General features: G+C 34.2%; 36 protein-coding genes (2 of these 36 cut by a window edge). 5 read left to right on the plus strand and 31 right to left on the minus strand.

Annotated features, from left to right (window positions below; translation table 11 throughout):
* The 3 genes from ABD077_RS01070 to ABD077_RS01080 form a co-directional block, all read right to left on the minus strand.
* Positions 1-758: the start of a hypothetical protein gene (locus ABD077_RS01070; RefSeq protein ID WP_343909636.1), read on the minus strand. 895 nt of this gene lie to the left of the window's left edge; the window shows 758 of its 1,653 coding nt (coding positions 1-758); it begins with the start codon at positions 756-758; the stop codon falls past the left edge of the window.
* 305 nt (positions 759-1,063) lie between these two features.
* A complete protein-coding gene (locus ABD077_RS01075; RefSeq protein WP_343909638.1) occupies positions 1,064-2,728 on the minus strand; it encodes a 7TM diverse intracellular signaling domain-containing protein in 1,665 nt (554 codons plus the stop codon).
* Between the two features lie 46 nt (positions 2,729-2,774).
* The gene (locus ABD077_RS01080; protein WP_343909640.1) at positions 2,775-4,394 is read right to left on the minus strand and encodes a tetratricopeptide repeat protein; all 1,620 of its coding nucleotides are present in this window, start codon (positions 4,392-4,394) and stop codon (positions 2,775-2,777) included.
* Positions 4,395-4,971: 577 nt separating this feature from the next.
* On the opposite strand from ABD077_RS01080, the gene ABD077_RS01085 reads away from it, so the two are divergent.
* The 4 genes from ABD077_RS01085 to ABD077_RS01100 all read left to right on the plus strand — a co-directional run bounded on the left by ABD077_RS01085 (position 4,972) and on the right by ABD077_RS01100 (position 19,853).
* The gene (locus tag ABD077_RS01085) at positions 4,972-13,539 is read left to right on the plus strand and encodes a hypothetical protein (protein WP_343909642.1); all 8,568 of its coding nucleotides are present in this window, start codon (positions 4,972-4,974) and stop codon (positions 13,537-13,539) included.
* A 235-nt stretch (positions 13,540-13,774) separates the two neighbouring features.
* Positions 13,775-14,623: a T9SS type A sorting domain-containing protein gene (locus ABD077_RS01090; RefSeq protein WP_343909644.1), complete on the plus strand. Its 849-nt coding sequence runs from the start codon at positions 13,775-13,777 to the stop codon at positions 14,621-14,623.
* A gap of 148 nt (positions 14,624-14,771) precedes the next feature.
* On the plus strand, positions 14,772-18,005 hold the full coding sequence (locus tag ABD077_RS01095) for a beta strand repeat-containing protein (protein WP_343909646.1): 3,234 nt from the start codon (positions 14,772-14,774) through the stop codon (positions 18,003-18,005).
* Between the two features lie 468 nt (positions 18,006-18,473).
* A complete protein-coding gene (locus ABD077_RS01100) occupies positions 18,474-19,853 on the plus strand; it encodes an eCIS core domain-containing protein (RefSeq protein WP_343909648.1) in 1,380 nt (459 codons plus the stop codon).
* A 108-nt stretch (positions 19,854-19,961) separates the two neighbouring features.
* Here the strand turns inward: ABD077_RS01100 and ABD077_RS01105 are convergent, their stop codons facing one another.
* The 28 genes from ABD077_RS01105 to ABD077_RS01235 all read right to left on the minus strand — a co-directional run bounded on the left by ABD077_RS01105 (position 19,962) and on the right by ABD077_RS01235 (position 57,340).
* Positions 19,962-20,213 carry a hypothetical protein gene (locus ABD077_RS01105; protein WP_343909650.1) on the minus strand — a complete coding sequence of 84 codons (252 nt, stop codon included), beginning with the start codon at positions 20,211-20,213 and terminating at the stop codon, positions 19,962-19,964.
* Positions 20,210-20,599, minus strand: coding sequence for a DUF4280 domain-containing protein (locus ABD077_RS01110; RefSeq protein ID WP_343909652.1), 390 nt, complete (start codon positions 20,597-20,599; stop codon positions 20,210-20,212). The genes ABD077_RS01105 and ABD077_RS01110 overlap by 4 nt, the downstream gene beginning before the upstream one ends.
* A 10-nt stretch (positions 20,600-20,609) precedes the next feature.
* Positions 20,610-21,962, minus strand: coding sequence for an ATP-binding protein (locus tag ABD077_RS01115; protein WP_343909654.1), 1,353 nt, complete (start codon positions 21,960-21,962; stop codon positions 20,610-20,612).
* Positions 21,947-25,744 carry a contractile injection system tape measure protein gene (locus ABD077_RS01120; protein ID WP_343909656.1) on the minus strand — a complete coding sequence of 1,266 codons (3,798 nt, stop codon included), beginning with the start codon at positions 25,742-25,744 and terminating at the stop codon, positions 21,947-21,949. The genes ABD077_RS01115 and ABD077_RS01120 overlap by 16 nt, the downstream gene beginning before the upstream one ends.
* Entirely contained in the window at positions 25,741-28,608 is a 2,868-nt protein-coding gene (locus ABD077_RS01125) for a hypothetical protein (protein ID WP_343909658.1), read from the minus strand. Before ABD077_RS01125 ends, ABD077_RS01120 begins: the two co-directional genes overlap by 4 nt.
* 19 nt (positions 28,609-28,627) lie before the next feature.
* A complete protein-coding gene (locus ABD077_RS01130; RefSeq protein WP_343909660.1) occupies positions 28,628-29,380 on the minus strand; it encodes a hypothetical protein in 753 nt (250 codons plus the stop codon).
* Between the two features lie 139 nt (positions 29,381-29,519).
* A complete protein-coding gene (locus ABD077_RS01135) occupies positions 29,520-33,176 on the minus strand; it encodes a hypothetical protein (protein ID WP_343909662.1) in 3,657 nt (1,218 codons plus the stop codon).
* A gap of 32 nt (positions 33,177-33,208) precedes the next feature.
* Positions 33,209-33,688, minus strand: coding sequence for a GPW/gp25 family protein (locus tag ABD077_RS01140; protein ID WP_343909664.1), 480 nt, complete (start codon positions 33,686-33,688; stop codon positions 33,209-33,211).
* A gap of 18 nt (positions 33,689-33,706) precedes the next feature.
* The gene (vgrG, locus tag ABD077_RS01145) at positions 33,707-35,488 is read right to left on the minus strand and encodes a type VI secretion system tip protein VgrG (protein WP_343909666.1); all 1,782 of its coding nucleotides are present in this window, start codon (positions 35,486-35,488) and stop codon (positions 33,707-33,709) included.
* Positions 35,489-35,496: 8 nt separating this feature from the next.
* Positions 35,497-36,168 (minus strand): CIS tube protein, encoded by a 672-nt coding sequence (locus ABD077_RS01150; RefSeq protein WP_343909668.1) that lies wholly within the window; start codon positions 36,166-36,168, stop codon positions 35,497-35,499.
* Positions 36,169-36,327 carry a DUF5908 family protein gene (locus tag ABD077_RS25205; RefSeq protein ID WP_366141451.1) on the minus strand — a complete coding sequence of 53 codons (159 nt, stop codon included), beginning with the start codon at positions 36,325-36,327 and terminating at the stop codon, positions 36,169-36,171.
* Between the two features lies 1 nt (position 36,328).
* Positions 36,329-36,775: a phage tail protein gene (locus tag ABD077_RS01155; RefSeq protein ID WP_299605403.1), complete on the minus strand. Its 447-nt coding sequence runs from the start codon at positions 36,773-36,775 to the stop codon at positions 36,329-36,331.
* A gap of 2 nt (positions 36,776-36,777) precedes the next feature.
* Complete coding sequence (locus tag ABD077_RS01160) at positions 36,778-37,239, minus strand: phage tail protein (RefSeq protein WP_299605401.1); 462 nt, start codon at positions 37,237-37,239, stop codon at positions 36,778-36,780.
* Positions 37,240-37,313: 74 nt separating this feature from the next.
* Positions 37,314-38,984: a phage tail sheath family protein gene (locus tag ABD077_RS01165; RefSeq protein WP_343909672.1), complete on the minus strand. Its 1,671-nt coding sequence runs from the start codon at positions 38,982-38,984 to the stop codon at positions 37,314-37,316.
* A gap of 18 nt (positions 38,985-39,002) precedes the next feature.
* Complete coding sequence (locus ABD077_RS01170) at positions 39,003-40,031, minus strand: hypothetical protein (RefSeq protein WP_343909674.1); 1,029 nt, start codon at positions 40,029-40,031, stop codon at positions 39,003-39,005.
* Between the two features lie 10 nt (positions 40,032-40,041).
* The gene (locus tag ABD077_RS01175) at positions 40,042-40,620 is read right to left on the minus strand and encodes a Pvc16 family protein (protein WP_343909676.1); all 579 of its coding nucleotides are present in this window, start codon (positions 40,618-40,620) and stop codon (positions 40,042-40,044) included.
* On the minus strand, positions 40,621-40,950 hold the full coding sequence (locus ABD077_RS01180; RefSeq protein WP_343909678.1) for a hypothetical protein: 330 nt from the start codon (positions 40,948-40,950) through the stop codon (positions 40,621-40,623).
* The gene (locus tag ABD077_RS01185) at positions 40,947-42,560 is read right to left on the minus strand and encodes a glycosyl hydrolase family 18 protein (RefSeq protein ID WP_343909680.1); all 1,614 of its coding nucleotides are present in this window, start codon (positions 42,558-42,560) and stop codon (positions 40,947-40,949) included. Before ABD077_RS01185 ends, ABD077_RS01180 begins: the two co-directional genes overlap by 4 nt.
* A 449-nt stretch (positions 42,561-43,009) precedes the next feature.
* Positions 43,010-44,590: a solute:sodium symporter family transporter gene (locus ABD077_RS01190; RefSeq protein WP_343909682.1), complete on the minus strand. Its 1,581-nt coding sequence runs from the start codon at positions 44,588-44,590 to the stop codon at positions 43,010-43,012.
* Positions 44,591-44,649: 59 nt separating this feature from the next.
* On the minus strand, positions 44,650-45,669 hold the full coding sequence (locus tag ABD077_RS01195) for an L-rhamnose/proton symporter RhaT (protein ID WP_343909684.1): 1,020 nt from the start codon (positions 45,667-45,669) through the stop codon (positions 44,650-44,652).
* Positions 45,670-45,724: 55 nt separating this feature from the next.
* Positions 45,725-46,777, minus strand: a complete 1,053-nt coding sequence (locus ABD077_RS01200; RefSeq protein WP_343909686.1) for an aldose epimerase family protein — start codon at positions 46,775-46,777, stop codon at positions 45,725-45,727.
* 47 nt (positions 46,778-46,824) lie between these two features.
* A complete protein-coding gene (locus tag ABD077_RS01205; RefSeq protein ID WP_343909688.1) occupies positions 46,825-47,919 on the minus strand; it encodes a mandelate racemase/muconate lactonizing enzyme family protein in 1,095 nt (364 codons plus the stop codon).
* A 23-nt stretch (positions 47,920-47,942) separates the two neighbouring features.
* Positions 47,943-50,132, minus strand: coding sequence for a glycoside hydrolase family 3 C-terminal domain-containing protein (locus ABD077_RS01210; protein WP_343909690.1), 2,190 nt, complete (start codon positions 50,130-50,132; stop codon positions 47,943-47,945).
* Positions 50,133-50,175: 43 nt separating this feature from the next.
* Positions 50,176-51,627 carry an aldehyde dehydrogenase gene (gene aldA / locus ABD077_RS01215; RefSeq protein ID WP_343909692.1) on the minus strand — a complete coding sequence of 484 codons (1,452 nt, stop codon included), beginning with the start codon at positions 51,625-51,627 and terminating at the stop codon, positions 50,176-50,178.
* 31 nt (positions 51,628-51,658) lie between these two features.
* The gene (locus ABD077_RS01220; RefSeq protein ID WP_343911959.1) at positions 51,659-52,423 is read right to left on the minus strand and encodes an SDR family oxidoreductase; all 765 of its coding nucleotides are present in this window, start codon (positions 52,421-52,423) and stop codon (positions 51,659-51,661) included.
* 25 nt (positions 52,424-52,448) lie between these two features.
* Complete coding sequence (locus ABD077_RS01225; RefSeq protein WP_343909694.1) at positions 52,449-53,465, minus strand: zinc-dependent alcohol dehydrogenase; 1,017 nt, start codon at positions 53,463-53,465, stop codon at positions 52,449-52,451.
* Positions 53,466-53,478: 13 nt separating this feature from the next.
* Complete coding sequence (locus tag ABD077_RS01230) at positions 53,479-54,759, minus strand: glycoside hydrolase family 117 protein (RefSeq protein ID WP_343909696.1); 1,281 nt, start codon at positions 54,757-54,759, stop codon at positions 53,479-53,481.
* 40 nt (positions 54,760-54,799) lie between these two features.
* On the minus strand, positions 54,800-57,340 hold the full coding sequence (locus tag ABD077_RS01235) for a glycoside hydrolase family 2 TIM barrel-domain containing protein (protein ID WP_343909698.1): 2,541 nt from the start codon (positions 57,338-57,340) through the stop codon (positions 54,800-54,802).
* A gap of 295 nt (positions 57,341-57,635) precedes the next feature.
* On the opposite strand from ABD077_RS01235, the gene ABD077_RS01240 reads away from it, so the two are divergent.
* Positions 57,636-57,671 carry the 5' end (the start) of a tetratricopeptide repeat protein gene (locus tag ABD077_RS01240; RefSeq protein ID WP_343909700.1) on the plus strand. Its footprint extends 1,575 nt past the window's final position, so only the first 36 of its 1,611 coding nucleotides appear in the window; its start codon is at positions 57,636-57,638; its stop codon lies beyond the right edge, outside the window.

Below are 57,671 nucleotides of genomic sequence, written 5' to 3' on the forward strand. Positions count from 1 at the left end.
AATCTTACGTTTCCTCCTAAAACTACAACTCCATCATCTGTAATACGTATCCCTTCGCTATCACCATCATTTGATAACCAGTTGTTATTTAACTGCACATTTCCTCCTAAAGAAACTTTTGCTGATGTGATCACATTTCCACTAGCATCAAATTGAATTCCATTATTGCTCGTTCCATCACCATTAATCCAATGAGTAGCTAGGTTAATATTGCTTCCTAGATATAACTTATTGGATGTAGTAACTCTTCCTCCTGAATTCACTAGAAGTCCTTCATCACCACCATCATTAGAAATCCAATATCCACCCGTTTGAAAATTCTCAGTTGCTGTATGATTTCCTAAATTATCTCCGTTTTCTACATATTTAGCTTGTAAAGCATAAGGAACACTTAATAGCTGTGTGGTTCCCATACTGGTATACGTTGTTCCGCCAGCTGTATCAACACTTACCTCAAGAAAGTACGAATCTGATGACCACGTTATCGCAGAAAAATCATCTGTAGTAGTACCTTGTCCAACGATTAAGTCAAAAATTCCATAGGCATTAGTAGTAGGTGTATGGGCTTCTGTATAGACGATAGTGCCATCTGTGGTGGTTTGGTGTAATTTAAATTCTACTCCTATAGTAGTGTTCGCTAATATATCTCCAGCAGCATCCCTCACTACCGATTGGTAATTGAATCCTTGTGGTGTTTGTGAATATCCTAGTATACTTACCAATAGGATCCATAGTGTACATCGTAATTTAATTCTCATTCTCAATTATTTTTAATTCTTACTTTTTTTGGGGTAAAAGTTGTCATCCAAATAACACTGTAAATTGTTTTTTTATCATAGTGTAGATACGTAGATCTTATATAAGAAACTTCTTAAAACACTATAGTGTGAGGATTCCGTTTTCACGCCGCTAAATAACAATCGAAACTTTAGAAATTAAAAAAACTTGAGGGTGCAAATGAGGGTGCAATAATCGAAAACCCTTATTTTTCAATGCTTTCCAAATATTTTTGAGATACTCTTAACAGGATTGCAATATGAAAAAAATACACTAAAATATAAATTTATAAGGATCGAATATACTCGTCTAAGGAATCGTTTTGAGATAGATTTAGCTTCTTTTTGAGTCTAAATCTACTCGATTTAACAGCATCCAAACTTGTATTTCTTAAGTTGGAAATTTCCTTTCTGGAAAGACCTATTTTTATAAAAGAACAAATTTCGATATCTGTTTTTGTAAGATTAGGAAATTGAGAGCTTAGTTTATTTATAAACTCCGTATGATATTCAGCTAATTCTTTCTTGAGTAATAATGCTTTTTGGTCTTCTAATTTCGTACTACGTGCATCGGCGAGTATATTTTTTAATGTCACTCCTCCTTCTTCTTTGTCTAATTTTTTAAGATTATCAGCAATTTCTATTTTGGAGCGTAACTGTTGTACGGTTTCCATTTGCAATTTTATAATCTCTTTGGACTTCACCGAAATATCTTGCTCTTTAGAAATTATTTCAGTTGCTAACTTCAATTTTTCACTCTGTAGAGTTCGGTAACGATCTGCGACCGCTAACGATAATAATATAGCTTCCAGAACAGAACCAATTACGTAGGCATTCACTGTAACTCCATTGATAGGAATAATCACCAAAAGTGTGCACACATACATTACGATAGTAATACAATAACTTGTCCAGGCTGCTACAAGATATTTTGCAAATTGATTTCCCGCCATATACACTCTAATACCAGAAAACAACGCAAGAAAACCAAAAATCATCAATCCCACAGCAACCAATTTGTTGGTAGTATAATACCCAAATACCTCAAATCGTATGATTTCATAAAAAAAGGCAATTACCTGAAACCAAATGATTCCTTTCAATAATCTATGAGACAATTTATCATATGTAGCAGTTTCTAAAAATTTAACACAGAATTGTGCAGTTACCACTGTACCAAAGGCAATAAAAAATGGAGCACACCACTCTTGTATAAACAGGTTTTCATCCACTAAAAACTGCTTAAAAAAACCTCTAACTGAGATTTGGGTCAAAAGGCCTCCAATAACAGTACCTCCGTATAGAAAATAAATAGAATCCTTCAATCCCCATCCTAAAATCAGGTTGTAAAAAACGATCGTTACTAATATCCCTATTAAAAGACATACCAGCATGAGTTCATTACGTTCCATTTTTCTAAAATCTTCTTCCTCTAAAAGTTTCATAGAATAGGATCGACCATATTTACTTTTGGTTCTCAAATAAAAGGTTTGTTCTGAATTAGGTTCAAATTTTAAAGAAAAGTATAAGGAGGACCCATTAAAATCTTTGTCTTTGGTATGTACCATATATCCAGTATTTGAACCCACCCAACGATCATTCTTTTTATAATAAAGTTGTAAAGAATCCTGGAGAGGCTTTTCGATTCGCAACATACGCTCTACGATGGTATCAGAAGCATTATTAATTTTAAATCGGTGCCAAACGGATTCATCGCTAAAACCCAGATTCAAAATATCTTTGGAAGAAAGTTGATATGTTAATTTTTGCGCTTGCTCTATATCATACTCAGGCGGTACATCTTTACTATAATATAAATATGTTCCTAATAAATCATCTGAACCAATCGTTGTTACTTCTATGATGCGATCAGGGTTTTGATTTTCCTGACAGAAAATCGGGGAAATAACTCCTAAGACAAGAAGAGTATTTAGTAGAATTTTAGCAATCAAAGGGACTTTTCTTTTAAAGGTACAAAATACTTCTATTAAAAAACAACTATAAGGATTTTATGTAGTCATCAAGGGATTGATCTGCAGATAACTGAAGCTTCTTTTTAAGCCTAAAACGGGTAGATTTAATAGCATCCAAACTTGTATTTCTTAAGTTGGAAATTTCTTTTCGAGAAAGGCCAATTTTTATAAAAGAACAAACCTCAATATCAGTTTTGGTCAAATTAGGGTGCGAACTTTTTAAACTTTTTAAGAAATCATAATTCAATGTTTCGATATTCTTTTTAAGCATTAAGATTTTTGAATCTTCTAATTTGTCTGCTTTTAAATCTGCAATAATACCTTTGAGCGTGACATCTCCTTCTTCTTTTGATAATTTTGCCAAATTTTCTGCAAGCTTTTCCTTAGTATTTAGATGAATTACAGTTTCGGTTAAAAGTTGATTCACCTCTTCTTTCTTTGTAGTAACTTCAGAATTTAGATCTACGATCTTTTGAGATAATTTCTCTTCTTTAATTTTATTTTTCTTCTTAATTCGTAGATACAGTTGATATCCAAGATATACGATAAGGATACTAATCATCACCGTAATAATAAAACTAGCAAAATACAACTGCTTTTCTACTTTTTGTTTTTCTACTTGTAAGCTTATTTTTCTTTTCTCTTCTGCATATACAACACTATCCTTAATTCTTTCTTTTTCAAAAGAATTTGCCATTTCAATCTCTTTAAATTTTTTGGCATTGTTTACAATATCAACTTCTTTTTGAATTTGGTCATAGGTTTGTAAATCATTAAAGGCTAATTCATACTTCCCCATAACTTTATAAATATTCCCTCTGGTTTTATAAACCTCTGCAACACGATTTTCTATATTAGTTTTCGTTGCATAATCTATTGCTTCATTCGCATGAAATAACGCTTTGTCATAGTTTTTTAACCCAAAATAGGTTCTTGCAATATTTTTATTTGTGGCTAAAATAGCCAAGTGTTTATTAATAGTTTTGTTGTATTCTAAGTATGTTAATTGTAGAGGAAGTGCTTCTTTATATCTCTTTTGTTCTAATAGTAACTTCGATTTATTCCAGTTGACTAATTGTATAATATCTTCATCCCCAGAAATTTTAGCGTTGTAAATTCCTTTTTCAAAAGCGTAAAAGGCTGAATCTACCTGATTGATATCTGCATAACATTTTGCAATATTACCATAGTTGATCCCTAATAATCGATAATTCTTATTTAGTGTATTTCGTTCGATTGCTTTTTTAAAATTTACAATAGCTTTTTCACACTCATCTTTATACATATACAACATCGCTATATTACCATAGTTTACGCCTAAGTATATAGTATCGTTCGTTTCTAAAATAACTTTTTGGGCCGCTAAATACTCTTTTAACGCTCCCGAATAATCGAATGTTCTTCGCTTATATACACCCGATTGAATGAGTAGGGTCTTAAGATGTTTTGTATTGTCGTAATTCTTTCGTTTAAAAATTTCTCTAACCTGCTGATGATATACGGGTAGTTGATTTAGATTTCTCGCTTTTTGATACGTCCCCAAGCCCAAAAGATACTCTACCTTTAGAGAGTCATTGGATGCGTTTTTAATTTTCTTCTCAAAATCAATAACAATAGAATCTTTATCCTGAGAGAAAGTACTCAATGAAAAAAAAATGAAAAGTAAACAAATGAGTTTTTCCATTTGTAAAGGGGGAAACAGTTAAATATGTTCAAAAATAACTGAAATATCTCAACTAAAAAACACTCTACTGAACCAATCAAAATTCGTGTTTAAATTTCCTCTCTAGACCCTATGAAATCCCTTAGAAAAAAGACGAATACTTGACAAAATAAAAGTGCCAACTCAATAAAAATCACCTATTTTCGACTAAAATTTGAGCTATAATTTGCTTCCTTGGTGTTGTAGAAAATAAAATTTAAATATTTGATATTCAGTTTCTTAAAAAACTGCACCCCGATTTGCACCCTATCATTTTTTGGAGTAAGTAAGGTTTCTCTCATAATTTTGGCAACAGCAATAAGAGCGCTAGCCTTATTTGTTTTTTAATACGGGATAAACAAAAAAAACTGAAACTAACGACATACTTCTTTCATCAAAAGCAATAGATGATGGTACGCTACTATCTGAAAATTAGCAACACTGTTAAAGGTGTATGTAGTTGTCACGAAAACAAATAAACCGATTAGTAAAAAAATATTAACCCCAAAATCTATATGGTATGAAGTTAAAATTACTCCTACTATTACTTTTTCTTACTACAATATGTACGAATGCACAAACAGATTGTTCATTAGACGAAACTAAATTTACAGGAACATTTACCACAACAGAAGTTGGAGGGACAAAAATTAAGGCTAGTGATGCTACTTCAAACTATCGATTTGGAGAACGTGTTGCTATCGATGGTAATATAGCAGTTACGGTATCACGTACAAATGGTGTTGAAGCAGGTAAAGTTTACATTTTTACAAATGATGGAGCTGGTAACTGGACACAACAAACAACCCTAACAGCTAGTGATGGTTTTGCAGGCGATAATTTTGGATCTTCTGTAGCCATAGAAGGAAATTATGTAATTGTTGGGGCTAGCGCTCAAACCAATACTTCAGGAATTGATACAGGAGCAGCCTATTTGTTTGAATATAACGGTGTTGATACTTGGACTGAGGTAGCTATTTTTGAACCTAGTGATGGAAGTTCGGGAGATCGTTATGGAGTATCTGTTTCTATAGAAGGAGATTTAGTTTTAGTTGGCGCCAGAGATGGATGTACAGGAGGATGTGCTTATGTATACGAAAATGATGGCACCAATACGTTTACTTACACAGAAACCAAACTAGAACCCCAAGTACAATCTGGTTATTCTGGAGCGCGATTTGGACATGATGTTTTGGTTAAAAATGGTCGCGCTTATGTAGGTGGTCTATATGATTATTCTTCTGTAGGTAATGCATCAGCAGGATCTGTTCAAATATGGGATCAAGCCAATGATGGATCTTGGTCACGCACTCACCGTTTAAGAGGAACTGAAACTTCAGAAGCTTTTGGAGCTTCCATAAGTGTAGATGGAGATTATTTAGCTATTGGAGCTTTTAACTATGAAATAAGTACTACCGCTGAAGCTGACCAAGGAAGAGTATATGTGTATAAAGCAGATGGTAATGGCGATTATTTAGACTCCAACAGGGTCATGATTCAAAATATAGATAAAGATAGTTTTACAGATCAGCGTTTTGGAACAGATGTAGTTATAGAGAATGGGTTTTTATATGTGGGTACATGGGGAGACGGAAATATCAATGGTGATGCGGTTTATATATTTAAAGATGATGGGACCAATACCTGGTCACAACTTACTAAGTTAACATCCGGTGGTGGATGGGATGAGTTTTCAAACAGAGCAGTAGCAGTTTCACATCCATATTTACTTATAGGACAAAATGAAGACGATTCGCCTTCAAATTCTGGAGCAATTCATTTTGTACCTTTAGCCAGTACCATAACTCCCACCGCTTCAGTTACAGAGGTTACTGAAGCTTTAATCGGTCAAAATAATGCAACAATAACCCTCAACTTTAGTGATGAAGCTACACGAACTGAAATTCAGTTTAGTATCGATGGAGGAACAACCTTTCCATATATATTTAATGATGATGCCTTAACAGGCGAAATAACTAATCTTCGAATAGGTTCATATGGGCTAAAAGCAAGATATAATGCTGGTTCGTGCGTTTTAGATTTAGGAACCATAACCATAAATCAAGCCGCATATACAGCGATTCCAGATACTGCTTTTGAAGCCGAATTAGAATCTCAAGGATATGATGATATTTCTGGCGACGGACAAGTGCCAACTGTATTAATTGAATCACTTACCATATTAAATATTAGTAATGTAGGAATAGCAGACTTAACAGGAATAGAAGACTTTATAGCATTAGAAGAGTTAAAAGCCAATGGTAATGATTTAACAGCTATTAATCTAACTAATAATACGGCTTTAAAAGTACTTTGGATTAGAAGTGGAAATAATAATTTTTCTTCCATTGATGTTGGTAATAATACGGCACTTGAAGATTTTAGAATACAATATTCAGGAACCTCATTAGACATCTCTAATAATACTGCGTTAACTCAATTTATGTGTACAGATTGTAGTCTTACTTCACTCAACACAAGTACCAATACAAATTTAACTTCTTTAGACTTAGAGAATTCCGATATTACAACATTAGATTTAAGTACGAATATTAATTTAACCGGGTTAGAAATTGATGGTACTAGTTTGGTTGAGTTAGACTTGTCAAAAAATATTGGCTTAAGATTTTTATATGCAGAAAATATTACCACGCTTACAGGTTTAAACCTTCAAAATGGCGCTAATACAAATATTGCTGCTTTTGAAACTGTAGGAACACCAGTACCTTGTGTTAAGGTTGATGATGCGACTTATAGTGCAAATAATTGGACAGATGTGGATATAGCAACAACCTTTAGAGATTCAGGGTATTGTTTGTATACGCGAATTCCAGATGCAAATTTTGAAGCTGCATTAGAAGCTTTAGGATATGATGATATTTCTAGTGATGGTCAAGTACCTACTACTTTAATAGAAGCGGTAACAACATTAGATGTTAGCAATAAAAGCATTTCAGATGTAACAGGGATAGAAGATTTTAAAGCATTGCAGGTTTTTGAATGCCAATCTAATAATCTTACAACCTTGAATATTTCTAACAATACAGCATTAATTGAATTAACAGCTAACGCAAACAATATTAATAGTATTGATCTATCTCAAAACACTGTATTAGAAACTTTAATTATTGGAGCGAATGACTTAACCTCAATTGACATTTCCAATAACAAATTACTGAAGCGATTAGATATTTTATATAATGATATTACTTCGTTGGATACCAGTAATAATCCAGATTTAGCAACACTAAAAGCATACAATACGGATGTTGTGAGTTATGATTTTAGTAACAATCCACTTTTACAAAATGTGCAGTTATACAATAATAGTTCGCTTACTTCATTAGACGTTTCAAACCTAACACAGTTAGATCAATTACGATTAGATAATACAGGAATTACAGATTTAGATGTAAGTAATAATCTGAACTTAAGAATTATTAGAGTAAATCAATCCAATATAAACAAGCTGGATTTATCTAATCAAAGCAGTCTAATACACGTTTATGTGGATAATTCACCCATTAATTTTCTAAATGTCCAGAATGGAAATAATACAAACTTCGCGCAGTTTCACGCTGATAATACACCTAATCTAAACTGTGTAGTGGTAGATGATGCAGCTTATAGTACCACTAACTGGACGAATATTGACGGTACAATGAGTTTTAGCGATACCTATTGTAACTACACCGCGATTCCAGATGCCAATTTTGAAGCAGCGTTATATGCATTAGGCTATGATGATATTGCCAATGATGGACAAGTACCAACGGCATTAGTAGCACCAGTAACTACATTGGACCTTATTAATCAAAGTATTGGGGATCTAACCGGAATTGAAGACTTCGCCGCACTTATAAATCTAAATCTGGACACCAATGTATTAACCAGTTTAGATTTGAGTAACAATACAAACCTTCAAACGTTGAACTTTGATAATAATAGTATTGCCAATTTAAATTTAGGAACAATTTCGAATTTGACCTCTATCGAAGGGCGTTACAACCAATTGACAACAATTGATGTAAGTCAAAATTCTGATCTGACATTTATAAATCTTAGAGACAATTTATTTACCACAGTAGATGTATCAAATAATCCATTGTTGGAAACCATCAACCTAAGAGGTAACTCGAATTTGACGAGTATAGATATTAGTAATAATCCTAATCTTAAGTTCTTATATTTTCAAGATACAGCCTTGACTGGTTTAGATGTTTCGCAAAATCTATTATTAGAAGTTATCGTTATTGAACGCGTAAATTTTAATACGATAGATGTTTCTAATTTATCAGCGTTAACCCAGTTAAGAATTGCAGATAATAGTTTTACACACCTTGATGTATCCAAAAATCCAGCTTTAGTCCGTTTAGAATGTGAAAATAATGACCTTATCTATTTAAACCTTAAAAATGGGAATAACACTAATATCCCAAATACAGATTTTGTAGCCACAGGAAATCCTTCATTATCGTGTATTATCGTTGACAATGCAACTTGGAGTGCTGCAAACTGGACGAATATCGATGGTACTGCAACTTTTACGAATACCTTTTGTCGTTACACGGCAATTACAGATACGAATTTTGAAGCTGAGTTAGAAGCTTTAGGCTATGATGATATTTCGGGTGACGGGCAAGTTCCTACACCCTTAATTGAGGTATTATCAAGCCTGGATGTAGATGGTAAGAATATTAATGATTTAACAGGTATTGAGGATTTTGTCGCTTTGACCTACCTAAACTGTAATGGAAATAACCTGACTACAATTGACATTACTCAAAATATACAACTAACATATTTCAATGCGGCTCAGAATAATATATCAACAGTAGATCTATCCAATAATACCTTACTAGAAAGCTTGTACCTGTTTTCTAATAATTTAAGCACTATTGATCTATCCAATAATACTGGATTGAAGCAGTTGTATATCCAAAGAAATACGAACCTACCCAATTTTGATATTAGTAATAATATCCTATTGGAAGAAATTGATTGTTCTGAAACGAATATTACGGCATTAAATACTACAAACAATACGCTGTTAAGAAATCTGGAAGCTAATGACTCTCCAATATCATCTTTAGATCTATCCACGAATACAGCACTAGAATTGTTACGCCTGTTTACTACTAATATTACCGTATTGGATCTAACAAATAATACAAGCCTTAAAGAACTTCGAATAAACGATACAGGTATACAAAGCTTAGACTTACGAAATCAAGTGGCGTTAACTACGATGAATGCCAAAGATGCAAACTTAAGTTACCTAAATATGCAGAATGGCAATAATACCAATGTTGCTTCCTATCTATTTAATGTAACCAATAATCCTAATTTAAGCTGTGTATTGGTTGACGATACTACTTGGAGTACTACAAACTGGACGCTTATAGATGCTACAACAAGCTTTAGTGATACGTATTGCGATTACACATCAATTCCCGATTCAATTTTTGAGGCTAGATTAGAAGCCTTAGGGTATGACGATATTTCTGGTGATGGGCAGGTGCCTACAGCTTTGATAGAGGTAGTAACAAGCTTAACTTTAAATGACCTAGGGATTAATGATGCTACTGGAATAGAAGACTTCGCTGCTCTGGTAACTTTAAATGCTAGAGGAAATAACTTTACTACTTTAGATGTGAGTCAAAACACCTTACTAGAGCATTTATATATTAATAGTAATAGTCTGTCTTCAATCGACGTCTCTAAAAATGTTCTTTTAAGAAATTTAAATATTGGTTCTAATGCAATCACTTCTCTAGATCTATCTAATAATCCAGACCTTAGAGATCTTTGGGTACAAGGAAATGGTGGATTAACCACCTTAGATTTGAGTAATAATCTTGAATTAAGAGAATTGTATACCTATAGCTCGGGTGTGTCGACCTTGGATCTAAGTATTCATACAGAACTTAGAATACTTTCAGCGTATAGAACATCTCTAGCCTCAATAGATCTTTCTAATAATATTGAATTAAGAGCACTACGTGTAGATGAAACAGATGTTACTGTATTAGATTTAAGTAATAATACGAAACTGGAAACATTGCGTGTTAATAATACAGAAATTACAAGTCTAGATTTAAGTAATAATACGGCATTTAAACAGTTATGGGCACACGATACAGGCTTAAGTAATTTAAATGTTAGAAATGGTAACAACACTAATGTTACAACTTTTGAAATCGAAAACAACCCTGATCTGAACTGTGTTTTAGTTGATGATTCTAGTTACAGTACTACCAACTGGACGAATATTGACGATACTACTAATTTTACGGATACGAATTATTGTAATTACACAGCCATTCCAGACGCAAATTTTGAAGCTGAGTTATTTGCGTTAGGGTATGATGATACAGCTAATGATGGTCAAGTACCAACGGCTTTGATCGAAGTGGTGGAAGATTTAACCATTGTAGGGAAATCCATTGCCAACTTAACAGGTATTGAAGATTTTACTGCACTAAAAACATTGAACTGTGCCAGTAATACATTTACAACTTTAGATCTTTCCAATAATACAGAACTTATATCGGTTATTACAAAGTTTACGCCGCTTACTACACTAAACATTAGTAACAGTCCAAACTTAGATACCTTAGTATGTTCATTTAATGATTTATCAACTTTAGATGTTTCAAATAATACTGCATTAACGTATTTAGAATGTAATAATAATAACCTAGACAATTTAGATATTGATTTAAATACAGCATTACTAGATCTACGTTGTGGAGATAACAATTTAACAGCTTTAGATGTTTCAAATAACATCTTATTAACCTCCATCTGGTGTCAAAATAATGTAATTACTGAATTAGACTTTACAAATCAAACAGGATTGATTTCGATTACAGTCAATGATAATAGTTTAACTTCTTTAGATATTAGAAACGGAAATAATAGCAACGTAACTAATTTTATAGCTACTGGAAATAGTAATTTAACATGTATTTCTGTTGATGATGCAACGTATAGCACCACTAATTGGCTTGGAGTCGATGATGCCGCTAATTTCACAGATAACTACTGTCGTTACACTACCATTCCAGATGCAAATTTTGAAGCTCGATTAGAAGCTTTAGGTTATGATGATATCTCTGGTGATGGGCAAGTACCTACCTCATTGATTGAAGTTGTAACTACTTTAGATGCAAGTAATAAATCGATTACGGATTTTACAGGAATTGAAGACTTTGTTGGCTTAACCTCTTTGAATGTGGGGAATAATCAAACAGGGAGTATTGATGTATCTAATTTAACGTTGTTAGAGTATTTAAGAGTAACTGGAATGCAATTGACATCTCTAGATCTTACTCAAAATAAATTGTTAACCGAGTTAGAGTGTACTTATAATCGAGGAATAACAAGTATAGATTTAACAAATAATGTATTGCTCGAAAAATTAAATCTTAGTAATAATGGTATTACAGGTATCGATGTATCCCATCTTACGGAGTTAGAACGGTTTTTTATGAAAAACAACACTGGCTTTGACTTTTTAGATATTAGAAACGGTAATAATACTAAAATGTCATTTACTGATTTTGATATCAGTAATAATTCATCTTTAAAGTGTGTGTTGGTAGACAACGTAAACTACAGTAATAATAATTGGTTCTATATAGATTTTCATACGAGTTTTAATGCTAATTATTGTCGCTATACGTCTATTCCAGATGCCAATTTTGAAGCTGCATTGGAAGCTTTAGGGTATGATAATACTACGGGAGATGGACGAGTGCCTACAGCATTGATCGAAGAAATAGCCACACTAGATGTTAGTGACGAAAATATTGCTGATTTAACAGGAATTGAAGATTTTATCAGCTTAGTAAATTTAGATGTTTCTGGAAATACTATCGGAAGCTTAGATATGTCTAATAGTCCAAACTTATCTTCCTTGAAGGCAAACTCATGTGGATTAACCGAGTTAGATATCACTCAAAATATAGCATTGTTTAGTGTATCTGCCAATTCGAATCAACTAACAAGTTTAGATACCGCTAACAATACAGGTTTAGAAAGTGTAGTACTATATGGAAACTTAATTACCGCATTAGACTTTACGAATAATACAGCGCTGGATTATATTGATGTATTTCAAAATCAATTGACACAGCTAGATCTTAGCACAAATACGCAGCTTGAATTTTTATATTGTGATAATAACAACATCACTAAGTTAGATCTTAGATCAAATACGCAATTAGTAGAACTTTCATGTCAGGATAACAGCCTGAAAAGTCTAAATGTGCAGAATGGAAATAATACCAACTTTACACAATTTAATACTTCTAATAATGCAGAACTAACTTGTATTACCGTGGACAATGTAGCCTACAGTATTACTAATTGGACAAATACTGATGATCATACTAGTTTTAACGAAGTTTCTTGTGATCTATATATTGATATTACTGTTTTTCTTGAAGGAGCATTTACCAATCCTAATTCTGGAGAAGAAAGCCTGATGCGTGATGATTTGCGTGTTGGTACAATGCTTCCAACAACAAGCCCTTACAGTGATAATGCTACTATTTCAGACGCGATAAAATTAGATGATGCAGGATCAGATGCTATGGTCGATTGGATTTGGGTAGAATTAAGAGATGCTAACGACCCAAGTATCATTGTGGCGCAGCAATCAGGAATTCTACAACGTGATGGAGATATTGTAGCAACTACGGATGATCGAAGTACTCCACTTGCTTTTAGTGTTAGTCCTGGTAATTACTATATAGTGGTGAAACATAGAAATCATTTAAATATTATGTCCTCATCCGCTATCAGTTTATCAAGTACTACAGCGACTGTAGATTTCACTTCAAGCACTAATATTGCCGGAGGAGCAAATGCTGTTGTTGATATGAATAACGGGATTGTTGCGATGATTTCCGGAGATTTTGATGAAAATGGCCAGATCCAGAATTCTGATATCAATTCGGTAATTCAATTATTGGGAGGTTCTGGATACCACAATGCTGATATAGATATGAACGGTCAAATCCAAAATATTGACGTCAACAACCTGATGAATCCTAATGTAGGAAAAGGTGAACAGTTTTAACTATATACTAAATGTATAACTTATACAGTACACATGTTAACAAAATCACCTGTAAAACAAGGAAATACAACCTTGCACCCCAATATGCACCCCTTGTTTTATTGGTTTGTAAAACCATCATATGTACTATTGCATTGAAGTTTATATGAATAAAAAAATATATACATACTTTATAAACCCCTTAATAGATAAATCTATGAAATTAACGAATAACACATATACAAAACAGATTACAATGATACTATCTGTTTTCGCCATCTTGGTCACTAGTGCTCAAGATATTCACTTTACTTTTGCAAATGCTCAAAACACCATTGATAATGGTGAATATTATTATGAAGCCGATATCATGATCGAAAGTACTGAAGCTTTCAAATTAGGATCTGGACAAATTTATCTAACCTACAATCCTGAAGCTTTTGGAACTAATATTTCTAAAAACAATCGAATAGCATATACATCTGAATCGGGTTACATCTTAGGTGAAAATTATGTACTTCCTGCATATAGAGGTTTTGTTCAAAACGATAACACAGATAATCGTATATCGTTTACATTTCAACAAGGAGTTAGTGCTGAATCCATTACCAAAGAAAATGTTACCAATACTGCTCAACCTCTATTACATGTAAAATTAAAGTATATAGATGTTACCAAAGATCCAATGATTGCTTTTGAAGAAGGATCAGTATTTCAGGATCAGTTCTTTACTGCATGCGGAAGTATGCTTAAAACAGGTACCAAGGCAGGATTTCCTGATTGTGCGAACCTACCTGGTGTACAATTGATCAATGACACGTATGATTCTAGCGGTGCTTCCTTGCAAACCTTAAGTGTAGAAGAGCAAGATATTACAGCAGCTAGTTTGTATCCCAATCCAGCTCAACAATATTTCTTAATACAAGGATTGGGTAATATCGAAACTGATATTCATATTACAGATATCAATGGCAAATTGGTACAAATGCTACCTAGCCATCCACTACAGAACACCATTAATATTTCACAATTACAAACTGGTGTATACTTTGTAAAAATAGACACTCAAAACTCTCAGAAAAGTTACAAGTTAATCAAAGAATAACAAAGAGATAACGCAGGCAACATAGTATCCTTTTATTAGCTGCAGTACTCCGCTTTACCCTTTCCCCATAGCGCAGCTAATAGGGATCTGTTTGCCCAAATTTTAAGCAATTTTCAAAATAGCTAGAACATATTAAACCTATAAAATGATGAAAAAAATTACCTTTTTGATTATATGTTTCCTTCTTACCGCTATGGTTGGTGCGCAGGACATAACATTTACGTTTCAGAATGCCAGAAACACCAATGATGGAACAGATGATTTTTATGAAGCTGATGTTTATATTGAATCTTCTACTGATTTCAAGCTAGGGTCAGGACAAATTTATTTCACCTACAATATCGCTGCTTTTGGTGAAAACATAGATAACAGTGGAAATTTTGAATACTTACAGCCTGATGGCTCTATCTTAGCAGAAACCTATAGTGGTTTTCCTGCTTATTCATCTTTTATCGCTAATGACAATACCAACTCTAGAGTGTCCGCTTCTTTTCAACAAGGACTAAGCAGTGGTACCATTACTGCGAACAATATTACCAGTACCCCAAAACATCTATTCAGCATAAAAATTAAGTATGAAGATATCAATGAAGAACCAACAGTTGCTTTCGAAACTGGTGCTGTATTTTTAGATCAGTTCTTTACCGCTTGTGGCCCTGCTACTTTTGGCTTGCCTGATTGCACAAACAACCCAGGTGTACAAGTTACCAATGATACCTTCGATTCTTCTGAAGCTACTCCTGATACTACCGCGCCAATAATTTCTTTAAATGGAGACGCTGCTGTTACAGTAGAGGCTGCAACTACCTATTCTGATGCAGGAGCTACTGCATTAGATGATAGAAATGGGAATATTACAGCTGATATTGTTTCGGTAAACCCAGTAGACACTTCTATTCCTGGAGTATATACTGTTACCTACAATGTAAGTGATACCGCTGGAAACGATGCAGTGGAAGTAACTAGAGAAGTTACTGTAGCAGATACTACTGTTCCTGTAATTAGTTTAACAGGAGATGCGGCGGTAACTGTTGAAGCAGGAAGCACCTATGCTGATGCTGAAGCTACAGCAAGCGACTCTTTGGATGGAGACATCACTGCAGATATTGTTATAGTAAACCCCGTAGATACATCTGTACCGGGAATATATACAGTAACCTATAATGTAAGTGATGCAGCTGGAAATGATGCTGTAGAAGTTACTAGAGAAGTAACCGTATCTGATACAACGATCCCAGTGATTAGTTTAACAGGAGATGCAGCTATGACCGTAGAAGCAGGAACTACGTATTCTGATGCAGGGGCTACTGCTTTTGATTCTTTTGATGGCGATATCACCGCAGACATTGTAACTGTAAATCCAGTGAATACTGCCGTGCCAGGAGTATACACGATAACTTATAATGTAAGCGATACAGCTGGAAATAATGCTGTAGAAGTTACCAGAGAAGTAACGGTATCTGATACAACGATCCCGGTCATTACAATAACTGGAGATACAGCTATGACCGTAGAAGCGGGAACTACGTATTCCGATTCGGGAGCTACTGCTTCTGATTCTTTTGATGGCGATATCACCGCAGACATTGTAACTATAAATCCAGTGAATACTGCTATTCCAGGAGTGTATACTGTTACCTATAATGTAAGTGATGCTGCTGGAAATGATGCCGTAGAAGTTACTAGAGAAGTAACTGTATCTGATACAACGATCCCAATCATTATGTTAACTGGAGATGCAGCTATGACCGTAGAAGCAGGAACTACGTATTCTGATGCAGGAGCTACTGCTTTTGATTCTTTGGATGGTGATATTACCGCAAAAATTGTTGGCGTTAATCCAGTAAACACTAATATTCCAGGAGTGTATACAATTACGTATAACGTAAATGATGCCGCTGGAAATAATGCAATACAAGTAACCAGAGAAGTAACCGTATCTGATACAACAATCCCAATGATTAGTTTAACAGGAGGTGCAACTATAACTGTAGAAGCAGGAACTACGTACTCCGATGCTGGTGCAACGGCTTTTGACTCTTTGGATGGTGATATTACAGCAGATATTGTTACTGTAAATCCAGTGAACACTACTATTCCAGGAGTGTATACAGTAACCTATAACGTAAGCGATGCAGCTGGAAATAATGCAATACAAGTAACCAGAGAAGTAACCATATCTGATACAACAATCCCAATGATTAGTTTAACAGGAGATGTAGCTGTAACTGTAGAAGCAGGAACTACATATTCTGATGCGGGAGCTACTGCTTTTGATTCATTTGATGGTGATATTACTGCAGACATTGCTACCGTTAATCCAGTGAACACTGCTATTCCAGGAGTGTATACAATTACTTATAATGTAAGTGATACTGCGGGAAATAATGCTGTAGAAGTAACTAGAGAAATAACTGTTTCTGATTCAACCATACCAGTTATTACTCTATTAGGAGCAGCAACAGTAACCGTAGAGATAGGAACAACGTATTCTGATGCGGGAGCAACAGCATCTGACTCTTTAGATGGAGATATTACAGCAGCTATTGTTACCACGAACCCAGTAAACACTTCTGTATTAGGAATGTATACAATTACCTATAATGTAAATGACGCTGCAGGTAATGATGCAGTACAGGTAACCAGAGAAGTAACCGTAGTAAATACGTCTGTACCAGTAATAACACTGTCAGGTGATGCAACAGTAACTGTTGAAGCAGGAACTACTTACACGGATACAGGAGCTACAGCATCCGACTCTGTAGATGGAGATATTACGGCAGCGATTGTTATCATAAATCCAGTGGACACCAGTGTTCCTGGAGTGTATACCATTACCTATAACGTAACGAATTCTGCTGGAAATTCTGCCACAGAAGTCAGTAGAGAAGTAACTGTTGTAGACACCACCTTACCAATAATTACTTTGATCGGAGATAATCCAATAGAAGTAGCACAAGGAGAAATTTATATAGATGCAGGTGCAACAGCTTTTGACTCTTTGGATGGTGATATTACAGCAGATATTGTTACTGTGAATCCAGTAGACACCTCTGTGGAAGGAACCTATACGATTACTTACAATGTAATGGATGCAGCAGGAAATACTGCTGCTGAAGTAATTAGAACAGTAAATGTATCTGCACTTCTTAATGTTGAAGAGAATGAAATTGAAAATTTAGAAGTATATCCAAATCCAACCTCAGATACATTGTTCATTTCTAGAGAAGTTGAAAAAGTAATTATCTACACGATTACAGGGCAAAAAATCCTAGAAACTAATAACAATAGTATTGAAATGTCATCCTACGGATCAGGAGTCTACTTAGTGCATATTTTCACAAACAAAGGAAATACGGTAAAACGAGTTATGAAAAGGTAATATAGTATACAATTACCTGTGCCTATTACTTATGAAAAAGAGATGTAGTACCTACGCAATAAACATGGGAAACCAGAAATTAAAAATCTCAGTAGATAAAAACTGATTTAAACGATATACATATGAACATAAAAAAGATTATAACAGATAGGTTGACCATGACCTTACTAGTATTTTACGGATTGATGTTTTACATCATACTACGATTATCTTTTGCTTGATTTGATAATCAAAAAAATTGCTAATTATTGTATAGAGAATTAAGGGGCTTTATATCAATTACAATTAGCAATTCATAACCAAAACTGCCTGAAATAAATTTCAGGTAGTTTTTTATTGTATAACAAAGCTAAAACTTCTATACCTATCCACTTTATGAGTCACCCAAGTTAAAAAAACAGGTATTTTTCCCCAATTTTATAATAGCTTTTTTATGTATCTTTAATATAGTCATAAGCCAACTTTATAATGTACGCAAGAGATAATAAACAAGACTACACATCTTCGGTAAAGAATTCAAAGTCTAAAGCAACTACTATACAGTTCAAAGATCTTAGACCTGAAGGAGAACATCAAAATACTATAAGTTCCTATTTGGAGCAAAGTCCTAGAGTGACAGCACAAAGAAAAAAGATGGATTCCCTACAAAAACCTATACAAAAAAAGGAAAACAACACTGGATTACCTGATAAATTAAAATCTGGTATTGAAAGTCTTTCTGGAATGGATATGAGTGATACCAGAGTACATTATAATTCTTCAAAACCCGCGCAATTGCAAGCTCATGCCTATGCGCAGGGCAACCAGATTCATGTCGCACCAGGACAAGAAAAACATCTCCCTCATGAAGCATGGCATGTGGTACAACAAAAGCAAGGACGTGTACAACCAACGACGCAGATGAAAGGAAAGGTGAATATTAATGATGATGCTGGATTAGAAAGAGAGGCTGATGTAATGGGTACCAAGGCACTTACGCTAGGTAATTCCTCTACGAGCATATCGCTAAAACAAATGAAATTCAATTCTAGTAGCATTATTCAAGGGCAGTTTGCTATGAATAATGCCGCGGGAACCGTTCCTCCTCTCAATTTGGCTAATACTAGAGCATGGATTTTAGCTAACTGTTCTCCTAAAGTCAGGGATTTGATCAATAAAGCACAAACACTATTAACAGTACGTTGGGATAATGGTATTGTACCTCATGCGTCGACAACGATGAATATGGATTATACAGATGCAACAGGTGCTCATAACATAAACCTATTTGGTGGAGGTGCAGCCGCAGCAATAACTGCACTTAATTTTCCTTTAGTAAATTACAGAGTGAATGTCAATGTAAGTATCAAAACGGGAGGACTTGCGCATGGTGGCGCTCCAGTTGCAGCTAATGCGCAATCAACTTGGCAAGCAACTCTTGTACATGAACTCGAAGCACATACTAAACTAGCAGAAAAAGTATATAAATCTATCGATCAAATTCATAGAAAACCAACTCATGAAGCAGCTAAAAAAAGAGTCATAAGTAACTCTATCAATACTAGATCAGGTAATGCCGAACATAAAGCAGTAGCTACTGGTGGCAGTTCTATAAAAAACTCTCAAGAAAAGGCTGTATTAAGTGGAACTACTCAAAATGAAAAAGTAGATATTTTAATAGATAGTGCTTGGGATAGAATAGATCATATGGGATTTGTAGCTAATAACAATGAGAAAAAACTCGCTTTACGCGATATTAAAAGATGGCTAAATAGTATGGCTAGAAGAATTAATGCTGCACCTGCAGACTTAATTCGTATTAGAGCGATCATAGCCGATATTGATGCTCGTATAGGAGCCTTACCGTAAACAGACTATAGGCAAAATAACTCACTAAAAACAGTAATCTAAATTAGGTGATCTTTTATCTATTACAAATATTCAAAAAAAACTAAAGTCGATCTCAGAAACTTAATTCTAAGCCTTTTTCTTTTTACCTACGCTATGTTGATAGGCTTTGGTGCTTCCCTTTAAAATTTTAAACAAAGATTGAAAAAGCATTAATAACCCATAAAGACTCATCCCATGCTTCCAATGTAATACCAAATTGGCGGTGTCTTGTTTGTATAATTGTTCAAAACCAATGATAATTAAACCAACAGCGATGATTATATTAACATAAGAATTTTCTACAATTCTAGTGACGATCTGCATTATTTTATGAATCATGATGCGGTTGTTTGTACCTGTCCAGCAAAGGTTATAGAAATTGAACCTCCCCACATACAATTGCACGTACTGCTATCATCCAATGCTGTGAGCTTGCCAATACACACATCCGAAACTCCTGGAGACCAAGGCGATACCGTCGCTGGCACACATGGCATCGGTGTTAATACACCCATCGCAGCACTTGTAGCAGCAGCAACAGTAGGATTAGATGGAGATGAACAAGTACCGAACGACATGATATTTACCAAGGGAGTATAATCCATAATGGTTGCCGCAGGCATGTTACTGGTATTTACCATACTAGTAGGAAGCACGGTAAGTGTGGATGGTGCAGATCCAAATGGGCAGGAAATAATAGCTCCACTACATACTTGATTTGCCATAATTTTAGTTTTAGTTAAAGGTTTTGTTACTTTTTAAATATTCTCTTTTAATCCCAGTCATGATGTTACTTAAATGTACTCTTTTTTCATTATTTTCTGCTGCTTTTACTGCACAATATCGAACTACATTGATCATTTCTCCACCTGATAATTCATAATCTTTTGCAATTTTATCCAATACTTCAGCTCCTTCTTCTATTTCAAAATGCTTGCCTATCATTTGTTCCCATAATTGTTTACGTTCTTTATACTTAGGCTTCGGAAAATCAATAGCCATTTGAAAACGTCTCAAAAATGCTTCATCAATATTGCTTTGCAAATTCGTAGCTAATATGACTAAGCCATCAAAATCTTCTATTCTTTGTAATAAATAGGCCACTTCCTGATTGGCATGTCGATCATTAGATGTATTGGTTTGTGTACGTTTACTAAACAAAGCATCTGCTTCATCAAAAAACAAAATCCAATCTTTGGAGGATGCCTCATCAAACAAATTGCCTAGATTTTTTTCGGTTTCACCAATGTATTTCGAAACGATCATAGAAAGATCTATTCTATAAACTGATTTATTCGTAGTTTTTCCCAGTAAAGTGGTCGCTAACGTTTTACCAGTTCCAGGAGCTCCATAAAATAATGCTCGATAACCAGGTTTCAATAATGTATTTAGATTCCATTCGTCTAAAATCAATTCACTATGACGTAACCATTGTTGTATCTCTAGTAATTGATTCATGATTCTCGGTTCTACGATCAAATCTTCCCAATTCAATTTACTGGTAATTAATTGTGCCGGAAATTTAGAGCTATAGGTAGGCATATATTTTTTGTCAGAAATAATCGAAAACAAAACCTCATCTGAAAATTGTAACTTTTCTTGCAGCCTAATAGGATAACTATCTGCGTGTAAAATACGATCTCGATATAAGAAATGATCTTTATTGATTTTTTTCATAAAGTTCAATCGGAGTTCTATATCATCGGCACCACCTACAATAAAACAAGCTGTTTCTAATGTTGGGATAAATCCATAGAGTTTTTCAATTTTAATCCCTCCAAACTCTGAGAATTCTGCATCGATGTTTTTATTCTTAATTAAAAAAACATCCAATGCTTGTGGTTTTATGTAGGGCAGTAGTGTAAGAATGAGTACTACTCTTTCTTCAAAACTCATCTCATATTTATGAACCAACCTAAAATACTCATTATCCAAATCATAGATATCAGGTGGTGGAATCTCTCTGACTGAAGTATAGTTACTTTCATTCTTAAAATACAAGGTCAACGCCGTATCTATAATAGCTTCAAGCCATTGAATTTCCTGCTCTAATTTTGTCGCGATGGTATCTTTTATGATGGTCTCCATAATACTTCTAGCATTTTTTTCATCCAGGTTAATTTAAGTTTGGTGATACTCCAAGGAATTTGATCCAACAGCATATCAAACGTTTTTTGCTCTACAGTAAGTACATAACTATCTTCTTCAATAGTCAATCTACCGCCTCTGCATAAAAAGGTTTCTCTTAGTCCTTCTACAGTAGTATTTTTCAAAACACTCCAACTACTAATAATTGCTTTTAATAAACTATTTACCAACTCTTTGTCTTCTGGCAACAGTATTACTTCTTTTGCTATTGGTGTATGAATATCTACACCACAAACAATTTTATTGAGTATCAGTAATTGTTCCTCCTCATACTCCTTTCCGGTTATGGCGTATTGTAAAATATGTATTCCTTTTTGTGTTGCTTCTTCATTTTTAAACTCTTGATTTTCGACAAGTCCTAATCGTTCAAAAAGCAATGCGATATAGGGTCCTAAAATTATGATTCCAGAATTTTCTACATAAATAGCTTCACCCACTTGCTCTTCTTCCAGTTTTTGCCCATCTGTTGATGCATTTTCTTCTTCGGGAATTATTTCGTTTTTGGCTTTTTCAATTTCCTCTTGTTTCTTATTTATTGATTGCTGTAGGTTCTCATCTAAATCTTTACTCCATTTAGGGATTACATCAGATATAAACTCTTTATTTTCTTCATAAACAGATTGTATCCACAAGGTACTCCAATCATCAATAGACCAAATTTTATCCTGATTAACAAATAGATAGAGTAGGATTTTATCTGTGAAATTTTTCCAAATTTTTTGATATTGGGATGTTGTTATATGCTTCTTAATTTTTTCTAGCTCTACAATCATTTTACTCCAAGAATCTTGTAATCTATCTTTCGTTAGCTCTTTAATTAAGGTGATCTGTTCTTTTTGATTTAATGTATGTAAAAGCCGTTTTCTAAATCGAGTACGCTTTAAATTGAATCGAATTTCATCTGGTGATCTCTTATATATCTCAATTAGTCTAGGTATGATATCCCTTTTGGGTTGTAAGTTTATTGCAGTATCCCAATGTTTTACTTCATCTAGGGAAGTTACCATCTTTTTTGTATCACCTTGGGAGCTATCTAATTTCTTTATTTCTTTTTCCAAAAAGTCGAAAACCAACGGCTCTTTCAAGGACTCATCTTCTCTCATTTGTTCCCATATCCAAATCTTTGTGTTTTCTGGCGGAATAGAGAAAACATCTTCGATCTTTTGCAACATATATTTCATAAAATCAATCCTATTGCTAGATTGATTTTGTACGATATACGCTAAAATGGAGCTTCGCAACTCAGCTCTAGTTTTTTGAGTTACAAAACCAAGTGAAGAAACTTCATAATCTAATATCTTATTAGTGATTTCAATGATTTTGAAATATTGATTTGTTGCGTTCGAATTCACATACGAAAGTAAATTCATGTATGTTGGTTCTTCCATTAATTGCAAAACGTGTAATGGATTTTTTGCTTTCTTTAACCAACTTACGAATTGAGCTGGAAGCCTTTCTACCATCTCTCTTACATATTGTTTTATTTGTATTAAACTAATGCCTTTGCTCCACCAAGGTATCCTTCCTGTTGTCACATAGTGCTGTATCAAGTCTCTTCGATATGTAATACTCTCTTCTGTTTTAGTATTCTTAGCATCATACTCAATCCAGCTATCTTCTTCTACTATTTTTTTGATAAATTTTACATCATTTCGGTTTACAATATGCTTTCTTAGTCCTTCTTTCAACTCGGCAGTTGTTACCTTATGCATTTTGGAAAAATCCTCAAATACTTTTCTTAACGCTGCTGTGATATCTTGTCTTTCTGGGCTATATAAAAGTGTATTTAACTGCTTAATCATCTTCTTATACACCGTTTCAGGAATATTGTATTTTGGAGTCTCTTGATCACCTTCATCAGTAATCAAATTGTTTTTAACACTGCCTAGTTGTATCTGTGCTTCGGCCACACCTAGATATATATTATCTTGAATCCCTAACCACGCTATAATTTGGAGTGTTTGTCCTAAGATTTCTTTTATATTTTGCTGTTTTTTAGATAACTCATTGAGTCTATCGACAGTCCATTTGGTGATCTCTTTAACGGTATAGTTCCTACTTTTTCCGCATAGCTCAAGTATATTCGCTGTTAACTTGATAGCATCTTCCTGATGAATGTTCTTTTTAAGAAATAAGAAATACTGTTGCAGGTTATTTTCTTTCTTATTATTGAATTTTAAATATATCTTTTCTGCAACATCTTTCTCCTTACCCTTTAGATCGCCAATTATTTCTTGTGCATCTACTACTGATATCCCAGGTAATACTATTTCAGACACCCATCGATTAATACTTTCTTTTGCTAGCTGATTTACATCGTTTTGCACATATTCTAAAACCGCAATAAATTCATTGTCGACAGCTCCTAATTTTACTGTTTGAAACAAAAATTCTTCCCATAAAATTCCTGGATTACTTTGTAAACTGATGTATGTTCTTAAAACAATATTTCCTTTATTTTTTTTTAGAGTATCCAATACAAAGGAAGTATTCGAAATGGTTTTGGCTGTTTTAAGAATACGTTCGTTGATTCTAATAAGTTTACTAATGTTATCATTTTTTGATTGTTGCATCATAGTGTACAATACCTCATCAGAGAATCGTTGTATGAGCAAATTTGTATTGGATTCATTTTGAATGAACGTGTCGAAAAAAATCTGAAATTCTGACGAATGTTGAGCTACATATTTTGTCAGCACTTCTTGAAAGTGTTTTACAGAATCTATAGCAACTTCGGCAGGCAATGAATTGTACGTAATATAATATTGAAGCAATTCTGTAAAATTCTGATATCTATTTTCTAAGAACCTTTCTTTTACATTTTTATGTATAACGGGTTCTTTTTGTTTTTCTTCTTTTTGAAGTACTGTGAGTAATTTTTCGAATTCGGGAACCCAAGAACGCTGCTTTTCTTGATTCTGAACTCCATGAATCAGAGTATGTAACAATTTTTGATAGGTTACTCTATACTTTTGAGCAATCTTATAAATAAGAAGTTTCAAAAAGTTTTTCCTATTGTAGAAACCACTGGATTCTACAAAAATATACGCCAACGTAATCTCCCAAGTAGCACTTCTAAAATTCACAGCGCCTGTTTCTACCAATTGTTCTTGTTTCTGCTTTTCAATAAGGTTTTGCCGGTACTTATTAATATATTCTCCTTCATGTCCTGTAACCCCAATCACAATCTCTTCGAGAAATGTATCTTCCATCTGCGTAATCAGACGCTTACGGATAGCTTCTTTTTTTCCTATTGTTTTTAATAACTGTATCGTTTGATCTCTGTGATTACTTAAGAGTTCTTTTACAAGTTCCATTGGTCTTTGGGAAGCTCCTACATTCCAATTTACATATCCATTTTTTAAAAAGAATTCTAGCTGTTCTATCTTTTTGTCGTATAACTGAATCCGCTTTCCTGTTTTTAATGTTCCATTCTCAAAAACATTATTTTTAAGAAAAGTTGAAAGTGCTTCTTCTACCTTGTAAACAATTTCTTTCTCAAAATTGTTGGGAGAAATGGTTCCTAGATCCAATAAAACTTCGTCAAATTGATCTAAATATTCTTCTTTACTATATTGGTCCATCACCTTCTGCAATACGAAATTGACTTGATATCCTTGCACATAACAGATCTTATTCTGATATGCGTATGCATCGGATTCGTCATCTAAAATGATCTCATAACATTGACGCTTTATGATATGTGATTGTATCTTTTTCAAAATTCATTTCGTTGCTGTTCCAGCTCTTGCAACATGGTAACTAATTGATATGCCTGGTATATTGTATTTTTATTTGTTTTAAAATCATTTAATGTCTCTAGCCATTTAAAGTAGTACACTTCAAAGAGATCCATTGTTTCGTAATCCAGCCAATGTACTTCGGTTCCTAAGTGAATTGGAGTTTGCTCATAAACAGTATTCTCGAACATCATCCTAAAACTTTCGTTTTGAAATCTTACGGGCCAGTTTGGTAATAGGATGCTCTGCTTAAAAGAAAAGAAATCTTCTGATACCGGATTTTCTTCATAATACACATAACATTTTATAACATCTGATAATTCCTCCTTGGATATAGTCATCCCATTACTCTTTAACTTTTCGATAGTTTTCTGGTATTCTTCGACAGTATCAAAAAGATCTTGAGATATAGCTAATAACTCGCCATCATCGCTAAAAATCTTCAATCGATAACACCCTTCAAACTCTTCCATTTTATAGGATAGCTTATCAGAAATTATACCTTGTACTAGTTTGGTTATGGTTTGATTTCTATGGTAACAAGAAGTTAGTTTTACATGTTGAATTCTTAGTGAAGCTCCTATAAATGAAGTTAGATCAGCCATAAAACCAAAATGATCTTGATGATATGGAGGTAATAGTAATAAATGTTCTACAGCAAAGAAACCTTCACTTTTGGTATTTATCGTAACTAGATGTTCTATTGTTTTTTTTATTGCACTTTCCGCTCCACTCTTTGAATCGGAAATATGCGCTATGTTAGATTTCTCTGTATTTCTATGATAAAAAACATAGTATTTATCCTTTTGCTTCTTATCCTTTTTTATTGAATAATTCTGCTGTAAAACTCCTTTCTTCAAAACTTCAGTAAGAATGCTTCGTTCACTTCCCACGAAATGCATCACCTTATATAGATCTTCATGAACCTCTTTGATCTCAATATTTTCAACAATTTCAATAGTAATATCCCGAAAGGGTGTATGAATATCGATTTCCTTCAGAATAACACTTACCTCTATTTCTTTTGGATGGATACCAATTTCAAAATCTTTAATTACTTTAGTTAAAGGACGTATGCGATACTCACTAATTCCCATAAGCATTGCAATTTTTCGAAATAAACCAGGAATAAATTGCTCATTAGTTGTATCAAACTTGTTCTCCGAAAGTTCTAAATAATTAAATGATCTGGCTCTAGTATATCCTATTTGGTCATACGAAGCGATGAAATTTCTCTTTAAAGCAAGTGCTTTTTTTTCGAAATGCTCAGACGTGAGTGCTTCTCCATAACTACTACTATTAATTTTTCGTAAAGAATATGTTTTAAATTCTTCACTATATCTAGCTAATAGAGTATCTGCAAGTTGATCATGTCTATCAATAGCATTGGTATCAAAATTTGCAGTTATATTTTCAAGAAAAGATTTCCAATACGAGGTCACATCTATATTTTCATCGGTCAAATCTTGAGGAGTAATCAAATCCCAAAGCTCTGCTACATCTGGTAATTCTTTTGTAAAATAGGATGCTCCTGCCTCTCCGTGCACATCAAAGAGCGTATTTATATTCCTTAATTGACTTAAAAAATTCATCATCAATTGGTCCAGTGGCATCAAATAGGATTGTAGCTGTTTTACCTGAGCTTTTCGTAGTGATGTTGCCCTATTACTGATTCCCATATCTCCAATTCCGTACAGTAAAGGAAATTGTTTCCTAATAGGATAATATGTGTCTATTTCCTGATATGTCCCTTTGGGAATTGGGAGATCATTTAATGAATTGGAAGCTGCTTTAAAACTCCCAAAATCTAAGGCTTCAATAAATGAAAGTTGTTTTTTGGTTTCATCAAGATCTGGTTTAAAATATACTCCCGAATTTTCAAAGATTAAGTTTTCATTTGTTTCGGGAAATAAAACTACTGGGGCAGTATTTGCAGAAACTTTAAATCGATTTTTTATAGGAATCTTCTTTTTATTTTTATCCTCATATACCAATCTAAAATTTTGGATTCCTTGTATTCCTTTAATTTTTGATATAATTTTAATAATATCTGTAATTAAGATCTCATCCAGCGGTTCTTTTAAATCCTCATCTAATATGAACCCATTTTCTAAGCTTGGACCGTTAAATATTTCATTTACGTCCATACCTTTTTCCTGAAGCTGCCATAAAGGATAATAATTAACTTCTGGAGTAAGATAATCATTAACCTCATTTAATATAGTAGCTAACACTTCTTCTCCGTCCGTATCTTCTATAAGTGAAACTTGCAATTCCATTTGCAAAAACAGCGGTTCATATACCTCTACTTTATAAAGGCTTTCGCATAGATTACGATGTTGGTGATAGAGCGCTGTTACTTCTTTGATAATCCTTTGGTTTTCCTCCAATTCTTCTGCTGGTTCTTGCTGATATGTATATTTTTCAACATATACATAAAGCAAGCCCTTTAATGAATTATCGCTAGAAAAACCCGTATTCATAGGATGGATCCATATATTTTTTACATTCTCAATCTGATCTATCCATAATTTTCGGTAATCATTAAATGTAATAGGATCTGTGGTTAAAATATCCGATGCTACAAATAATCCATTATCACCAGATTGTAGTTCCTGATCCTCTTTTTGAAGTAAAAGATCTTGTATAGGAAATTCTGTTTTATGCAATAATTCTGTAAGTGCATAAGAGATATTTTCTAAGATAGTAACACCTGGATCATGTTCGTTATAATCTGTCCATATAGATCCACTGAGTTTCTGAAGAATTTCTAATCCTTCGAGATGTAATTCTTCATAAACACCTGTTCCCTTTTTCTTTTTATCTATATATCCTTTCTTATTCACTATTTAGAAATCTAATTTCTTAATCAAAAAGTTCTAACATCGATGTATCCCATAATTTGGAAACATGAAACTTAATTTTTTTACCAGTTCCGTAATTGGATCTTGTTTTGAGTTGAAGTTTGTAGTTATAGGTACTTCCAGTAAAACGGATGGCGATTTTATTCCAGAACCATCCATAATGTGCTTGTGTTTTTCGGATTTTATGCTTCGATCTCCCAAAAGTACTGATCGCAATTGCATGTAGCAGAGCATATTTTCCTGCTTTTTCTTTCCCTACTTGTGCTACAATTTCAAAAGCTACTAAACCATCTAAGCCTTTAATAATATCATGCCATTCTCCATCCGCAGGAACACTATCGATAATATGAGTTCCAACTCTGGATTTCATTCCTAATGTTCCATTTACTTCGAAAGTGGTTCTCGGTTCTGTAGTTTGTACTCCTATCGAACCTTTTTTCTTAAAATGGAGCGCGTTTGTAGCTTCTTTATCTGATATTGGAGTAACAAATGACAGTCCTTTGTCTCCTTCCTGGTTTAAATCTATACTCCATTGCGGTAACTCATCTTCAACATTCTCATAAAAACTAATAACACTATCTGATTCTTTTCCTTGGGGCGCTAATATGAGTCCGTCTTCTACACTTTTAGAAATTCCATCATCAATCTTATTAATCATAGAATCAATAAGACTGGCAAAATTACTTTCTTTCGGTCTGGCGCCTGCACTAAATAATGCCTTCAGGCTTTTTCTGTTTAATAATTTTATTTTCATGTGTTTATACTATTCTTTTAGAGGTCACATGGAATTCACCATTAATCATTTTGCTGTGCATCAAAATTGTTGTTATGGCTTGTTTCACTTCAATCTTATTTTAACTTCTTTATATCTTTTCGGTATTATTTGACAGTATTCATATCTTAAATGTCAGTACGGTATCTATATCTTTCTCTAAAGGTTTTTTTACCATATTTTCTTTAGTCACTTCTATCTTTTCAACTGGTTTGTTTTCACTGGAAATTTCTTTTTTTTCTGAATTATCTCCTTCGATTATATAATCAATTCCAACCTGTAAGTTTAATTGTTCTCTATCTGATGGTTCCGGATCACTCTCTTCGATATCTGCGTTAGAGTTGATATGATGTTTCGCTACAGGCGCTAAAATCGAAGAAGGCTTTGTAGGACGAATGATTTCTCCTGGCTCATATACTTTTAAGGTAAAATCATTCATATCTTCTTTAATAATGTGTTCTATATTTAGATATTCAACTTCTTGTATATACGGTAAATTCTCGATGTAACTCACCAGCATTCTGGGTTCCACAGCATCTCCTATTCCTTCGATATTACTATTTTGAGTTGGCAAAGGACATAGATAATCGCTAATCGTTTCGTTTAGTTGATGAATATAGTAGCCGCCATTATCATCCTCATAAAAGGAGACACTGCAATTCACCAATAACCATTCTACTTCAGGATTTTGAACATTAATTTGTATAAAGGAATTGGACTTTTTCTGTAATAACTGAGCGATTTGAAACAATTCATTCCCATTAAAATAATGATGACTTTCTTTTTGCCATTTGGAGCTCAGAACAATCAATCTTACGCAACCGGCTTTGGGCCTAAAGTTATCATCCAGATTGGTACACTTTACTGCAATTACCTCATGAAAATATTGCAAGGTCAATCGTTCGTAATCCCAAAGTGTCACTGCTCTATCTTTATGGCGTATCCGTTCACTTACTTCAGAATATAGCATATCTTCTGTTCCTGGTAACTTTCCTCCATAAGATGGAGCAGGTTGAAGAATTTGTTTAAGACTAGGTATTTTAGTAGTGGTTTTCGCTATTGAAAAAGCTGGGATTTGCTTTCCTGCAATATCCAAACTTTTAGAGATGCAAGTAGCAGTCACCGCATTTGTATACATTCCATTTAATTTAGGGTACGCATACGCTTTAGTTCTAGCGACACAACGAATTGTAAAAACTTGATCTTTTTTAATATCCAGATGTTCCGGGATCCTCAATTCAATGATCCCAGATTTTGTCAGTTGATTTGTACTATCCGAGATAATATATTTTTTAGCAAGCGTTACCCAATTTCCAGTTTCTTCAAATTGAAATAAAATATTATTGTGTTCAGAAACAGAAGCTGAAGTTTGATTTTGTAAATCAAAAAACATAGAAAAACTTTCTCCTCTACTCAATCCGGTTAATCCGATATAGAAATATCCTTCATTTTTATAATCGGCAAATAAGGTATTCTTATATACCTTACTATCGCTCACCACTTTTTGAACACCAAAAGGTGTAATATGTAAAAAGTCTCCTGCTACTGCCTCAGCATTATCATTGTCGGAAAAGGAATTATTAAAATATATTATATCCTTAGCCTTATAGTCTAGGGATATTGCTTTTACCTTTGGTACAAACGGTTTATTAGGCAACGGTAACATCGTTTGATTAATAGCATTATATGATGCAATTCTCGTATAGTTTTTTTGATACAATTCTTGCCCAAAAGCATAGTTGGGTGATGATAAGGTTAATTTAATAAATCCACTTTGGGAGTGTACGGTGTACTTTAAAGGACTCTGCAAACGATAATCTCTTGAAAACTCAAAAGGACCAAGGTTTTCTAAAGAGAATGTTCTCGAAGAATCTAATAGGGTACTTTCGTATCCTTCGGGAGTTCTGCAATCTTCAGTAGTAAACAGTTTTTCTTTTTGTTCAATATCTCCTTCTCTTGGAAACCAATATCCATTGGATAATGCTTGTATTTTTACTTCGAAAGAATCATTCGTAAACTCTTCTTCATATTCTTGATAATAGGTTTCAAAACCACCAAAATCCTGTGGGACTGTTTCCCAATCTATATGAATATCTAATTGGGTAAGTTCTTTTTTAAAAAGTTCGCTTTTTCCAATCATTATATAGCCTCCTTGTGAAGGAAGTGGTCCAAAAAGATCAAATGATTTGGTCAAAGGCATCTTGCCTATATTATTATAAATCGAAAGGTTTTTAATCTCCTGCACCTCAACTTCTATACGAACATCTTCTAAGACTACACTTTTAAAAAACGAATACGCATATATAGGAGCGTACTCATCTAATTCGACTTTAATCATAGGCCAAATAGAGTGCTCTTTTTCTGAAGGTAAGGCTGTGATTGGAGAAGCCGTATTGCGTAGTGTAAAATGTAATTGAAAAGAATTTGAAGCTCTTTCATACGAAGCATCATATAAAGAAACTTGTTCCCATCCTTTTACGGTGGTATATGAAATGGTAAATGCTGTTTCAAAAATTCTATTAAAAATGATATCTATGGGTAATCCTTCATTTATTACCATTTGATCTAATAACTTCCAAAAAATTGCTTCTGCAGTGTTTTTTTCTAGCGTACAGGTAAGCGTAATCTCTCTATGTCCTTCTTCTAAAAACAGCACAGGAGAACCAATCATAAATCCAATATCTGTTATTGTTTTGGATGCTATTTTAGAATTTACTAAGGTATCCTGATCACCACCGAACAAAGCCCAGCTATATGCAGCCATATTCTTTTTGCCTTGGTCAATCAATTGGTTTTTGATCACACCAGAGATCATAGGAGCATCTGTTCCTGATTTTATAAAGGAACTTTTATTGAAAAAAAGCGTTTCTAAAGAATGAATTCTGATAGGATCAAGCAACAATGTTTTATCGGTTTCAAAAAGTACTTCTTTTTTACTTCCAAATAATTTACCAGCTGATAACTTGGTGCCCTCTGGAATTAAAATAGTGCTTGCCTGTGGAGCAATCTCAAAACAAACCACTGTCTTGGTTGGAATTGCTTTACTAACTGTTTGCTGAAGAATCTCTTTATAATAAAAATCAAGGTGCCGCTTAGACAATCCATTGAGGTGATTTTGTAACTTTCCATATAAAATAATAAACGTGATGTACATTGCATTATTCGGCAGATGATTATCTCGTTTGAAAACAGATTTTCGTAAATATTTTTGAGTAAAGTTTTGAATATGATAAACAGTTTTTTTGAATGTTTCTACAATTTCAGCAAGGTCAATATGCTCTTTTTTAGGAGGTGGCGGCTTTGAATACATCGCTACAGCTTCTGAAAAAGACTCCGGTTCTGGATGTTCTTCTTCCATGTTTTTTTGATATTCTGATGCATCCCTTTTTTGATAATCTAACACATCGGTAAGTATATTACCGATTTTATTGGCTAATCTCTCCTCATTGAAATCGATCAGATCATTTTTCCATTGCTGGATCTTAGCATACCATTTAAAGATAAGTTGTAAGGTTTTGGTATCATTCTCCTGGACCCTCAGGTTATTTATAGGTTCTTGAATCATGGTTACCATATAAATGATAGGGTCTGTTTCTACAAGTGCTTTCCAATTACCATCTATTTGGTTTTCTGTATTGTAATAATTAATATGCTCCAAATAAGACGTAAGATATCCTAGCAGGTCTTCAAAGGACCGGTCATCTATTTTAAAATCCTGACGAATCAGTTGTTCATTTCTTCTCTGATGTTGTAGGGTTCCCTTTCGTCTTTCGATCATTAATTTTTAATACTTATAAATGGTTCTATACATTAAGAATGATCATCAATAGATTTTGATAAATCTTCTGGATTTGAAGCTTTCTTTTTATACAATCGAGGTATATCAGTTCCTTCAATTTTATAATATGGAAACACCATATTAAATCTGGTATTTGTCAATGGAATCATATAATCTAGATGTATTTTAATAACTCCATCCAGATAATCAGACTCATCAAGATTAATCCTAATAAGTTTGATTCTTGGCTCAAATTTTATAATAGCAGTTCTTAGCATTTCTTTGATCAAATGAACTCTAGAATTTGAAATTGATTCAAACAAATAGCTATAGATATCTGTACCATATTTAGGGAGCATCATTCTTTCACCAATGGAGGTATTTAGTAAAATATGTAATGACTGTTCGATATCTTTTTCATAGGATACCATATCTACTCCCAACTCTTTTTCTTTATGAAATGTTGGTGGAAAACTCCATCCTGTTCCTAAAAATGATGTTTTGTATTTCACGTGTTTACATTTTAGTCATTAATTTAAGTTTACCATTGAGCCACTGATATTCGTTTCTGCACTACTACTGATATCACATCCACTATTACCACTCATAGAAACGGATTGATCTGCCGAGATAGAAATAGATCCTCCACTTACCGACACATCATTATCTGCGCTTATGGTTATGGATGATGCTTGTATCGTAAGATCGTCGGCTGCTTTTATGGTCATGCTAGATTGACTTTCTACAGTAATTCCATCTCCATTCATCTGAATTTGATTGCTATTTTGATCCGTAATGGTAATTCCCTCATCCTGATCACTAATTACTATGGTATTATTATTGGGTGTTACCATTGTCATGACAATATTTTCATCATCAAACTGTATCTGAAGTTGGCTTTTTGTCATCAGCATTTTGATATAATTATTTGCATCTGCAATATCAACAGGTGGTGGTAATGCTGTACTGTATACACTTCCTAGGATGATTGGAAATCGAGGATCGTTATTCATAAAACCGAGAATTACTTCATCTCCAACTTCGGGATAAAAGAAAGCCCCAATTCCATTACTTGCATAAAATGTAGACATTCTTGCCCAGGCAGTAGCCGTGTCATCATCTAATAATGGGATTTGAACCTCAACTCTATATTCTCCTCCTTCATCCTCGTAAATTTGTTTTACAACACCGGTTTGTAATCCTCTAATTCCTTGTAACAAACCTGAAGCTTCGGGAGCTGTAGTATTATTTTTTTGAGTGAACCAATCCACCGACAATCCTATTTTCACTTCGGTATGCCATTGTCCATCTTCTATAGTATGTGTTACCCCAGAAATAAAGGCATTGCCATTAAAGCGATCCCCAAGACCTTGTAATTGAATCAAACTATTCACTTTTGCCAAAGCTGACCCCTGAAATACAATCGTACCACTAAATCGTGATAATCTAGATTTTAATAATGCCGCATCTGCCCAAGCTTGTACAGAATCAGAAGTTATTGGTACGGATGTATTCAAAACATTAGTTACTGATAACACATCGCCTAAGGTTGATCCAGAAAGATTTCCTTGCTCATTAACTGTTGGTTCACTCGCGGTAACATTGGTTAATGCTTGATTATCCATATCCCATGAATTCCCTTCAACAGAAGAATACTGACTTACGGCATCAATCTGCGCATCTAATTCTATGATATCATATCCAAACTGTAGGCTTAACTCTGGATCACTACTCACATCGGGAGTGTCTACAGTTAAGGTTCCACTATCCGTGTATACGATCATTCCATTGACTTCTGCTCTACTGACTATAAAATCCCAATCAGTTGCATAGAATTGTACTACTTCTTCATGGGTTGCCGTAGACGCTGTAACAGCGTTACTAAAACTATAATTCCCTGCAATTTGCTCAATAATGTCACTATCAGTACTATCTAAAAACACCGCATTTTTTCGACCTACTGTGGATGTAATTACCGCATCCTTACAAGTAACCAACAATTGTGATCCCGAACCATCGACTTTTATACTCTGTTTTGTTACAATTCCTTTAAAAACACTCGTATTTGTGGATTCATACCCTAAACTAATTTCAATTTCGGCACCTGGCGCAAAAGTATCCGCACTGGTTACTTCAAAATCTTGGGTAGCAGTATTTCCATCTAAAATGGTGATCTCTGCTTCTGCAATTTTATTAACTTCTTGAGTTGTTTTAATATCTAATATCTGATATGTATCGGGAATATCCGAACCTCCTGAAGTAATGGTAAAGGTTACCAAATGATTTCCTTCTACTATTGGTGAACTAGCCATAGGGGTATTTATTTAATTGGTGGTAAGTATATTTTTGTTCCTGATGTGATGTCTCGAAAATTAAGAATATTGTTATATTTTGCTACATCTAGATAATAGCTGCTATCGCCATATGTTCTAAAACAAATAAGCGGTAGTGTATCTCCATCTTTTACCTCTATCAAGTGTGTTAGATCAGGAGATTGATTATTTGCTTCTTTAGAAATGAGTTCTGCATCCACAGCTTCTTCAAAAGACACGCTTAACTTTGCTCTTAGTGGCGTACCATCGCTTTGGAAAAAAGTATACGAAATACTCAAAGAAGTAAGCTTACACTTAAAAACCAGTGTACCCCAGGAAACAATGAGATAATTAGGTTCATGAATATCTCCATTGTACGTAAAACAAACATCTTTAAAAGTTTGAATTTGATCATCGACAGGCACCTGTGAGTCTAATAAATTTTCAGTACTTACAGCTCCAGTAGCATCAAAATAAATATCAAATGATATTTTTTCGGGAGCTGTTCCTTTAAATTTTAAAGTAGTCCCTGGCGCTCCTTGCGACACTGTATTATTATAAGAAATGCTATGTTCATGAGTATAGGATGCAGGATTTATCTGAACCGTACAATTAGAAATTCCCGATCCAGAATATTCATTATCAGAATATGCTATTATTTCCATCAAATCCTTTGACATCTATCGCTCCTTATTTTTTTCCAGTTGTTTTTTAATTTCTTTTTTACAAATCGAGGTGATCGATTTACGGATCTCATTCATATCCAAGTTGTCAGAAGATTTATTTGTAGCTTCTTCAACTTTGACTTTAATTACTAATTCTCTAATCTCTATTGGCATATTATATAACTAAAGAATAATCATATGTAAGTTCCAGCGTCTCAATCACAATCTCGTTATTCATAGAGTTTAATGGTGAAAATTCCCATTTTACAGGCCATGCATTCACAAAACTCCAATTTTTAACAGGTGTTGAGTTTTCATTCATAAGACTTACGATTACTGTTTGTTTGATAATAGTAGTAGACAAACCACCAGCTAGTATTGCTTCGCACCATAATGACAATGCAGAAACGCTGGTGGTCAATCCACGTTTAAGTACCAGGTTTTGATATTTTGCTCCGGTGGGAACCCTATGTTTAAAACGGTTTTCTCCACCTTCTGCAATTTCTTCGACTCCCATTTCCATACTCATACCAGACACCTCTTTAAAAGAGGTATCTAATACTCCAAATTCTAACGGAAATGTGAGTCTAAAATAAAAACCAGTAATTGGATAATCACTCATAATTATCCATTAGCAATCGTTAATCCCTCATGGGCTAATTCCAAAGTTTCTACAGCCACTTCGCTAGCATCAGATTTAAGATCTGTAGCTGTAATTTTTGTGGGCCAAGCATTCGTAAGCGTCCAAGTCATCGTTGGCGCACCTGTTTGATCTAATAACTGAATTACTACGGTTTCTCTTTTTATAGTATTCATTTTTATAGAATCATACCATTTCCAGAAATTATTGTCTTTTACAAAAACCCCTTTCTTTAGAGTAACATTACCCGCTTTTGCGATACCTGGCATTTTAATAGTACTAAATGTTTTACTATCTCCATGTCTGTATTCTACCACTTGTGTTTCTGTCTCTAATCCTGAAACTTCCTGAAAAGAGGCCGTGCTATCTTGTGAACCTAAATTTACGGTGAAATAAAACTTAGTTAACGGCCAAATTGCACCTTGTGCTGATCCATCATCTGCCATAATTGTATATTTTAAGAGTTAATTTTTATTAATTAAATTCCCTGATCATTAGGGGATACTTGTTTCGAAATTATCTATCCTTTTTGCATTTCTTGTTGGAACGTAATTTCTATGAATTCAGCTGGATGCGAAACTGCTACTTTTACAGCGACAATCATTTTTCCGTTCAGAATATCATCTCCAGTCATAGTGCTTCCTAATCCAACAGATACAGAAAAGGCGTCAGCAGGTTTCGGTCCTACCAGACCACCTTGATTCCATAATCCTATTAAGAAATTACTGATCATACTTTTTACAGCTACCCATGTTACTGCATCATTAGGAGCAAACACGTAAGCACTTGCTGCTTCTTTTACCGACTGTTCGATATATATTAAAGTTCTTCTTACATTGATATAGCGCCAATCATTAGAATTCCCATCTAAGGTTCTTCCTCCCCAAACCAATACTCCTTTACCAGGGAAAGCGCGAATTGCACAAACAGATTTACCATCTAATGGCATATTTAGATCCTCCTGAGCTTGGTGATCCACTTTTACGGCTGGAGCTATTACTCCTTGTACACCAACATTTGCAGGAGCGATCCATACACCTTCATTATTGTCTACAGTTGTATATATCCCCGCGATTGCTGCACTTGGTGGCATCAAGTTTAATTTTTCAAGCATGTGTTTTAACAGCAGCTTATAAGAAGCACTTAAGTTTTTTAATACTCCATCAGCCTTATCTTGTGTAATGCCATCTGCTGAAGGTTTTGCTGCAAACAAGGCGTTAATATATTTGTTAATAGGATTAGGTGTTGATGCTTTTGTTTTCGGGTCTGTAATAGCAGGAAACTCCGCCTGTAGCATTGTTTTTACTACATTATAACTAGCTGCCGCTATATTTTTATAAGATATATCCGTTAATTGATTTACCGTAGTGTGCAACCAAGGATAATATGCTGCTGCATAACTGTTGAATTTTGCTATGGTAGGTTCTACCGCATTTCTAAAACCTTCAACACTCGTAGTTCCTACTAAAGGCTCACTATATCCACCTGGAATATCTAATATCGCTACTCGACTTGCTAATTCACCACAGTGATTAATCAGTTCTCCTTGTAATGTGTAGCATAATGCGTATTTTTTTGCAAGATCTGTTTCTGTAGTATCTTTTAATTCTACCGCATCCGGAATCACGATCATCGTTGGCTCTGTTTCCTTAGATAACACTTGTAATGCATCTTCAAAAGGTTTGGTAGAAGCCAGTCCGGTAAGTGAATAATCATATCCTCCAGTAGAAACGATATAACATGTTCCGCCTCCATTTTCATAGAAGAAACGTACAGCACTATATAATCTGTAATTTACAGTAGTTGTATTTAATGCATATCCATTACTCCCGATAAGGAAATCAGGTGTGGATGCAGCTGCTGCAGGCGCCGCAGTTCCGGCATCCGCTGATTTCTTTTTTGGATCTGCTTTTGGGTCTGCTTTAGCATCTGCAGCAGGTTTTGACGGAGTCTCAGCAATTGCTGAAACACTAAATTGAATTTGCGGAGGTTTACTTCCAAAAACCGCATTAAACTCTGCTAATGAAGTTATTTTAACCGCTTTATTTACTAAATCTTTACCATTATAATTGGTTTGTGCCGTAAATCCGATAAAAGCTGGAATCGCTGTGGGTACGGGAACAACCGCATTTCCAAAGGCATCCAATTCCTGGATATAAACCCCTGGTGTTTTCATTGCTGTTACTGCCATTCTTATTGACTTTAAGAGTTATACATAAATTATGGTGGGAGAATAATAGATATTCTCATTGTTTTCTTTTGCCGAAACAATCTTGGAAACATTGGGCAAAGGCATTTTCATGTCTAATTCCAGAATAGTATCCGAAAAACTGTTGCTATATTTCATTTTCAGGAGAGGATGATCTCTTATTTTTTGTTGTAGTTTAATGGTTTTAGGAGAAGTGAATACTTTGGATTTTTCTCCTCCTACAACCTCCTTTTCTTCTGGTCCCATATAAGAAATTTGATCCTCTCCTTCTATGGCTAGTTCTCGAATCATTATCTTTCTATCCTCTGGTATGACTACCAAGTATTGCCAAAATGTTTCTCTGGATTTGAAATTTACCTGTATCGCAGGGATAGTATTTTCTTTTAAGGATTCTAGAATGGATTTCATTCGTATATGAAATATACCATAGCAGTGATCATCAATTCTTTCTGAGATTCCTAAAAAAGTCCTCTGTAATTGATTGTCTATCCAAATCTCATACATTCCACTTCCAAAAACTTCTATATCTACATAAACAATGGGTTCATTGCTTATAGAGTCTTTTGAGTATATTTTAGTTCCCTTACTATCTTTAATATCAACAAAAACTTGCTTATCAACAGGAACGGAAACATTAAATCTCAACGATTGTACAGGGAGATAATTTTCAGGATTTATAGGTTCTTCAGTATGTAATCGATTAGCCACCTGAAAATTTGATAGATATAGCAACGTATCTTCCTTTAAAGAAGATGATGTATTCGTATAGTTATTAAAATTACTATCTATACATATCATCTGAAAATAAAGATCTTCCTCCATGCTTAATTCTTCCCATATTTTGCTCTCATTCTTTACACCAACATATCCTGTATAGGTATTCTCTATTTGCCTAATATGTATTCCATAATTCTTCATCAACTGTTTAGTTCTGAGTAAAGGAACTAATGCAAAAACAGTACACTTCTGCTCATGAAAATATTCATGCATAATTTCCAAACTAAACCATTGTTGAAGTTGTACGCTCATATGACCGAGATTAATTTTTCTTAATGTTTGTATCCAATCCGCTTACTCCAGAAACTTCTTCTTTTACTCGCTCTTTCTGGAATGCTATCATTCTTACTTTATAAATCATTGAGGGGACGTATTTAGCTCCTATACCACTCCATATATGACTCAACTCCTGAATGGGAGTATTGAAAATTTCAAAAGACAATCTGCCTAATGATACATCGAGATCTGGATGCGTATCTCTAGTAAAAATGATAGGTGATTGAAAAATTCCAATCACTGCTGAAAGCATTTTTAAGGATTCTATATAATTTTCAGAATTGTAATTTGCTGACACTAATAAGAAGACATTGATATAAACAGGTGGATCTACTTTACTAAAAGAACCTCGCGAATCTGGAATATATCCTCCCATATTTTTAACGGTCTTTTCATGCTCTAAATTGATGATAGAAAGAATTACCTTATTTTCAATATTCTTGGTAACACTACCATCCAAATTCACCAGACTGGATAATACCACAACATCTTCGTTTAAACCAAAAGTCAACTTTAGGTTTTGATTCAGATAATCCGTTATAAATAATAAAGCTTTATCTAACATCTACTCTTTTTTAGTGTTTTTTAATTGTACCTTAATGGCATTGGCTACTATTCTAGAAAAATAAATTCCAACTGCACACATGATGTATACTACCATAAATGTTGGCTGATCACCAGCTAGTGCTTCAAACACATCTAGAACCTCTTTAGATCCATACTGATGCATTACGTAAGAAATGATCAATGCAATTGGAATTGAGATTAGCACGATAAAAAGTAGCCACAATAGTTCTTTAGAAAACATTTTCTTGATCATTGAAAACACCTTCTTAAGTTTCCCTTCTTCGGCTTTTAGCTTCTTTTCATCTGCTGCAATTACACTACTGCTCATGGTAATTCTTTTTTCTTACGTTCTACAATTCCATTGGCGATGTAAAATGCCAAAACCCCTAAAAGAAAACCTATGATCAACATGACAATAAAATCATCAATAGCATCGAGTATCCTAAAAATGACAATGGCTAACAACAACATCAATCCGATGTAATATCCTTTTAGTGAAGTGTTATTAAAAAAACCGGCTCTTGTATTCGGAGAGAACATAGCCCATACAAAACCTACACAGGCAAAAAACAATGCAAAAGACATGGTATATAACAATACATTCTTGTAGTCTGTGATGGATACAAGTTTCTCTTCTACCGTATTGATTTTACTATTCGGGTCTTTTAATCCTAAAGTATTTACAATTTTCGAAAATATAGAACCAGCATTTTTTACAGAATCTTGCTCCTTTTCATCTGAATTTTCTGATTCTACAGCCATTTCAGAACTGATTACATTCCATATGTCATCATATCCTTTATCATATCCAAGAGCCCATATCCCAAGACCTGCTAGTTTTTTATCTTTAATCAGTTTTGTTTTGTAAACAAAACTGGAGTCATTTTCGAACCAACATTGTCTAAACTGGTTTTTATCTCCTTTAATACTAAAGGAACTATAAGCACTTTTACTTATAGGTTCTATATAAATTTGTTCATTACCCTCAATATTCTTCTTGATATAACTAAAGGTTCTACTACCTATATAATTCTTTACTTTAGATTGTAAACTTTGGGTTTTTGTTTCCCACAGACTTCCATAAGTGGGTAATGCCAATAAAAGTTTATTGTTTGGTATCTTATTCTCTAAATAATAATCTACAGAAGTGGTTAAGTTATAAGGCTCCCAGGTTTTATCACTATTTAGAGGAGATACAGGACCTGCTACTGAACTGGTTTTACCGTAATAGTCATATCCCATAATCACAAACTTGTCTACGGTTTGGTTGATAGAATTAAAATCTAATGCTTCACTCCAATTAACACTTGGCAAAGTGATATACACTAAATAATCTTTATTAGCTTTCTTAAGCTTGTTTGATAAGGTGAGTAAAAAACTAGTGTATTCCTCCTTTTGACTCTTGGCTACGCCTTCAAAATCTATACATACACCATTTCCTTTTCTCTTCTCTAAAAGTTGAATTAAATTTTCAACTAATTGGTTTACTGCCGTGGTATTTTTAAGGAACTTTCTGTTATTTTTTTCTCCAAAATTGCTTACTGTTAGTAATATTTTCTTATCGGGATATGCTTTTATAGAATCTACTATTGGCGTTGTATCCCAATCATGTGTGGTAATAGCGTTTCCCGTTTTTGGATCTACCTCGTAGGAGAAATAGGCTATTGTGGATAGTAAATTGTAATTGAGATATTTATAATAGTCTTTTTCCCAATAGGGATACCAACCAAAAACTTCGTATCCTAATTGGAAGTTCTTTTTAGTTTTAAAAACAATATCCTTGAGTTTTACAGTATCCGTATCAGTAACAAAGGTGGGAGATTGTTTCTCTTTTAATTCTTTATGATGTTGATGAATAAATTTTCGTGCTAATTTGGCGGAATCACTATGGTGAAAAAGCTTTTTAATAAAACCTAATTTTCCCTTTGCCTTTTTCAAAACTTTAGTAGTATCCTGATACAGGGAATATTCCTTAGTCAAAGTAACGCTTTTCGAATAAGCATAACCTTGAAAAAAGAGAAAAAAAAGCACCAATATAAAAGCCCTCTTTATATTCATTTATGATTTGTGTGATCTTTAAGGGTAGCCAAACATTTTTTAACAAAAGTGTTCTCAGTCCACTGCAAATCAAAGCTAGCTATATAATCTGTGCTTATAAATAAGTAAAACTACCTGTTTATGGTAAAGTGCTAAAAGGTTTGTTAGTGCAAATTGTAGTTTTATAGTATAGGCTCTAGAATATATAAATAGGATTAAACTGCTTTTACAAATTGAGTGAAAATTTCCGATATTTTAATGTGCAAAAACCGCAGTATTTATAAAGCAAAAACATAAAAAATGGAAAGCAGTAAAATCAGTACTTTTTCGGGCTGAAATTGGGTAAAATACTATCTAAAAGTCAAGTAAATCAAAATTACAATTACACAAATAGCTATTCCTACCGGAATGGTATATTTCCAAGGTGTGATATTTACTTCATTAGTGTATTCAATTTTAAAAGCTTCTTTTCGTGGATACATTTTACCAATTATAATCATTATTAAAATGTTAATGGCAAATAGCACACCTTGCACATGTAAAAAATGAGGAAATGTATCCTTCATCACTGTATTATCTAAAATAACATAAATCAAGTACACCACTGCTCCTAAAATGATAGCTACTTTGGCTGCAACAGCAGGAATCCGTTTTGTTAAGTATCCCATAATTATAATGGTTAAAATAGGGATTGTATAGCATCCGTTAACTTGTTGTAAATACCCAAACAAACCAGCAGGTGCATTTGCAATCAGTGGTGCGATAAACATAGATAATACTGCGAGAATGATTCCGAATACCTTTCCGGTTTTTACAATCTGTTTTTCAGAAGCATTTTTATTGATATAGCCTTTATATATATCCACTCCAAAAAGAGTAACAGAACTATTCAAAGCACTATTGAATGAACTTAATATAGCACCAAAAAGTACAGCAGCGAAAAAGCCAATCAATGAAGTTGGTAAAACTTTGCGAACTAAGGTAGGATAGGCTTCATCTGGATTGGTAATACTATCACCATACAAATGAAACGCAATAATTCCTGGTAATACTACTAATACTGGACCCAATATTTTAATAAAAGACGCTAAAAGGATTCCTTTTTGTCCTTCTTTAAGATTTTTAGCACCTAATGCTCGTTGAATAATTGCCTGATTTGTTCCCCAATAAAATAATTGAACCAACATCATTCCTGTAAAAATAGTACTGATAGGTACAGAAGAATCTTCGCTACCCATTGATTCAAATTTATCAGGATTTGCTACCCATAACTCCGTAAACCCTTCTACCATATTACCATCACCTACTAACATCAAACCTAAAACAGGAATAATCGAACCACCTATCAACAATCCAACTGCATTGATTGTATCTGAAACCGCAACTGCTTTAAGTCCTCCAAAAATTGCATAGATAGAACCAATAATTCCAATGGAAAATACTGTAATCCATAATGCGGTTGTTTTATCTACATTGAGTAATGTTGGAATATCAAAAATGGTACTAATGGCTAGAGCTCCAGAATACAAAACAATAGGTAAAAGTACTACCACATATCCTGTAAGAAACAATCCCGAAGTAATCGTTTTAGTGCCAATATCATATCTTCTTTCTAAAAACTGAGGAACTGTTGTTAATCCTTCTTTAAGATATCTTGGTAATAAATATAAGGCAGTTACTACCATGGCGATTGCGGCTAATGTTTCCCAAGCCATTACCAAAATTCCTTCAGAAAAAGCCTGCCCATTTAACCCTACAATCTGTTCTGTAGATAAATTAGTAAGTAATAATGAACCTGCAATCACTGGAGCTGTTAAGCTTCTACCAGCCAAAAAATAACCTGTATATGATTTCTCATCCGTTTTTTTTGTTGCTAAATATGAAATCAAAGCTACCAGCAAGGTAAAGCCAAGAAAAGTGATAATACCCATAAGATTTCGATAGAATTATTTAAAATTGAAAACAACAGTATTCTTCCTTTTACTGGATTTTAACCCATTGCATTTCCAGAAGCGATAACAATCACTCCCAATATCATTGCGGTTAATCCTAGATAAAGAATTTTTCTCGGTTTAGCACTCGTGCTACTCCACTCACCAGTAAGTATTCCAGTAATTATGGCTACAGCAACACATACCGTATTAAACATGGCATATCCAACTGTATTCCCTGAAGATCCTAATTTATAAGCTGCAAATGCAAAGGTTCCTGAAGCAGCAAAGTTTAAAAGTGCCATAATAAATGTATAAAATAAGTTTTTAGGAGTATGCGGAGAACTGAATTTGCCCCACAAATTTTTAGCACTTAGTTGATATATAAAATAAGGAATCACAAAAATAGCTCCTGATACATAGATAATAACCATCACCATTACCGCCGTAATCCATTCTGGATTTCCAGCTTCTTGACAAGCTTGATGTAGATATGGTCTTCCATACGCATTCGCATAACTAAATCCAGTAGCTAACAAACCTCCAATAACTGCAATAATAATTCCGATGGTCATCGAAGACGTTTTGCCATCTAACTTTTCTCTACTATTTTTTTGATCTTCCGCTTGTCTTAGCATTCCAGCTTTCCCATTAAAAGAAACCCCAAATAACACTATCAAAATTCCTAAAAGGATTACCATAAACACATTATTGGAAGGTAATCCATCAACTAAGAAAGGTAATAAAGATCCCACAAGAATAACGGTACCAATAAAAATCGAAAAACCTAGGGACAAGCCAATGTAATTAATTGCTTTTCCCCACATCATAACACCAATACCCCAAAGAATACTGGCTACTCCCATTTTCCAAAGGATATCAGTTGGGATGTTCGCGATAATAACATCAAAATCTTTCACTAATAAAAAACCTGCTGCAATTGGAATAATGAGCATATTGATAAAAAACATCATTCCCCAAGTATTTTCAAACTCGTATCTTTTAGTATATTTTTCTGGCAATGCATATAATCCAAGCATTAACCCTGCTAGGACTGCAAATAATATTCCTATAGTCATAATTATTAATTTTAAAAGTTGAGTGTTGTGCTATTAATTTTATGTATCTTCTTAACTACTTAATTGTAGAGAATCTGAATATCGTCGTACTGGTGAATGGTTCTTCGGGATAGGTAATCGTTTTAGGAGCGTTCTCTAAATTTACTCCATTCGGATATCGATGTGTCTCACAACAAAATGCCTTGTATTGTCCATACTGATCTCCTGTTTCTCTTTTTAGTGCATCAGAAGTAAAATAACCCGAATAGAATAACATACCTGGTTCTGTGGTTAGAACTTCCATGGTTCTTCCGGTTTCTGCATGCTCAAAAGAAGCCACTTTTCTTAATTCAAAATCTTTTGGGAACAAAAAATAATGATCAAAACCAGTTTCCATATGATCTAAAGCTTCTTTAAAAAACTTTACATTCCTAAAATCTTCTGGTCGTCCGTTTACCTCAATTACTCCTCCTTGTGCAACTCCTTTTTCATCACCTTCTAAAAAGGCATCTGAATGGATGGTTACTTTATGATTGTGAACAGTTTCTTCGAAACCAGATAAATTAAAATAAGAATGATTGGTTAACGAAATTGGAGTCGCTTTATCTGTATTCGCTTTATAAGAAATAATTAGTTCGTTTTCATTGGTAAGGGTAAAACGAACCTTAACATTTACATTTCCTGGATATCCTTCTTCCATATCGGGGCTTTTTAAACTCATGATGACAGTAACTTCATCTTTCATATTATCATAACCTTCTACTGTCCATATTTTTCTGTCAAACCCTTGAGTTCCTCCATGTAAATGGTTTCCTCTATCATTACCAACCAAGGAATATTCTTTACCTTCTAAGGTAAATTTTCCTTCATGAATACGAGAAGCACATCTTCCTACTGTTCCACCGAAATACGGAGCGTTATTCTTATACTCTTCTGAAAAATAACCATCAATATTCTCAAAACCACAGGTAATCTCTCTGGAGTTACCTTGATTATCTGGTGTAAGAATAGCCGTAATCGTTGCTCCGTAATTCGATACTTTTACTACCACACCATTATCATTAGACAATTCATATAGGAAAACCTGATCGCTTTCTATATTACCAAAATTTGTTTTTTCTACTTTCATTGACTATTAAAATGTGTGGGTTATTAAATAATTTATGTGAATCGTTACTAATGCTGTTCAAAAGGCTCTAATTTTCCCCAATTGAAAACAACACCAGTTCCAGCAACATCAGGAGCTACTGCTCTGTGGTTTTCTACAATTAAAGGTCTTAATGTATATTCATCTATTGGAAAACTATGCACCTCTAACCATCCTGCATTTTCTTGTGAAGACACCAAACTTACATGTAATTCTTGCATGCCGTGAGAACATACCGGAATGTTATGCTGTTTTGCTAGTTTGGCAACACGCAACCATCCTGTAATACCTCCACAATTAGAAGCATCTGGTTGTACAAAGGATAGTTTTGACTGCTCAAATGCATATTCAAATTCGTGAATTGTATGCAGATTTTCTCCCATAGCTAGAGGAAAGCCTGTTCTTTCTACTATTTCACCATATCCCTTATAATGATCTGGAATTATAGGTTCTTCAAACCAAGTAATATCATATTCTTTAAATCTATTGATCGCTTCAGTAGCTTTATCAATACTCATAGAGTAATTGGCATCCACCATAAAAGTAATATCAGGACCAATATGCTCTCTTACTGCCTTTATACGCTCAATATCTTCATCTAAATTTTCCCTTCCGATTTTGATTTTTACAGCATTAAAACCATTGGACAAATAGGTATCCATGTTCTGTAGCAACTTTGGTAATGGAAATTGTAAATCGATTCCTCCACAATACGCTTTGCAAGTATTATTTGCTCCTCCGGCGACTTTCCAAAGAGGTTGTCCTAGCCTTTTACAGTGGATATCCCACAAAGCTATATCTACGGTAGAAATGGCAAAAGAAGCAATTCCTCCTCTTCCCACATAGTGTATATGCCATTCTAAAAAATCATAGATTCCTTCAATATCAGCACCGTCTTTTCCAATTAGAGATTCTTTAAAATCATATGTTATCATTGCTTTTATAGCTCTACCTCCTTTACCACCGGTATAGGTATATCCTGTACCTTGACTTCCATCATTTAAGGTAATGGTGGTAGTAACTAACTCAAAATGATAATGATCTCCATGTTTGGCATCAGAAAGTACTTCTGGCAGAGGCACTTCGAATAATCTAACTTCTATATCTTTAATTTGGGTGTTCATAATTTAGGTACATTGAAAGTATACTATAACAATTCTACTATTTGGCTTATTGGTTTTGAAGCTCCTAAGTGGACACTTCTTTCAGAAGGCAAAGCATTAGATATGCTAATTTTATACTTCCCTTTAATCCACTCCTTTTCACCGTTTAAATTCGTTTGAACTAAATCTTTTTTATTTAGAACAAACTTTACATTTTGAGGCTTATTAGATACTAGCACTCTTTTGAATCTTTTTAATGCGTAGAATGGTAGAAAACCTTTTTTATCTTCTGGAATAAGATATAGCTGCACTACCTCTTCATAATTTGAGTTGTTTGTGTTTTGAATAGTAACAGAAATCTCTAGTTCCTCATTTTTCTTGATCTTAGTCTTGCTAAGATTAAGATTTGTAAATGCTATTGAACTATAAGACAATCCATAGCCAAATGGATACATCGGTTCTTTGGTCATATATTTATATGTTCTTCCTTTCATTGAATAGTCTTCGAAAGGAGGTAACTGCCCAACATTTTTAGGAAATGTTACTGGCAAATGACCTGAAGGAGCTACATCACCAAAAATGATATCTGCTAATGCATTTCCACCTTGTTCACCTGGATACCACATCAACAAAATTGCATCTACTAAAGGTTCTATTTTATCCAATGAAACTGGACTACCAGCACCAACAACAAGAATTAATGGTCCTTTTTTAACTTCGCTAATTTCTTTTATGTAGTCAATTTGACTTTGAGGTAATTGTAGATCCTTTCTGTCTCCCTTATTTGTAGATGCTATTGCATCAACTTCTTCTCCCTCTATTTCATTAGAAATCCCTACCACCATTATTGTAGCGTCAATTGTTTTAGCCACTTGAGGTGCCCAATTTAATGGATTAAGGTTTTTTTGAAATGGAAGAACACCTTGTCTATAGTTTAATGAAGTACCTAAAGAAACTTTTTCTGCCACTCCTTCTAAAACGGTTACTAAATTAGAGGACATACCATAGTAATTACCAATCAAAATATTATTTGAAGCGGCAAAAGGTCCTGTTACATATAAAGAACCAATATCTTTCCGTAAAGGCAATACTTGTTGATCATTTTTGAGTAAAACAATTGATTTTTGAGCAACCGTTTTTGCTAATTTTTGATTTTCTTCAGAATTGATGATTTCTGATTTGACTAGATTAAAAGGGTTACTTTCTTCCTTATCAAAAGAACCTAGCTTAAAACGTATTAGTAATAAATCCTTTAAACGCTCATCAATTAACGCTTCTTCGATTAAACCCTCTTTTACAGCCTCTGGAAGTTTAGAATAGATCCAACCACAGTTAAGATTTACCCCTGCTTTCAAAGCCATTGCTGCAGCTTCTTGTTCACTTTTAGCCACTTTGTGACCTTTGAAAATATCTCCCAAAGCACCGCAATCCGATACTACATATCCGTCAAAACCCCACTGTTTTTTAAGCAATTGGTTAAGAAGTAAATCACTCGAACAAGAAGGATCTTCATATACAGCATTATAAGCTCCCATTATTCCTTTTACATTTGCTTCTTTAACTAATGTCTCAAATGCAGGTAAATAAGTTTCGTAAAGATCTAACTTTGATGGATTAACATTAAAAGAGTGCCTCAGGGCTTCTGGACCAGAATGTACCGCGTAATGTTTGGCACATGCAACCGATTTTAAATACTTTGGATGATCTCCTTGTAACCCTTGAACAAATGCAGTTCCTATTTGCGATGTGAGATAAGGATCTTCTCCATAAGTTTCTTGTCCACGTCCCCATCTAGGATCTCTAAAAATATTAACATTAGGAGTCCAGTAGGTTAAACCACTATATTTTTCTCTATTACCAATTGATTTCGCAATTTTGAATTTAGCTCTGCCTTCATCAGCTATTGTAGAAGCAACGGTTTTAATCAACTTAGGATCAAAAGTTGCGGCCATACCGATAGCTTGAGGAAAAATAGTTGCCTTCCCATTACGAGCAACACCATGAAGCGCTTCATTCCACCAATCATATTTGGGTATCCCTAATCTAGGAATTGCAGGTGTATTGTTCAGTAGTTGTTTACATTTCTCATCAAGTGTCATCTCTTGAATTAACAAAGAAGCTCTTTTCTCGAAGGATAGAGATTCATCAAACCACTTAAATTGTGTTTGACCTATTACTTCAGTTATAGAAATAGTAGAAAGAACAATACATGATATGATAAAATGATACCTCATTGATGTTATTTCAAAATTTAACAAGTTTTGTTTGTTCTAACTTTTAGGATTTATAATTCATATAAAAGGTTTTCTTTTCCAGATACTGTTCGAATCCATACTTTCCATCTTCTCCTCCGCTTCCTGAAAGCTTATATCCGTTATGGAATCCTTGATGCTGTTCTCCATGACCTCTATTCACATAGATTTCACCAAATTCTAACTCATCATTACAGCGTAATATGGTTGCCATATCTTTGGTAAAAATCATGGCTGCCAGTCCATATTCGCAATCATTAGCATATCCAATCACCTGATCAAACTCAGAAAATTTAATTACCGGTAATATCGGTCCAAATGATTCTTCGTGTACAATAGTCATGTCTTGAGTTACACCTGTAAGTACTGTAGGCTCGAACCAATGTCCTTTTTCGAATTCAGCTCCTTCTGGTCTTTTTCCACCCGTTGCAACGGTAGCTCCCTCTTTTATACTTACCTCCACTAAATGTTGCATGTTTTTCAGTTCTGAGGCATTCACTTTAGGTCCCATCGATACAGTTCTATCTAAAGGATTTCCAACCTTGTAAGTCTTCAAGTGTTCCATAAATTTTTCCATAAACGCTTCATATACATCTTCATGCACATACATACGCTCATTACAGGTACATACCTGTCCACAATTATCAAATCTTGAGTGGAATGCTGCTTCAGCAGCCTGATCTAAGTCTGCATCTGCAAATACTATAGCTGGTGCTTTTCCCCCAAGTTCTAACTGAACATGAGTTAGGTTTTGTGCTGCGGCTTTAAAAATCTGCTGACCTGCTGGAGTACTACCTGTCATGGTAACCATTTTGGTAATTGGATTTTCCACTAATGCATTTCCAAGTACTCTTCCTGATCCTGTTACTACATTTAACAATCCTTTAGGCAAACCTACTTTTTCGGCAATAAAACCTAATTCTAAAGTTGCTAAAGGCGTTTCTTGTGTTGGTTTTACTACGATTGCATTTCCTGCCACTAATGCTGGACCTATTTTTCTACCAGCTAAGGCTAGAGGAAAGTTCCAGGCAGTAATTGCTACAACAACTCCTCTTGGAATTTTATGTATATAAATATGTTCATTTTCATTATCAGAAGGCATAATATCACCTTCTATATGTCGAGCCCAATCACAAGCATATTCTATAAAAGTTGCCGTAACTTCTACTTCGATTTCCGCCAAGGAAATAATTTTACCTTGTTCTCTAGTTAATAATTCTGCTAGATATGGCTTATTTTCTCTTATTTCTGCAGCAAACTTCCGCATAAGTTCTGCACGCTTTCTAGGAGGAACTTTTCTCCATTCTTTTTGTGCTTTTGCGGCTGCTTCCAGGGCAATTTTTGCATCTTCTTCTACACCCATTTGCACTGTACCTACAACACTTTCATCTATTGGACTGGTAATATCAGCAGTCTTTCCAGATGTCGCGTTAGCCCATTCTCCATTAATAAAAAGTTGATATTCTTTTGCTTTCATCTTTTCTTTTTTTGAGGTGTTTTTAATTTAATTATCGACCCATCCATCCCCCATCAACAACCATAATGGATCCGTTCATATAACCTGCCGCTTCTGAAGACAGAAATACTACTGGTCCTGCAAAGTCCTCGGGATCTCCCCATCTGTTAGTAGGAATTCTTGCTAAAATTGAGTTTGCTCGATTAGGATCGTTTCTAAGCGCTTCTGTATTATCGGTTGCTATATATCCAGGAGCAATGGCGTTTACATTAATTCCTTTCGATGCCCATTCATTTGCAAATGCCATAGTCATCTGTCCTATTGCACCTTTACTAGCAGCATATCCTGGAACTGTAATTCCTCCTTGAAAAGTTAGCAGAGAAGCTGTAAATACAATCTTTCCATTGCCACGATCTACCATATCTTTCCCTATTTCTCTGGTAAGGATGAATTGAGCATTCTGATTAACTTCTATTACTTTATCCCAATATTCATCTGGATGTTCTGCTGCAGGTGCTCTTAAAATTGTACCTGCATTATTAACAAGTATATCTATTATTGGAAAATCTGATTTTACTTCTTTGATAAATTCATACAGTGCTTTTCTATCTGAAAAATCACATTGATATGCTTTAAATTCTTTTCCTAGTTTTTTGACAGCGTTTTCTACATCACTTCCTTCTTTTTCAAGACTTGCAGAAACACCAATAATATTAGCTCCCGCTTCGGCCAAACCAATGGCCATAGCTTTTCCAATACCTCTTTTACAGCCTGTTACCAAAGCTGTTTTACCTTCTAAACTGAATTTATTCAAAATACTCATTAATTGTACGTGGTTAGTTTTATTGTTGGCAATCCATTAATACTTTTAAGCCGTCTGGATTATTATCTATATTTTCAAAAACTTCTTGGATTTTAGTTAAGGGTTGAACATCCGTAATTAGCTCTTCAAAAGGAAGTTCATTTACCGTTATCAATTGTATTGCTTTTTCGTAATCTTCCTTCTCATACACCCTTGCTCCTATGAGTTTTAGTTCTTTCCAGAAAAACTTAAATAAATTCACCGGTTTAGGTTCTCCGTGGATAGCTACCATCACAATTCTTGCTCTTATACCTGCCACCTCGGTCATTACATCCAACGCTGGCTGAACACCTGCTACTTCATATACCACATCTGCCAATCTCCCTTCTGTATTTTTTCGTACATAAGCTACCAAGTCTACTTCTGCAGGATTCACCGTTTCAAAACCTAGTTCTTTTGCTTTCGCTATTCGAACTGGATTTACTTCCGAAATAACAACATTTGCACCTGTATCTTTGACTACCATTGCTACTAACAATCCAATAGGCCCTCCTCCTAAAACTACAGCGGTTTCTCCTTCTTTTAGCCCACTCAAACGAACATCATGCACTGCTACCGATAATGGTTCGATCAATGCCGCTAATTTTAAATCGGTTTCTTCTTTTAATTTATGTAATGTAAAAGCGGGTACGTTCCAAAATTGTTGCATAGAACCAGGACTATCAATCCCAATAAACTTTAGCTCTTCACAAATATGATTGAAGCCTTTATCCGAAGGTTTTACTGCCCGATCATCTAATGGTCTTACTACAATCTTATCACCTAATTCGTATCCTGTTACTCCTTCGCCAATAGCATCAATAGTACCCGACATTTCATGACCTATGGTTTCTGGTATATCTACTCTTTTATCCATCATCCCATGATAGATATGCACATCGGTTCCACATACTCCAGAATATGCCACTTTGATACGAACTTCTCCTTCTTTAGGTTCGGCAATCTCCTTATCAATTACACTAAAGGTTTTATTACCTTTATATATCGTTGCTTTCAATTTTGTCTACTTATTAATTATCTTTTTGCTTATCTTTTTTCTTTTTCCCGTCTGGTGCTTTAGCACCTTGTGCTACGTGAGATGTTTTGCGGTAGGAATCAAAACGCATAATACTCTGGTAGTTCCAACTATTATACACGTGTGATAATCCCCAATCAAAAATTGCAGTGGGATTGTCTGTTGTCGCTTCAATTGTTCTGTTTAACCCTATCGCATGAGGCATATTTGCACCTTTTACGGCACCACGAATCTCAAAATTAATCCCATCTGGTGACCATTGGAATGTATTTCGTTCGGGTCCATCTGTAGTAATTAGAGAAGCAATCCCTTCATCTACTGGCCATACACAGATTTCATGTCCTGAATTGGAAATAGGATTATACTTGGATTTTACATAAGGTCCTTTTGGGTTATCGGCTACAGCAACTCCATGTCGAATCTGACGCCCGCCATATAATATTTCTTCTCCCATTTGCTCTCCTTTATAATACAAGTAGAACTTTCCTTTGTAAGGAAGAATACAAGGATCATGTACTTTATGTGAATCAAAATCTCCTTTCTTTTCTACCATAAAACGATTTTGTTCTTCCCCTTTCCAAATACCATTATCCGCTGGTTTTAGAATAGGTTCTTTGCTTTTTTCCCAAGGACCAAAAGGAGATGCAGACCATGCTAAACCGACTTCATTTTTGGTACGAACATCATATGGTGACCTGATGGTTTGATAGCATAGATAGTACATCCCATCCCATTCCATAATTTCTACCGTAAATATGGATCTATCGTCATAAGATCCTTTCTCTCCTAAAGGAACTGCTGCTTCTTTATCTTCTTTCCAAGTCCAACCATCTTCCGATGTTGCATGCCATACGGTACAACGATCCCAAGGAAAGACTTTATCGTTTTCTATATCACCACCAAATCCATCTGTGGCACCTACACTTTTTGAATACCAAACATGATATAATCCATCTACTTTGATTACTGCAGAAGGATCTCTACGAACAACACCTTCTTCATAAGCCAAATCTCCTTTCAAGGGTTTCATTGGATTAAAAACTCGATACCAATCGTTCTCCACATACTTCCACTGGAGCGCTCTTTTCGAAGCTGCACTTAGGTATTCTGTATTGGTTATTCCAAAGCGATCTAATTTCTCTGGAGATACATCTAGTAACGTTTCACAAGGTTTTTCCTTTTCCTCTTCCACAATTTCTTGTTTACTAGGTTGATTGCAACCGACAATAAGTATAGTTGCTAATAAATGAAATACGATTTTATGATTTAGATTCATATGATATATGCTATGGTTAGATACTGTAAAGTACAAGAATCTACTTAATATTTATTGTTAACTGATTACTGGTTAGTTTTTCTGATGTAGCAAATATTGTGATATCTCCTTTTTCATTTTGGGATTGAATAAGAAGTAAACATTTTCCGTTATTGGTTTGAACTGAATTTGATTTATAATCCTGAACACTAAAAGCAGATCCATTATCCACGCCTAATATGCTAACATTTCCATCCACAGAAAATGTTATCTTATCCTCTATGTTTTTCACGGGATTTCCATCAGCATCTTCTAATTGTGCAATGATATGAGCTACACTATATCCATTAGCTTGCATTACCGTTTTATCGGTTGTTAGTTTAATATTTTTAGGTTCACTAGTAGTCTTTATTGTCTTGATTTCTTCAATCTCACCATCCTTTTTTCCAATGATTTTTAGTTCTCCTTTATGGAAAGGAATGATCCATTTATAAATTCTATCTTCGAAATCTTCTAGCTTTTTTGTCTTGTAACTTTGTTCATTTACACATAACTCTACCTCATCATAATTAGAATACACTTCTATGACCACTTTTTCCTGATCCTTATAATTCCAATGTTCATTTACGTCGTGCCATACCCATAAGGCTTTTTTCCAAGCACCTTTTTTTCTCTCTACGGGTTCTCCAGTATTTTCATCTTCTTTAAAGATAGATTTTTCAAGTTTTTGAGTTGCTACATAGAGATGAGGATCGTCATTCCAAAGAGTTTTCATCATATGATAAGATGGTTTTTCGAATCCCGCAACATCTAACATTCCGCTTGGCGTTGCTTTTCTTGGCCATTGCCCATTAGATTCTCCCATATAGTCAATTCCTGTCCACAAAAATGTTCCTGAAATAAATGGACGTTCTTTAACTGCCTTCCATTCATGCCATTGCACTAAATTTTCGGTTCCCATAATTGGTTTATCAGGATAGTTTTCATGTCCATAGTCATACAGTACTCTTCTATAACTATACCCTACGACATCAAGTTCATCAGCATAACCGGAAAGATGACTCGCAGAAGGTAAAATACAATTAGCTGTTATATATCTCGTGGTATCTAATTCTCTAGTCCACGCTGCTAGTTTCTTAGCTGTTTTTCCGATATCATATTTTCCACGTGGAAGTGTTGCCAATTTTTCTTTAATCTGTGCTGTAGAATGCGGGGGCTCCTCCCAAAAATAGTTTCCGCTCCAATCCATATTATTAAAAAAGCCAGTTGCGTCGGCATTCCTCGGGTATGTCCATTCAATTTCATTACCAATACTCCATTGAAAAATTGAAGGGTGATTTCTATGTGCCAATATGGTATTTTTAAGATCTTTTTCTGCCCACTCCTGAAAGTATTCTGTATAACCACGAGTGATATCATCCACGCTTCTTTCATTCATGTTAAATCTTTTATCCTTAGGATTGTCCCATTCGTCAAAAAATTCGTCTTGTACTAAAAACCCCATTTCATCACATAAGTCTAAAAACTCGTCAGAACCTGGATTATGTGAAATTCTTATCGCATTACAACCAGCATCTTTTAATTTCTGCAATCTTCTTCTCCAAACATCCTTCGGTACAGCAGCTCCAACAATACCCCCATCGTGATGTAAACAAACCCCTTTTATTTTGGTATGCTCTTTATTTAAAAAGAAACCTTTATCTGCATCAAATTCAATCTCGCGAGCACCAAATTTTATAGTATTCTCATCTATAATATTGTTATTCTGAACTATGGAAACAACAGCTTTATATAATCTTGGGGAATCTAATTTCCACAAATACGGATTGGATATTTGTACTGTACTTTCAATCTCTAAGTCATTCTTTGCTTCAATACTTTTAGATTGACTAGTTTGGGAAACTACTTCTCCCTTATCATCATAAATCTTGATTTGTATCTCAAAATTTTGGTTTTCCGGAAACTTATTTTTTAGAGAAGATTTGATATTCACAATTGCTTTTTCCGTCGTAATCTCTGGAGTAGTTATAAAGATTCCCCAAACCGGAATATGCAAATTGTTCTTTCGAATTAGTTTTACATTCCTATAAATACCAGAACCAGTATACCATCTACTGTCTACATATTTCTTGCGATTGACATCAACTTTAAGTTGGTTTTTTCCTGTAGTCTTATTTAGATCATCTGTGATATCGAAATAAAAAGGAGAATACCCGTAAGGATGAAAACCTAATAATTTATCATTCAGATAAAACTTACTATTATTATAAATTCCATCGAATAATAGATAAGTAGTTGTCTCTTTTGTATCACTTATTATAAATTCCTTCCTATACGTACCTTTTCCACCTGGTAAATACCCAGTAGCTCCTTCTCCTTTTTCTGCATCGAAAGAAAAATCCACACTCCAATCGTGTGGAATACTGATTTTTGTCCAATTATCATATTGTTGAGTATCGTATATTCCAGTATTTTCTACTAATTTAAATTCCCAATACTGGTTAAAATCGTGATTACCGATTTCTGAATAATTTTGAGCATTCAATGAGAAAAAAACAAGAATAACGCTAATTTTAAGAATAGATCTTAAAGCAATCTTCATAATTTTAAAAATTAAGGTTCGACAAAGATCACATTTACTTAAGAATCTTGATTTAAATCACACTAGACATAAACTGAACATGAGGTATTTTGGGTTGAAAAGTACTAGACAAAAACACTATTTTTGCCTAGACCTCTTGAAACACAACTTTAATGCTTCTTTATTTTCGTTACTTTATATGAATTACGCAAAGTATTCAGGCTTTAACAAAGAATATATCAGCAAACAAAGAAGAAATAAAACAATATTTCAATTATAACCCAAAAACGCCTTAGGCTTACTCGAAGAAAAAGTTATGTTTAAAAGAACCCCAATTTCGATAGTTTTTATA

It is taken from the genome of Aquimarina litoralis, assembly GCF_039523995.1.
GTDB classification, from domain to species: domain Bacteria; phylum Bacteroidota; class Bacteroidia; order Flavobacteriales; family Flavobacteriaceae; genus Aquimarina; species Aquimarina litoralis.

Bases quoted from the DNA above. Each gene is read 5' to 3' on its own strand.
- ABD077_RS01130 (WP_343909660.1), bottom strand. From the start codon at position 29,380: ATGAAAATAAAATTATTAAACAGAAAAAGCCTGAAGGCATTATTTAGT.
- ABD077_RS01160 (WP_299605401.1), bottom strand. From the start codon at position 37,239: ATGGCAGATGATGGATCAGCACAAGGTGCAATTTGGCCGTTAACTAAG.
- ABD077_RS01235 (WP_343909698.1), bottom strand. From the start codon at position 57,340: ATGAAGATTGCTTTAAGATCTATTCTTAAAATTAGCGTTATTCTTGTT.
- ABD077_RS01095 (WP_343909646.1), top strand. From the start codon at position 14,772: ATGAAAAAAATTACCTTTTTGATTATATGTTTCCTTCTTACCGCTATG.
- ABD077_RS01195 (WP_343909684.1), bottom strand. From the start codon at position 45,669: ATGACTATAGGAATATTATTTGCAGTCCTAGCAGGGTTAATGCTTGGA.
- ABD077_RS01190 (WP_343909682.1), bottom strand. From the start codon at position 44,590: ATGGGTATTATCACTTTTCTTGGCTTTACCTTGCTGGTAGCTTTGATT.
- ABD077_RS01175 (WP_343909676.1), bottom strand. From the start codon at position 40,620: ATGTTAGATAAAGCTTTATTATTTATAACGGATTATCTGAATCAAAAC.
- vgrG (WP_343909666.1), bottom strand. From the start codon at position 35,488: ATGGCTAGTTCACCAATAGTAGAAGGAAATCATTTGGTAACCTTTACC.
- ABD077_RS01200 (WP_343909686.1), bottom strand. From the start codon at position 46,777: ATGAAAGTAGAAAAAACAAATTTTGGTAATATAGAAAGCGATCAGGTT.
- ABD077_RS01205 (WP_343909688.1), bottom strand. From the start codon at position 47,919: ATGAACACCCAAATTAAAGATATAGAAGTTAGATTATTCGAAGTGCCT.
- ABD077_RS01150 (WP_343909668.1), bottom strand. From the start codon at position 36,168: ATGTCAAAGGATTTGATGGAAATAATAGCATATTCTGATAATGAATAT.
- ABD077_RS01105 (WP_343909650.1), bottom strand. From the start codon at position 20,213: ATGATTCATAAAATAATGCAGATCGTCACTAGAATTGTAGAAAATTCT.
- ABD077_RS01170 (WP_343909674.1), bottom strand. From the start codon at position 40,031: ATGAGCGTACAACTTCAACAATGGTTTAGTTTGGAAATTATGCATGAA.
- ABD077_RS01110 (WP_343909652.1), bottom strand. From the start codon at position 20,599: ATGGCAAATCAAGTATGTAGTGGAGCTATTATTTCCTGCCCATTTGGA.
- ABD077_RS01155 (WP_299605403.1), bottom strand. From the start codon at position 36,775: ATGAGTGATTATCCAATTACTGGTTTTTATTTTAGACTCACATTTCCG.
- aldA (WP_343909692.1), bottom strand. From the start codon at position 51,627: ATGAAAGCAAAAGAATATCAACTTTTTATTAATGGAGAATGGGCTAAC.
- ABD077_RS01115 (WP_343909654.1), bottom strand. From the start codon at position 21,962: ATGGAGACCATCATAAAAGATACCATCGCGACAAAATTAGAGCAGGAA.
- ABD077_RS01210 (WP_343909690.1), bottom strand. From the start codon at position 50,132: ATGAGGTATCATTTTATCATATCATGTATTGTTCTTTCTACTATTTCT.
- ABD077_RS01135 (WP_343909662.1), bottom strand. From the start codon at position 33,176: ATGATCGAAAGACGAAAGGGAACCCTACAACATCAGAGAAGAAATGAA.
- ABD077_RS01100 (WP_343909648.1), top strand. From the start codon at position 18,474: ATGTACGCAAGAGATAATAAACAAGACTACACATCTTCGGTAAAGAAT.
- ABD077_RS01180 (WP_343909678.1), bottom strand. From the start codon at position 40,950: ATGAGCAGTAGTGTAATTGCAGCAGATGAAAAGAAGCTAAAAGCCGAA.
- ABD077_RS01230 (WP_343909696.1), bottom strand. From the start codon at position 54,759: ATGAATCTAAATCATAAAATCGTATTTCATTTATTAGCAACTATACTT.
- ABD077_RS01165 (WP_343909672.1), bottom strand. From the start codon at position 38,984: ATGGCAGTAACAGCAATGAAAACACCAGGGGTTTATATCCAGGAATTG.
- ABD077_RS01090 (WP_343909644.1), top strand. From the start codon at position 13,775: ATGATACTATCTGTTTTCGCCATCTTGGTCACTAGTGCTCAAGATATT.
- ABD077_RS25205 (WP_366141451.1), bottom strand. From the start codon at position 36,327: ATGCCAATAGAGATTAGAGAATTAGTAATTAAAGTCAAAGTTGAAGAA.
- ABD077_RS01085 (WP_343909642.1), top strand. From the start codon at position 4,972: ATGAAGTTAAAATTACTCCTACTATTACTTTTTCTTACTACAATATGT.